A 57,671-nucleotide genomic window follows, 5' to 3' on the forward strand; every position below is an offset into this window, starting at 1 on the left:
TGAGGAGCTGCGAGTGCGAGGTGAGCAGCGTCTCCATGTTCTGTACCGCGCCGTCCCAGGCCGCCTGCTTCTGGCGGTAGGTGTCGGCGTCGTTGCCGTACCAGGTCTTGGACAGCTCGCCGAGTTCCTGCTCAAGGCTGGAGAGCGTCTGCGCGATCGCCTTGGTCTGCGCCACCATGTCGTCCGCGGCGTTCGACATGTGGTTGTAGCTGACGTAGATGACACCGTCGGACAGGTTGTCTGCCACAGCTTGCCTCTCTTACGCGATGGGGGGATCGGACGTCGACGCGAGGTCAGCCGGCGAGCTGGTCGAAGGCCGACTGGGCCGCGTTGTACGCCTGGTTGATGGAGTCGTTCGAGGAACCCTGGGTCTTGTTGTGTTCCACGAGGCTCTGGTTCAGCCGGTCGATGACGTCCTCGAGGTTCTTGAGGATGACGTTGCACTGGCCGTCCCACTGCGCGAGGAGCTGGCCGTACTGGCCGCCGTCGCTGCCCTGGTAGCCGCTGCCCAGGGTGGAACGGGTGCTGTCGACGTCCTGACGGATCTTCACGATGCCGCTGAAGGCGCTCTCCAGGGCCTGGATTCCGTTCCGGGTCGAGCCTTCGCTTGACTGCTGGCCATCTCCAGCCATCGTCCCACCTTTCATCAGTCGATCTACAGTACGAGTGCAACTGAGCCTAGATTGACGGAAGTTGCGGCGGCAACGAACTGAGGAAGATCTGAGGTTGCATCCGGCTTCCCGTCAAATACTTTTACTGCTAGGCAACTTGACCGGAACACGTGACTCCGCGGATTCCGGTTCTGGATCTGTTCCGGTTTGGCGTGAACACGATCTCGATCGGCGAGAATTCGTCAGTTCGCCGCCGCGGAGAGTGAGTTGGAGCTCACACCCGACTGCGGCGCCCCGGCCCCACCGCTCACCGGGGCTCGTCCGGCGATCGCGGCCGGACCCGAACCGGTCCCGCCGAGGCCGGATCCGCCGGTCCCGCACTGCGCCGACCCGCCCGGTGCCTGTGCCGCTCCGCCCGAGTCCGACGCGGCGGCCCGGGCGCTCAGCTCCGGCCCGGTCGGCAGCATCGACAGCAGCGTGGACGGCACCCGTACCGGGGTCGCGCCGTCGTAACCGAGCGCGGCGAGCGCGTTGGCGTCCGGGATGCGGTACTTCGCTCCGTCGTCGCCGACCAGGAAGGTGGTGTCGCCGACCGTCTCACCGGCCGCGCCCAACGCCCTTGCCAGCGTGCCGTGTCCGGGCCTGGCCACCACCCGGTCCACCGGCACGCAGGCCGCGGTCAGCGCCGTCGGGTCGGCCTGGGCCGCCGGGGACAGCGCGGTCTCGGCGACCCGTACCGAGGTCACCCGCACCTGCCCGCCGGCCGGGTCGACCTGGGCGCACACCGACTCCCCCGCCGCCAGCGCCAGCGCGCTGGGCGGACTGTCCGGCAGCCCGGCGACCGAGGGGTCCGTCCCCGCCGTTCCCGGTGCCTGATGGGCCCGCAGGTCGGAGACGTCGATCGTGACGACGTTCGGCGCCCCGCCGTCGTAGGCCTCCTTGCGGGTGTCCGGATCGCCGAGGAGCAGCGCCGACTGGGTGTCGGTCACCGGGTGCAGGCCGTCCTTCTGCAGGAGGTACTCCTGGTTCCCGGAGCCCGCCACCACGCGGAAGACCTGGCCGATCCGGGTGGCCCGGCCGCCGAGTTCGGGTCCTGCCGTGCCGCGGCCGTCGACCTTCGGGGTGGCCAGGTCCGGGCCGGTCACCAGGGCGTCCAGGAAGGCCGCCGACACCGGGCGGGGGGTCACGGGCGCGTAGCCGAGGGACTCCGCCGCGCCCGAGTCCTCGTCCAGCTCCAGCCGGCTGCCCTGCCACACCAGGTACATGTGCTTGTCCGGGCCCTTCACCACCAGCGCCGACTTCACGCCGACCGGGTCCGTCTCCACCGGGGCGCCCGGCACGAGGGTCGTCCGCAGGCCGGAGCCCGTCGAGCAGACCTCCCACGGCGAGGACTCCAACTCGCCTGACGACGGTACGGAGTCGGGGGCGCCGGTGATGCCGACCGGCCTGCCGACCGGGGTGCCCGCCAGTGAGGCCGAGCCGACCGAGGTGGTCTTCAGGTCGGAGCCGCCGATCAGCACGGCCGAGGCGTAGTTGCGCACCGGGCGCAGCCTGCCGTCGGCGTACAGGTAGCGGGCGCCGGTGTCCTTGTTGACGATCAGGGTGTCACCGCTGCGCCAGGCGTCGTTGCCGCCCGGCTTGAGCAGCCCGAACACCAGCGCCCCGCCGCAGAACAGCACACCGACGATCACCCCCACCAGGGCGCCCCGGCTGGTACGGCCCAGCGGGCTCTCCGGTGCGTCCGGGTCGGCCAGCAGCATGCCCGAGGTCAGGCGGCCCATCATGAACGTGTGCGCTTGCACCTGGTCGCGCTTCGACCGCACGCTTTCCTCCTGCTCGGTCGTTCAGGTTCTGGTCGGGTCGGCCCTCGCGGGCGGTCAGCCGAAAATGCCGCGAAGGGTACCGAAGACACCCAGCAGCCACAGGGTCAGCGGCAGCAGGGCGATCGCCAGCAGGGAGTGCAGGATCTCCGCCGCGCGCCCCCAGTACGGGACCATGCGCCGTCCCGGTACGGTCCACACCGCGACCGTGAGCGCCGCCGCCACCGCGAGCAGCCCGGCGACCAGCAGGGTCCGCTCGGTGCCGGACAGGCGCAGGCCCCAGCCGAACGCGAGGAGCAGCAGCCCCCACGCGCCCGGCAGTACGAGCACCAGCCGCTGGGCCGTGTTGACCAGGCCCCGGCCGTGCAGGAGCAGCAGCAGCGACAGGACCAGCGCGACCAGCAGCGCCGGGAGGCTCGGGCGGCGGGCCAGGGCGACCAGGCAGGCCGAGGAGAGCACGCCCGTCGCGCCGTACAGCGCGGTCATCCACTCGCCGGCCAGCTCGGTGCGCACCGTCACGTCGGTGCCCCGGTAGGGCTCGATGCCCTCCTGCAGCTGTTCCGGGTTGGTCGGCAGCGGCGGCATCCGCATCCCGGCGAACTTGAACGACAGCGAGGGCACCAGGCCCCCGAGCAGCACCGTCAGCGCCGCGATCACCCCGGCCGCCGCCGCCACGCGCACGTCGAACACGGTCATCAGAACGCCGCCCACCGCCGTCGCGAACGCCACCAGCGCCGATGCCAGGAACAGGGGCGTACGCGCCGCGGAGGCCGCGAGGGCCAGCACCGCGCCGCCCGCCCAGGCCGCCGCCGCCCCCAACAGCCGTGCCCCCAGCACCTGGTGGGCCTGCGGACCGCTCAGCTCACCGCCCGGCACCAGCCAGCCCGCGAGCGCCAGCGCCGGTGACGCCAGCAGGCCCAGGACCACACCGGTCGCCGGATCGTCCACGGCCCGGCTCGCGGACGCGGCCCCGGCCAGGAGCAGCAGGCCCGCGCCCACGGCGGTGGCCGCGCGCAGCGACGCCGGGGTGCCCGGCAGGGCCAGCAGGACCAGTCCGGCCAGTACCGCCACCGCGACCAGGCCGCGCAGCAGCCGCCGCGCCGCCTCCGGGCTCCAGCCGTGCAGCCGGTCCCGGGTGACCGCGGCGATGCCGTCGACCAGGTCGTCGAGGCGTACCTCGGGCAACGCCTCGGTGCGCGGCCGGAGATGGAGCGCCTCGCCGTCGGTCAGTTCGAGCGAGGCGAGGGTCGCCTCCTCGTCGAGCGGCCGGCCGCCGAGGCGCTGGAGTATCCAGCCGTCGTGTTCGAGACCGGTCTCCTCGGCCTCCTCCCCCGCGTACCGCAGCACCGTGGGCAGCAGATCGGCGACCGGCACGTCGGACGGCACGGCGAGGTCGATGGTGCGGGCCGGGGCACGCACGGTCAGATGGCACAGTCCGGTCACGGAAGTGTCGGTCATACCGGGGCTCACGTCTCCTGGACATCGAAACGGGGGCACGCGGCGCGGCGTGCGAGGTGGGGGGAACAGGGTGCTGGTGATGCGGGGGGTGACATGGACGTACAGAGTTGACGGGGTGCACACTACTGACACTCCCTACGACGCGTGTCAACGGGAGCCCCCACGAACGGTGTTGACAGATTCCTCCACCGTGCAAGTACCGAGGCCTGATCCGGTGCACGCCCCCCCACGTACCGCCGCGGTGCGCGAAGTCCGTTAGGAGCCCCAAGCGTTGAGCGTGGTCCTGTTCCGTCGTCCGGCCCGCCGTCGCGGACCCGACATGCCCGCCGGCGAGTTGGTGCTCCAGGAGCCGCCGACTCTCATGGAGATCGTCCCGGACACGTCCGCGGTGTGGACGTATCTGCCGATGGCGATGATGTCGGTCTCGATGATGATGATGTTCATGCGGTCGGGCGGTCAGTCCAGCGGCATCTTCATGTACCTCGCGCTCGGCATGATGGTGATGGCCGCCGGCGCGATGATGGTCGGTCAGGTGATGCGCAAGGCCGGCGACCGCAAGCAGCGGCTGCGCGGTGAACGCCGGGACTATCTGCGCTACTTGGCGCAGAGTCGGCGTACCGTGCAGCGGGCCGTGGTCGAGCAGCAGCTCGCCCTGGCCTGGCGGCATCCCGAGCCCCGGGTGCTGCGCACCATGGTCCGCACCACGCGGCTGTGGGAACGCCGGGTGAAGGACGACGACTTCGGCGAGGTGCGGATCGCGGTCGGCGACCAGCAGCTCGCCATGCGGCTGACTCCCGTCTCCAGCAAGCCGGTTGAGGACCTCGAACCGCTGTGCGCGCACGCGCTGCGCCGTTTCATCCGCGCCTACAGCACCGTTCCCGGCCAGCCCATCGCGCTGTATCTGCGGTCCTGGTCAAGGGTGTTGGTACGCGGCGACCGGGATGCGACCCGCGGGATGCTCCGCGCCGCGCTGGCCCAACTGGCCCTGTTCCACCCGCCGGAGGAGCTGTGGATCGCGGTCTGCGCCGCCGACGAGGTGCGGGCCGAGTGGGAGTGGGTGAAGTGGCTGCCGCACAATCACCACCCCCAGGAGACGGACGGCGCAGGGCCGTTGCGCATGGTGGCCTCGGCCTTCACCGATATGGAGGACCAGCTCGGCAGCGAGTTCTCCGAGCGGCCCGCGTTCGACCCGGACGCGGTGCCCGGCCGTGACGAGCCGCTGGTGGTGGTCGTGGTGGACGGCGCGGGCATCCCGGCCGGCCACCGTTTCGACGGGCCGGGCTTCCGCAACGCGATCGTCCTCGACCTGTCCGACTCGCTCACCTGGCGGCCCGGCCGCACCACGCTGCGCCTCGACGTGACTCCGGACGCGGTCGCTCTGGTGCGCACCGACCGCAGCCGCAAGGAGCAGACCACGGTCCTGGGCCGTCCCGACCGGGTGGGTCCGGTGGCCGCCGAGTCGCTGGCCCGGCTGATCGCGCCGTACCGGATGAGTCTGTCCTCCGACGCGGTCGAACCGCTCTCGAACGACACCGAGTTGACGACCCTGCTCGGCATCGCCGACCTGCACCGGCTCGACCCCGACACGCTGTGGCGGCGGCACACCGGCTCCGGCCGGCTGCGCGTTCCGGTCGCGGTGGGCGCGGACGGGCGGCCCGTGGAGCTGGACATCAAGGAGTCCGCGCAGGGCGGCATGGGCCCGCACGGCATGCTGATCGGCGCCACCGGTTCCGGCAAGTCCGAGCTGCTGCGCACCCTCGTGCTCGGCCTGGCGCTCACCAACTCCTCCGAGACCCTCAACTTCGTCCTGGTCGACTTCAAGGGGGGCGCGACCTTCCTCGGCCTCGACGAACTCCCGCACACCTCCGCCGTCATCACCAACCTCGCCGACGAGGCCGCTCTGGTGGAGCGCATGCAGGACGCGCTGCACGGTGAACTCATCCGCCGCCAGGAGCTGTTGAGGTCCGCCGGCAACTACACCTCGGCCCTGGAGTACGAGAAGGCGCGGGCCGGCGGCGCCGATCTCGCGCCGCTGCCCAGCCTGTTCGTCGTCGTCGACGAGTTCAGCGAACTCCTCGCCTCGCACCGGGAGTTCATGGAGCTGTTCGTGATGATCGGCCGCCTCGGCCGGTCGCTCGGCGTGCATCTGCTGCTGGCCTCGCAGCGCCTGGACGAGGGCCGTATGCACCAGCTGGAGTCGCACCTGTCGTACCGGATCGGTCTGCGCACCTTCTCCGCGATGGAGTCCCGGGGTGTCCTCGGTGTCCCCGACGCGTACGAACTGCCCTCGCAGCCCGGCAGCGGCTATCTGAAGAGCGGGGTCGAGGCCCTCACCCGCTTCCGTGCGGCCTACGTCTCCGGCCCGTACCGCAGGCGCGGCGGTGCCGTCGCGCAGGCCCGGGTCGCCACCCAGGTGGTGCCCTGGTCGACCGGGTACATCGTGCCGCGCGCTCCCGCGCCGGCCGCGATCGCGCCGGAGCCCGAGGCGGAGGAGAGCACCGAGAGCCTGCTCGCGGTGGCGCTGGACCGGCTGCGCGACTCCGGGCCGCCCGCGCACCGCGTGTGGCTGCCGCCGCTGGACACCGCCTCCCCGCTCGACGTCCTGCTCGGCGGTCTCGCCGAGGACCCGGACCGCGGTCTGGCCGCGTCCCGCTGGACGGGCGCCGGGAAGCTGCGGGTGCCGGTCGGTCTGGTCGACAAGCCGTTCGACCAGCGCCGTGACCCGCTCGTGGTGGACCTCGCCGGGGCGGGCGGCCATGTCGCGGTCGCGGGTGGTTCGCAGAGCGGCAAGTCGACGGTGCTGCGCAGTCTCATCATGGCCCTCGCGCTCACCCACACCCCGCGCGAAGTCCAGTTCTACTGCCTGGACTTCGGCGGCGGCACGCTCTCCCAGCTCACCGGGCTGCCGCACGTCGGCGGGGTCGCGGCCCGCCTCGACACCGAGCGGATCAGCCGTACGGTCGCCGAGGTCACCGCCGTCCTCACCCAGCGCGAGCAGTTCTTCCTCGACAACGGCATCGACTCGATGTCCACCTACCGGCGCCGCCGGGCCGCCGGGGAGTTCCCCGACGAACCGCACGGCGACATCTTCCTGGTGATCGACGGCTGGTCGGCGGTCCGGCAGAACTTCGACCAGTACATCCCCACGTTCAACCAGATCGCCACCAGCGGTCTCAACTACGGCATCCACCTGATCGTCGCGACCGCCCGCTGGCTGGAGCTCACCGCCCCGGTCCGCGACCAGTCCGCGACCCGGCTCGAACTGCGGCTCGGCGACACGATGGACTCCGTCGTGGACATCCGCAAGGCGAGCGCCGTGCCCCAGATCCCGGGCCGCGGTCTCACCGTGGAGACCAAGCTGCACTTCCTGTCCGCGCTGCCCCGCGGTGACGGTTCCACCGATCCGGAGACGCTCAGCGAGGGTGTCGCGGACCTGGTGGACCGGATCGCCTCGGCCTGGCACGGGCCGCGTGCCCCGCAGGTCCGGATGCTCCCGCACCGGCTGCCCGCGGCCGAACTCGCCGAGCCGGAACTCGGCGACGGCCAGAGCCTCAAGCTGGCGCTCGGCCAGGACGAGGAGACCCTCGGCACCGTCTGGCACGACTTCTCCCGCACCCCGCACCTGGTCGCCGTCGGCGACACGGAGAGCGGCAAGACCAACCTGCTCCGGCTGGTAGCGGACTCCGTCGTCGCCCGCTACACCCCGGCCGAGGCGCGCATCCTGGTCGTGGACTACCGCCGCGGCCTGGTCGACGCGGTCCCCGAGGAGTACCGCCTCGGCCACGCGGTGGCCCTGGAGGCCCTCAAGCAACTCGTCGGCGGCTCGGCGAAGGCCCTGCGCACCCGCGTCCCGGGCCAGGAGATCACTCCGGCCCGCATGCGGCAGGCCGACTGGTGGACGGGCCCGCGGCTGTTCGTCCTCGTCGACGACTACGACATGGTCGGCGGCGGCACGGTCATGGACCACCCCTTCGCCCCGCTCTTCGAACACCTCGCCCTGGGCCACGAGTTGGGCCTGCACGTGGTGGTCGCCCGCTCGGCGACCGGCGCGGGCCGCGGCCTGAACGACCAGCTCCTGCGCCGCCTCGACGAGGTCAACACACCAGGCATCCTGATGTCCTGCTCCCCGTCCGAGGGCTACGTCTTCGGCAACGTCAAACCCCGGGTCCTTCCCCCGGGCCGGGCCCTCCACATCGTCCGCCGCAAGCCGTCCCTCATCCAGACGGCACTGGCGGCCGGGGCGGAGGAGTAACGAACGAACGAGGTGAGCAGTCGATCGGGGGGCGGGGGCCGCACAGGCCCCCGCCCCCGATTCAGCTCTCCGTGGTCCCCTGGGGACCGACGCCCACCGGAACCGAACTCCCCGCGCCCTCCGCGCCTTCCGTGCCCTCGGTCCCGGCCATACCCTCCGGCCGCGACGGGCGCCAGCCCAGCCGACGACCCCGGGGCAGAACCAGGCCCAGCCACACCACCGCGATGATCACGGCGAGGCCCGCCGACGCGGGCCACAGAGCGCGCCGGAGCGGCCCGGCGGCCTTGTCGGCCGGCAACCGCACCGGAGAGGCAGGGGCAGCGGCGGCCGGTGCCGAAGCGCCGGTCAGGACCGACGTGACGGCCGCGTACGGGTCGAGGCGGGGCACGTCGGCCGGGTATGCGGAGGTGCGCAGCAGGTTCGCGGTCTGCGCGGCCGTCAGGTCCGGGTGGACGGAGCGCACCAGCGCCGCCGCCCCCGCCACGAACCCGGCGGCCAGCGACGCCCCGGAGCCGATGTAGTGGCCGTTCTTCGCGGGGCCGATGCCGACCACCCCGTCACCGGGCGCGGCGATGGCGGCACTGTCGGTGGTGTACGCGCCGGTCGGCCGCTTGCCGTCCACGTCGACGTCGAGGACGGAGAGCACTCCGTCGTCGGCAGCCGGGTAGTAGTCGCGGGCGGGCGGGCTGTCCGTCGCCGAGGTCGCCGTCGCCGGGGTGTCCGGTACGGCGGCGGCGATCACCAGGACGTCCTTCTTCGCGGCGAGCGCGACGGCCGAGCGGAGCGTGGGGGTGTTGCCCGCGAGCGCAGCCGACACCGTCACCACCTTCGCCCCGCCGTCCACGGCGGCCCGGATGCCGTCGGCGACCCGCTCCGCGGTGACCGCCCCGCGCGCGTCGCTGCCGCGCACCGCGAGGATGCGCGCCTGCTGCGCCACGCCCGCGAACCGCACCCCGTCGGCTACGGCTGCGCCGACCAGCCCGGCCACGAAGGTGCCGTGTCCCACGCAGTCGGTCCCGGCGTCGCCGACCGCCGTGACCCGGCCCTTGAGCGCGGGTGCGGAGGCCGAGACCCCGGTGTCGACCACGCCGACGGTCACCCCGGCGCCCGAGGCGAACGGCCAGGTCCGGGTGAGCTGCAGCGAGACCTGTTCCCACGGCAGGTCGGTGGCGCGGACCGGCGAGCCCGCCGTACAGGCCGCGCCGGCGTCCAACCGCGTGGCCAGCACGGGGAGTTGGACCGTGTTCCCGGCCGCCGCGGCGGACCCGGCGCCGAGCGCGCTCGCGGCGGCTGTCAGCAGCAGGGCCAGACCGGCGGCGACGGCCTTGCCGTGTGCCGTCGTCATGCCCGGGCCGCCCCGCTGGAGGAGGAGGCACTCGCCGGGTCGGCGAGGTCCTCCGGGAGCAGCAGCCGCAGGTCGTCGAGACTGGGCACGGCGAGTCGGCTGAGGCGGCCCGCCTGGCGGGTCATCATCCGCTCCAGGATCTGGCGGGCGGTGCGCGCGTTGCCGAAGGACCGGTCGCGGGGCAGCGCGTCGAAGTGCTGCCGCAGTACCGGCCCGAGCCCGGCCGCGCACTCGTACCCGAGCTGTACGGCGTGTTCGCGGACGATGGTGACCAGCTCGTCGGAGGAGTAGTCGGCGAACTCCACCCGGCGCGAGAACCGGGAGGACAGGCCCGGGTTGGAGGCGAGGAACGTCTCCATCTCCTGGGTGTAGCCGGCGACGATGACGACCACCTTGTCCCGGTGGTCCTCCATGAGCTTCAGCAGGGTGTCCACGGCCTCCCGGCCGAAGTCGGAGCCGGAGGCCTCTCGCGGGGTGAGGGTGTAGGCCTCGTCGACGAACAGCACGCCGCCCAGGGCCCGTTCGAAGACCTCGCGGGTCAACTGCGCGGTGTGGCCCACGTATCGGCCGACGAGGTCGGCGCGGGACACCTCGACGAGCTGGCCGCGCGGCAACACGCCCAGGGAGGCGAGGAGTTCGCCGTAGAGACGGGCCACGGTGGTCTTGCCGGTGCCGGGCGGGCCGGTGAAGACGAGGTGGTGGCTGAGGCGGGGCACCGGGAGTCCGGCGGCCTCTCGCTGCTTGGCGGTGGAGACCAGGTTGACGAGGTCGGTGACGTCCCGCTTCACGGCGTGAAGGCCGACCAGCGCGTCCAGCCTGCTGAGCGCGTCGTCGCCGGGGTCGACGGCGTTCGGGCCGTCGGCGGCGGTGCGGGCCGCCGCCTCGCTGATGTCCTGGGGCAGCAGCAGCGAGAGGTCCTGCTCGGTGACGTCGGTGAGCGCGGACAGCCGGACGGCCTGCCGGTCCACCATCTCCTCGAACACCTGGCGTGCGGCACGGCCGTTGCCGAACCCGGCGTCCTTCGGTATTCGCTCGAAGTGCACCGCGAGCGCGTGCCGGGTCTCGTCGGCGAGCGCGTACTGGTGGCGTACGCACATGCTCTCCATGATCTCCACCAGCTCGGGCACCGAGTAGTTCTCGAACTCGACGGTCCGTGAGAAACGGGACGCAAGACCGGGGTTGGAGCCGAGGAAGCTGCGCATCTCTTCGGAGTAGCCCGCCGCGACGACGACCACGTCCTCGCGGTGGTCCTCCATCAGCTTCAGCAGGGTGTCGACGGCCTCGCGTCCGAAGTCGGCGCCGGAACCACGGGAGTCGGAGGTGAGGGTGTACGCCTCGTCGACGAACAGGACGCCGCCCAGGGCCCGTTCGAAGGCCTCGGTGGTCTTGATGGCCGTACCGCCGATGACCTGGGCGACGAGGTCGGCGCGGGAGACCTCGACGAGGTGTCCGGAGCGCAGGGCGCCCAGCTCGGCGAGGATCGTGCCGTAGAGGCGGGCCACGGTGGTCTTGCCGGTGCCGGGCGGGCCCGCGAAGACCAGGTGGCGGCTCATCGGCGGTGCGGACATGCCGAGTTGGGCGCGGCGCCGGGCGAGCTGGGTGAGGTTGACGAGGGTGCGGACCTGTTCCTTGACGTTGTCCAGGCCGATCAGGCCCTCCAGCGCGGCCATCGGTCCGTCCGGGCGTCCGGGCCCCTCCGACTCCGGTACGGTGCCCGCCGGGTCGGTGCCCTCGGCCTCGCCGAAGCCCCAGGCGTCGCGGGACTCGTTGCCGGTGCTGGTGAGGTTCTCCACGGCCAGCCTGCCACCGGCCTTGGCCTGGACGAGGCCGCCGCCCTTGTTGTCGCGGACCGTGCAGCCCACGACCGAGACCGGTGCCTCCGACTCGACGCGGATGCCGTCGCGGTCGTTGCCCGCGGCCTCGCAGCCGTTCAGGGAGGCCCGGCCGCCGTCGCGGACCAGGAAGCCGTGCTCGGCACAGGCGGCGGTCCGTACCCGGTTGGCCGTCAACTCGCCGCCGGTGTCCACGAGTACACCGCAGCCACCGGCCGAGACCAGCTCGCCGTCGCGGAGCGCGGCCGTGCCCTCGCCGCCGATCTCCAGACCGGCGCCACCGGGGCTGTTGACCCGGAATCCCGCGAGATAGACGTTTCCGCCCGCCGCGACCTCCGCGCCCGCGCCGCCCGGCGCCTCCACCGTGCAGTCCTCCACCCGGCCGCGCCCGCCGTCGCGCACGGAGACACCGGAGCCGCCCGCGCCGGTGATCCGGGCGCGCCGCACCAGCGGGTTGGCGTTGCCGCGGATCACCACACCGGCGCCCTTGACGTCGATGATCTCCACGCGCTCCAGCTCGGCCGCCGCGTCCTCTTCGAGGAGGACACCGTCCGATTCGCCGTCCCGGACGGTCAGCGAGGTCAGCGTGGGCGAGGAGGCACCGGCCACCCGCAGCGCCGCCGTCTGGGCGCCGGTCAGCCAGCAGTCCTCGTAGGTGCCGCGTGAACGGTCCGTCACCAGAAGGCCGTTGCCCGTGGTGCGGGCGGTGCGGCAGCGGCGCAGCACCGGGTCGCTGCCGTGCGAGACGATGATGCCGGGCCCGCTGGAGCCGGTGACCCGCACCTCCTCCAGCTCACAGCGGGCGGTGCTGGTCACATGCACACCGATGGAGGTGTCGCGGATCACGGTCCGCAGCACGCGGATCGAACTGCGCTCCTCAAGTGCCAGGGACGGCTTGTCCGTTGAGGCCAGATCACAGTCTTCCACGGAGCCCTGCGCGTCGCCGTTGGCGAGCACGCCGTTGCCTCGCGCGTCCCGGATCGTGCAGCCGCGAAGGGTGGCCCGGCCGCGCTCGCCGATCACCACACCGCTGGTGCCGAGGTGTTCGAGGGTGCAGGACTCCAGCGAGCTCTCGGTCGTCGAGGTGACGACGACGCCGGCGCCGGTGCGGTTGGACACCCGGCACTCGCGCATCGCCAGCGAGCCGGAGTTGCGGGCCAGTACGGTCGTCCACGAGGCGCCGGACAGATCGCAGCCCTGCATCGCGACCTGCCCGTGCGAGGCGTCCACGGCGGGCTGTTCCTCGTCCTGGCCCTGGACCACCAGGTCGGTCAGCATCACCGCGTCCACGCGCAGCGAGATCACGATGCCCTTGCGCGGTGCCAACCGGACGGTGCCGCGCGCCTGTTCGGCGACGATGGTCACCCGGGTGGTGACGACGAGGTTCTCCTCGTACGTCCCCGGGCGCACACTCAGCACCGCGCCTCCGCGCGCCCTGGCCAGGGCCTCTCCGATCGTCCGGGCGTCCCCGGTGCCCTCCGGACAGACCGTCAGTACCTGGCGCACTCAGCTGACCTCCTCGTGTCGGCACCTGTCGGTTGCGGCCAACCCCATCATGCCGTACGGCAAATTATGTGCCGTCCCGCAACAGCCGTACCAGCACCGGAGCTTGTGCGTGACGATTGTTAACTCCCGGGAAAGGAACCGCCGTTGGCGCACGTGCGTGTATGCGCGTGAAAGGATTGTCCATACAGACGTATGACGAACTGCTGGGCGATTGGGGCGGACAGGGCGGATGACAGACCGAACCGGACCGACCGCGGGGAAGACAGCGGCAGAGACCTCGGCAGCGGCCACCCCGGCCGGGGAGACCGCCACCGCGTCGACCTCGGCGACCGAGAAATCCGCAGCGACGAGTACAGCGAGTGCGACACCCAAGTCCCGCTCAGGAGCTGCCGGTTCGGGCGGGACCGGCTCCGCGGAGTCCGTCGCGGCGGAGCTGAGCCGGCCCGCGGCCCCGGCCGCGGAGACCGAGGCGCTCGCCGGTGCCGGCCGCAGGACGGCGGAACCCGACGGGCCGGCCGGCCCGGAGTCCGCCTCCGCCGGACCGGCGGGGCAGGAGGCCGCCGAGCCCGAGGCGCCCGCCGTGGCGGTGGCCGCGAGCGTCCCCGAGGGGGACGGACCCACCCCCGGCGACACGGCCGCCGCGTCCGTCGGCCGCCCGGGCCGCCCGCTGCTGGCCGGTGCCGCGGTGCTCGGCGCGCTGCTGATCGCCGTACCGGGGCTGCTGATGAGCCGGGACCGGACGCCGGAGAACCACGACCGGGTCGTCGCCGATCAGGCGGGCACGATCCTCGGCGACGGCGCGACGCAGGGCGCCGGGGCGTACGCCTCGTCCGACCCGTCCACTCCGGCACAGTCCGCCACACCGAAGACCGCCCAACCCCACAAGACCTCGGGCAAGACGACCGTCGCGCAGCCGGTGAGCGAGCCGACGGCGGTCAAGACGAAGAAGCCGACCGCGGCGGCGAAGCCGACGAAGAAGTCCACCACGACCAAGTCCGGGACGAAGTCGGGCACCACCACGACGTCGAGCTATCCGTCGGACGTCCTCGTCACGGCCACCCGGGTGCTGAGCGCGGGCCAGTCCATCAACGCGAAGAAGGCGCGGCTGCGCATGCAGACCGACGGCAACTTCGTGCTGTACGACGAGAACAACAAGGCCCGTTGGGCCACCATGACCTTCGGTTCGAACTACCACGCGGTCTTCCAGGCGGACGGCAACCTCGTCGTCTACACCTCGGGCAACCAGCCCGTCTGGGCCAGCCAGACCAGCGGCCACGACGGCTCGATCCTCCGGCTCCAGGGCGACGGCAACATGGTGATCTACTCCGGTTCGACCCCGATCTGGGCAAGCAACACCCAGCACTGACCGGCTGAACTCCCGTCCGGCCCGCCCCCGTTGAGGTGGCGGGCCGGAGACGCGAGGCTCAGCTCCCGGTCAGGGTGATCGCCTGCTGCTGCGCCGCGTGGAAGCGGGGCAGGGGCAGGCCGCCCTGGGGGGCCAGCTCCATCACCGTGGCCTCGACCTGGGCCGGGCCGGGGTCGAGCGGGTCGGACGAGGGCTTGCCCGAGTTCTCCCAGCTGTGCTCCATGCCGTCGCAGACCGCCCGGGTGCCGCCGATGCCGTGCCGGACCGCGGAGTCGCCCTGGGAGACGGAGGAACTGACGAAGACCGGGCCTGAGCTGCCGATACAGCGGTAGGTGCCGGAGAGGGTGACGGTGCCGTCTGGGGCGATACTGCCCGTGGGGTCGACCGTCACCGTCTCGTAGGAGTCGGCGGACGCGGTCGCGGCGGGAGCGGCGGCGACCAGCAGCAGCGCGGCACCGGCCGCCGAACCGAGGGCGGAACGCAGGGACATGGGAATACCTCCTGAAGTATCTGAAGCAGAGGTCTCCACTGGTACCGGTCGAGCGCCCCGGCTCCCGTGATCGTCACTCCTTCGGTGGCGAGTCCGCACCGAGCGTCGTGGAACCGTCCGAGTGTTGTCCGCGTGTTGTCACGCTTCACAGCAGCCTGTTCCGATGAGTTCGCGACGGGAGGATGGTCTGTATATGCGATGCGGGGCGGCGAAGGAGCCGCCGGAACGGATCGCATCCGACGTGGAGGTACGCCATGTGTTCCCACCAGTCCTCGTGCCCCGTGACCGACACCGAGACCGTGCACGTCGTCTCCGCCCACCCCGAGCAGGGCTGGACGCTGCTGTGCGACGGCGCGATCGTCTTCGACGACAGCGGCCTGCTGCTCCCCGACGGCCGGATCGTCGCCCCGCACCGGGTACCGGCCGACCAACTCGCCGTCGCCGCCTGACCCTTCCCACCTGACCGTTCCCGCGTGATCGTCTTCCCGGACGCGCTGCCCACGGTGACCTTCGAACCGTGAAGGTTCAGCTTGCGTACCCGAGGTGACCAGCAGTGATGCTGACGACCTAAGATGATCAACGTGTCCGACCAGCATGCTCCACGGTCTCTCATCGTCACGCTCTACGGCGCGTACGGCCGCTTCGTACCCGGCCCGGTTCCGGTCGCGGAACTGATCCGGCTCCTGGCCGCCGCCGGCGTCGACGCGCCTTCGGTGCGCTCGTCGGTGTCCCGCCTCAAACGGCGCGGGCTACTGGTGCCCGCCCGTACCGCACAGGGCGCCGCCGGCTACGAACTGTCGCCCGAGGCAAGGCAGTTGCTCGACGACGGCGACCGGCGCATCTACGCGGCCAGCCCCTCGGACGACGAGGGCTGGGTGCTCGCGGTGTTCTCCGTCCCCGAGTCCGAACGGCAGAAGCGGCACATCCTGCGCTCCCGGCTGTCCGGCCTCGGCTTCGGCACCGCAGCCCCGGGCGTGTGGATCGCGCCCGCCCGCCTGTACGAGGAGACCCGGCACATCCTCGGGCGGCTGCGGCTCGACCCGTACGTGGACTTCTTCCGCGGTGAGCACCTCGGCTTCGCGGCGACCGCCGACGCCGTGGCCCGCTGGTGGGACCTGACCGCGATCGCCAAGGAGCACGAGGCGTTCCTCGACCGCCACGCGCGGGTGCTGGCCGACTGGGAGCGGCGCGCGGACACCCCGCCCGAGGAGGCCTACCGCGACTACCTCCTCGCCCTGGACTCCTGGCGCCACCTCCCCTACGTCGACCCCGGCCTCCCCGCCGCCCTGCTCCCCCATGACTGGCCGGGCGCCCGCTCGGCCGAGGTGTTCCGGGCGCTGCACGCACGGCTGCGGGACGCGGGGGCGGTGTTCGCGGGCATTATGAACAGTTCATGACGAACCGCCGCGGCCTCTTGCGCACCACCGGTCACTCAGCTAACCCTCAGCTTCTTTAGCAGGTCCTCTCAGAGTTCTTACCTAGCCTTCAACGACGTCGCTCGTCGGGTAAGAAAGAGGACTGTTGCGCATGACCACCACGGCCAGGGCTCAGGGAGCCACCGTCTGGCTCACCGGACTGCCGAGTGCGGGCAAGACGACGATCGCCCAGCACCTGAGCGATCGTCTGAGAGCCGAAGGGCATCGCGTGGAAGTCCTCGACGGCGACGAGGTACGCCGCTTCCTCTCGGCCGGCCTCGGCTTCTCCCGCGAGGACCGCAACACCAATGTGCAGCGCATCGGCCTCGTCTCCGAGGTGCTCGCCCGCAACGGCGTCCTCTCCGTCGTCCCGGTCATCGCCCCCTACGCCGACAGCCGCGAGGCCGTCCGCAAGCGGCACGAAGCGAGCGGGACGCCGTACATCGAGGTGCATGTCGCGACCCCCGTGGAGGTGTGCAGCGAGCGCGATGTGAAGGGCCTCTACGCCCGCCAGGCCGCGGGCGCGCTGACCGGTCTGACCGGCGTCGACGACCCGTACGAGCCGCCCACGGACCCGGCGCTCACGCTGCCGACGCAGACGCAGAGCCCGCAGGAGTCCGCGGACGCGGTGTACGCCGTGCTGGCCGAGCGGGGGCTGCTGTGACCTTCTCGCTCTCGCACCTGGACGCTCTGGAGTCCGAGGCGGTGCACATCTTCCGTGAGGTGGCGGGTGAGTTCGAGCGGCCGGTGATCCTCTTCTCCGGCGGCAAGGACTCCATCGTCATGCTGCATCTGGCGCTGAAGGCGTTCGCTCCGGCGCCGGTGCCCTTCTCGCTGCTGCACGTGGACACGGGACACAACTTCCCCGAGGTCCTTGAGTACCGGGACCGGGTGGTCACCGCACATGGGCTGCGCCTCCATGTGGCCTCCGTACAGGACTACATCGACCGCGGTGTGCTGCGCGAACGTCCGGACGGGACCCGCAACCCGCTCCAGACGCTGCCGTTGACGGAGAAGATCCAGCGCGAGAAGTTCGACGCGGTCTTCGGCGGCGGTCGCAGGGACGAGGAGAAGGCGCGGGCGAAGGAGCGGGTGTTCTCGCTCCGGGACGAGTTCTCGCAGTGGGACCCGCGCCGGCAGCGGCCCGAGCTGTGGAACCTCTACAACGGGCGGCACGCACCCGGCGAGCACGTCCGCGTGTTCCCGCTGTCCAACTGGACCGAGCTGGACGTCTGGCAGTACATCGCCCGCGAGGGCATCGAGTTGCCCGACATCTACTTCGCGCACTACCGCGAGGTCTTCAACCGGGGCGGTATGTGGCTCACCGCCGGTGAGTGGGGCGGGCCGAGGGCGGACGAGACCGTGGAGAAGCGGCAGGTCCGGTACCGGACCGTCGGGGACATGTCCTGCACGGGCGCCGTCGACTCCGACGCGGCCACGCTCGACGACGTGATCGCCGAAATAGCGGCCTCCCGGCTGACCGAGCGGGGCGCGACGCGTGCCGACGACAAGCTGTCCGAGGCCGCGATGGAAGACCGCAAGCGCGAGGGGTACTTCTAACCATGAGCACGACCACCATCGACACGCTGCGGTTCGCGACGGCCGGTTCGGTCGACGACGGCAAGTCCACGCTCGTAGGACGGCTGTTGCACGACTCCAAGTCGGTCCTCACCGACCAACTCGAAGCCGTACAGCGGGTGTCGGCCGACCGCGGCCAGGACGCGCCCGACCTCGCGCTGCTCACCGACGGCCTGCGCGCCGAGCGTGAGCAGGGCATCACGATCGACGTGGCGTACCGCTACTTCGCCACGCCCCGCAGGCGGTTCATCCTCGCCGACACCCCGGGCCATGTGCAGTACACCCGCAACATGGTCACCGGCGCTTCCACCGCCGAGCTGGCGATCGTCCTCATCGACGCGCGCAACGGAGTCGTGGAACAGACCCTGCGGCATGCCGCCGTGGCCGCGCTGCTGCGGGTGCCGCACGTGGTGCTGGCCGTCAACAAGATGGACCTGGTCGGGTACGAGCAGGCGGTGTTCGAGCGGATCGTCGAGGAATTCGCGGGCCACGCGGCCGAGTTGGGGCTGCCGTCCTTCACGCCGATCCCGGTCTCGGCGCTCGTCGGCGACAACGTGGTGGACCGTTCGGCGCACATGGACTGGTACGAGGGCCCGGCCCTGCTGGAGTTCCTGGAGAACGTCCCGGTGGGCGCCGACCCGTCCGACGCGCCGGCCCGCTTCCCCGTGCAGTACGTGATCCGTGACGGTGAAGTCCGTTGGTACGCGGGGCAGTTGGTGTCCGGTTCGCTGCGGGTCGGCGACCGGGTGACGGTGCACCCCTCCGGTGAGACCTCCGAGATCACCGGCATCTCCGTGCTCGGTACCGGGGCGGACGCGGCGTACGCGCCCCAGTCGGTGAGTCTGCGTCTCGCCGACCAGCGGGACGTGTCGCGCGGCGACATGATCACCGCCGGGGTCGACGCGCCCGTGCTCGCCCAGGACGTCCGGGCCGCCGTATGCCATCTGGCCGACCGGCCGCTGCGGGTCGGCGACCGGGTGCTGCTGCGGCACACGACCCGGACGGTCAAGGCGATCGTCAAGGACCTCGGCGGCGCCACCGCGCTGCTCGCGAACGACCTGGGCCGGATCACCCTGCGCACCGCCGAGCCGCTCGCCCTCGACGACTACGCGGTCTCCCGCCGCACGGGCGCGTTCCTGGTGATCGACCCGGCGGACGGCGCCACGCTCACCGCGGGCATGGCCGACCTGACCTGATTGCCTCACCTGCGACGCCCTCGGGCCCCCGTTCGAAAACGGGGGCCCGAGGGCGTTCCCGTGCCATGCCGAAATGACCTGTCGCCGTCGCAGCCGTCACGAGATGTCAATAGCGCGGTAACAAGGGGAGCTGTCGTGCGAGGGAGGGCGTTGTACCGGGTATGCCGCTCGGTACCGGGACGAAGGTCCCGTACGGCGCCCGCCGAGAGACCCTGACAAAGGGCGCCGTACCATTCATATAGTTGAAAGCAGGACAGCCTGCTCCATGAACGGACCCGCCTTGCAAGAACACCCCTCCGCCTCCGCCTCCTGGCGCATCGCACTGCCGCACACCGCCGCGGCCGTGCCGGTGGCCCGCGCACTGGTCCGTACGGCTCTGTCCGAGGTGAAGCACACGGCCGACAGCGACACCGCGGAGCTGCTGACGGCGGAGCTGGTCGCGAACGCGGTGGAGCACACCGCCGGTGACGCCCCCATAGAGCTCGTGGTCGAGCTGCTGCCCTCCGGCTGCCGGGTCGAGGTGCACGACCCCGACCCGGAGCCGCCCGCGAGTCTGACCAAGCCCGCCGACCAGGAGCCCGACCCCTGGCAGGAGCACGGACGCGGCCTGCTGCTGATCCGCGCGCTCAGCTCCTCGTGCGGCCACCGCCCCACCGAGTCGGGCAAGGCGGTGTGGTTCCGGCTGCCCGTCGTACCGGCGCAGTGGCGTCCGGCGGGATAGCCGGCCCGCGTTCTCAGGACTGATCAGGCGAGCGTCGCCACCAGGACCGCCTTGATCGTGTGCAGCCGGTTCTCCGCCTGGTCGAAGACGACCGAGTGGGCCGACTCGAAGACCTCGTCCGTGACCTCCAGGGAGTCGAGGCCGTGGGTCTCGTATATCTCGCGGCCGACCTTGGTGCCGAGGTCGTGGAAGGCCGGCAGGCAGTGCAGGAACTTGACGTCCGGGTTGCCGGTGGCCCGCAGGACGTCCATGGTCACGGCGTAGGGCGCGAGGGCCGCGATCCGTTCGTCCCAGACCTGCTTGGGCTCGCCCATGGAGACCCACACGTCGGTGACGACGAAGTCGGCGCCCGCCACACCGTCCTCGATCCCCTCGGTGAGCGTGATGCGCGCGCCGCTCCGCTCGGCGAGCGCGCGGGCGGCGGTGACGATCTCCTCGGCGGGCCAGTACGACTTCGGGGCGACGATCCGTACGTCCATGCCGAGCAGCGCGCCGGTGACCAGGTAGGAGTTGCCCATGTTGAAGCGGGCGTCGCCGAGGTAGGCGAAGGCGATCTCCTTCAACGGCTTGTCGCTGTGCTCGGTCATGGTGAGCACGTCGGCGAGCATCTGGGTGGGGTGCCAGTCGTCGGTGAGCCCGTTGTAGACCGGGACGCCCGCGTACGCGCCCAGTTCTTCCACGGCGGCCTGGCTCTCCCCGCGGTACTCGATGCCGTCGTACATACGACCGAGCACCCGCGCGGTGTCCTTCACGGACTCCTTGTGCCCGATCTGCGAGCCCGACGGGTCGAGGTAGGTCGTCGAGGCGCCCTGGTCGGCCGCGGCGACCTCGAACGCGCAGCGGGTGCGCGTCGAGGTCTTCTCGAAGATCAGCGCGATGTTCTTCCCCGACAGGTACCGCGTCTCGCCCCCGGCCTTCTTGGCGGCCTTCAGCTCGGCGGCCAGCTCGATCAGGCCGCGGAACTCCTCCTCGGAGAAGTCCAGCTCCTTGAGGAAGTGGCGGCCGGCGAGGGCGGTCGGGACTGTCGCCATGGGGGCGCTCCATCGGTGCGGGTACAGAGGTACACGAGAACAGGGACGATTGGAATTCTATACGATATCTCGAATTTCTATACGGCCTCGCGCTCGACCGGGCAGCTCATGCAGCGCGGCCCGCCCCGGCCCCGGCCCAGTTCGCTGCCCGGGATCTCGATCACCTCGATGCCCTGCTTGCGCAGAAACGTGTTGGTGGTGGCGTTGCGCTCATAGGCGACGACGACGCCCGGCTCGACGGCGAGGACGTTGCAGCCGTCGTCCCACTGCTCGCGCGCGGCGGCGTGCACGTCCTGGGTGGCGGTCAGGACACGGATCCCGTCCAGCCCGAGGGCGGCGGCGATCGCGCGGTGCATGTGCTCCGGCGGATGGTCGGTGACCTTCAACTCCTTGTCGCCGACGCCCGGTTCGATGGTGTACGACCGCAGCATGCCGAGCCCCGCGTACTGGGTGAAGGTGTCGCCGTCGACCATCGTCATCACCGTGTCGAGATGCATGAAGGCGCGCTGCTTGGGGATGTCGAGCGCCACGATCGTGCGCGCGGAGCCCTCGGCGAACAGCTTGTGCGCGAGCATCTCGACGGCCTGCGGGGTGGTGCGCTCGCTCATGCCGATGAGCACCGCGCCGTTGCCGATGACGAGTACGTCCCCGCCCTCGATGGTGGACGGGTAGTCGGCCTGCCCCTCGGACCAGACGTGGAACTTCTCGGTACGGAAGAGGGGATGGTGCCGGTAGATCGCCTCGAAGTGGACGGTCTCGCGCTGCCGGGCCGGCCAGCGCATGGCGTTGACGGAGACGCCGTCGTAGATCCAGGCGGAGGTGTCCCGGGTGAAGAGGTGGTTGGGGAGGGGGGCGAGGAGGAAGTCGTCGAGGTCCATGACGTGGAAGCGGACGGAGGTCGGCTCCGCGTGGGCGTCCAGGAACTCGCGCTTGGTCATGCCGCCGACCAGCGCCTCGGCCAGTTCGGGTGCGGGCAGCGCCTCGAAGGCGGCGCGGAGGTGGTCGGTGGCGAGGGGGCCGTACTCCTTCTCGTCGAAGACGCGGTCCAGGACCAGTGACCGGGCCGCCGGGATCGCCAGGGACTCGGCGAGCAGATCGCCGAACAGGTGGACCGCGACGCCGCGGTCCCGCAGCACGTCCGCGAAGCCGTCGTGCTCGGCGCGCGCCCGGCGCACCCAGAGCACGTCGTCGAAGAGGAGGGCGTCCTTGTTGCTGGGGGTGAGCCTTTTGAGCTCGAGATCCGGCCGGTGCAGGATGACGCGGCGCAGCCGCCCGGTCTCGGAGTCGACATGGAGTGCCATGTCTCCATCCTGACCATCTCGGACCGAGTTCACCCCCTACTTGTCATACCGCCACTTGTTTTCGTCCTCTTGACGACAAGTGCGTTGGGCGATTATCGTCTTATTGACGAGATCGATGCGGGATCTCACGGGATCTTCCGACCGGATCTGAGGGACTCTGATGGCCGACATCACCCGGCGCCTGGGCTGGCGCCACCTGCGCGGGGCTCCGACGGCGCACATCCGCCACCACCGCTCGGGCAAGTTGCTGCACGACGGGCCCGGACTCAGCTTCTGGTTCCGTGCGTTGACCGCCGCGCTCTCCGAAGTGCCGGTCGACGACCGGGAGTTGGCCATGACCTTCCATGCCCGTACGTCCGACTTCCAGGACGTGGCGGTCCAGGCGACCGTCACCTACCGGATCAGCGACCCGGCCCTCGCCTCCGCACGCCTCGACTTCTCCGTCGACCCGGACACGGGCGTGTGGCGAGGCGCGCCCCTTGAGCAGCTGGGCACCCTGCTGACCGAGACGGCCCAGCAGCACGCGCTGGCCGTACTCGCCCGAACTCCCCTCGCGTCGGCTCTGGTTGACGGGGTGACCGCGGTACGGGAGCGGATCGCGGCGGGACTCGGCACCGAACCCCGCCTCCCGGCCACCGGTATCGAGGTGGTCGCCGTCCGCGTGATGGCGCTGCGGCCCGAGCCCGAGGTGGAGCGGGCGCTGCGCACCCCGGCCCGCGAACAGATCCAGCAGGAGGCGGACAAGGCCACCTACGAACGCCGGGCGGTGGCGGTCGAGCGGGAGCGCGCGATCGCCGAGAACGAACTCGACAGCCAGATCGAACTCGCCCGCCGCGAGGAGCAGTTGGTCGACCAGCGCGGCACGAACGCCCGCCGCGAGGCAGAGGAGCACGCGGCGGCCGACGGGGTCCGCGCGGAGGCCGAGGCGACCCGGACAGTACGGCTCGCCGACGCCGAGGCCGCGCGTTCCGTACGGCTCGCCCGTGCCGAGGCCGAGGGCTCGCGCGAGGTGGGCGACGCGCGGGCGTATGCCCAGGCGGCCTGGCTGCGGGTGCACGCGGATGTCGACGTCGCGACCCTGAACGCGCTCACCGGGACGCGACTCGCGGAGAACCTGCCGAACATCGACAGCGTCACGATCTCGCCGGACGTGCTGACGGGGCTGCTGGCCAAGCTCGGTACTGGCGAGGCCGGCGCGTGAGTCTCGCACCGCGGGTCGTCCTCGTCCACCGGACCACGGAGTACGAGGAGTTGGTGGCCCGGCACGGGACGCACGGCCAGGCCGCGTACTTCCTGCGGTCGCGCGGCCGGGACATCGAGGAGGTCGCCGAACGGCACCGCCGGACCAGGCGGGCGCTGGCCGAGGTCTCCTCGGCGGTACCGCTGACATGGCGTCAGACACGGGTCGAACGGGCCGACTTGGACCGGTTTCTGTTCGCGCCGGAGGACGTGGTGGTCGTGGTCGGGCAGGACGGGCTGGTCGCCAACGTCGCCAAGTACCTCACCGGGCAACCGGTGTTGGGCTTCGACACGGACCCCGGGCGCAACCCGGGCGTCCTGGTCCGGCACCGGCCGTCGGACGCCGCCGTCCTGCTGCCCGCCGCGCACGCGGCCCGCACCGGGGTGGACGAACTCACCATGGTCGAGGCCGTCGCCGACGACACGCAGCGGCTGGTCGCGCTCAACGAGATCTATCTGGGAGCCGTCGGTCATCAGACGGCCAGATACCGCCTGGGTCTGGAGGGCGACGGGGGTGTCGTCGAGGCCCAGGCATCCTCCGGGGTGCTCGTGGGAACGGGCACCGGGGCCACGGGGTGGCTCCGGTCGGTGTGGCAGGAACGGGGCAGCGACCTGTCCCTGCCACACCCCTCGGAGGGCCGGTTGGTGTGGTTCGTACGGGAGGCGTGGCCGTCGCCGGTGACGGGGACGTCGTTGGTCGCGGGTGAGCTGGGTGGTTCGGCGGTACTGCAACTCACCGTCGAGTCCGAGCAGTTGATCGTGTTCGGGGACGGGATGGAGGGGGATGCGCTGGAGTTGACGTGGGGGCAGGTGGTGGGGGTGGGGGTTTGTGGGGAGCGGTTGCGGTTGGTGGGGTGAGATGTCACCTGCTGGGCAGAGGCTGGAGGAGTTCCGGCCGGGCCAGCATGCGGCGGGTGGTCCGACCCGGGTCCAGGGCCGCTCTGGCGACGATCCAGCCGGCGAGGGCGTGCGGTTCGGTGGGGTCGGCAGTCAGTACGTCGGCGTAGCGGGTGAGCGCGGCGGCCGGGTCACCGGCGGACAGGTATTCGTCGGCGGTGCGCGGGACGTCGGGCGGCGCGGCGAAGGCGTATGTACGAGTGTCGGGCCAGGACACCCGCTCGGTACGGAAAACAGGGGTGTCCGGCGCGGCCGGTGACACAGGGACGGGAAGCACGTTGCGCAGCCGCCACTCGGTTCGGTGCAGGGCCGCGGCCATTCGGGCCCGAGTCAGGGCGGACACCGGGACGGTCTCACGCAGCCAGCCGTCCAGCGTGCGCGCGAGCCCCGCCACGAACCCGCGCCCCTGAACGGTCAGTCGGCCGCTCGCCAGCAGGGTCCGCACGGCAAGACGGCTCTGCGTCCGACGCAGCGCGAAGTGATACCCGGCCACCTCCACCGTCTCGGGCCGCCGCGCCTCGGCCATCCGGTCCCGCCAGAAGCCCGCGACACCGGTGAACGCGTACGCGCCGTGCAGGAGACCGGTGAGGTGCCGGGGATCTCCGCGCCACGGGGCGTAGTACCGCTCCTCGCGGTCGTCGTCCAGCAGCCGGAACAGGTGGAGCAGGGCGCCCAGTTTGCTGTGCTGGAACTCGTGGACAAAGGTTTCCGCAAGAGCGAGGGGGGCGGCGGGGCGGGCGATGACCATGCCCCCGTAGGAATCACCGCTGGAGGCGGAGAGCCGCACGGTAGGCGGGGCGGCGGGCAGGACACTTGTGCGGCCCCACGGCACGACAGCCCGGATCTCGGCGGGATCGAGCCGACCGGGACCGTACATGCCCCGCGCGATGACGATTCCCACCGCCTCGTCGAACAGTCGCTGCCATTCCGCCGCCTCCTCGGCGTCGAGCCTGGCAGGAGCGATGGGGTCGTCGAGGTCGCGGTACGGATCGAGATCGTCCAGTGGGACGGCGGCTGTTCCCGACGGTCCTGCGAGTGTGAGGGTGCGCAGGGGCACCCAGTGCGGGGCGGGGTCCGGTACGTCCTTGGCAGCATGTACGGGAACGGGGGCGGGGTCAGGGAGGACGAGAGCGGGTACGTCGGTCGCCTCCGACACAAGGTTCAGTTCGCCGTCCCTCACCTTCGCCCGGCCGACCGACAGACCTCGCGGCGCGCCCGGCAGCCGCGCCATTCCCAGGCCGGGGAGGATCAGGGCACCGTCGGCGAGTGGAACCCTGAGGTCGGCTTCCGTCCCGGCGCGCAGAGCCGCCGAGACGGCCAGGGCGTTCAGGTGGCCCGTCTCTGCCCAGAGCGTCGGTCCCGCGGCGGTGCCGTGCAGCCGGCGCAGCACATGGGCCAGCCAGCCGCCGGTCTGCGGTGCGAGGAGTAATCGCTCGACCGGCCCGGGATCCCTTGCGGCCGCGCTCTTGAGGGTGCGCCATGCCTCAGCCGGTGGATCCAGCGGTGTGGGCACCGCGTCGAGACGAGCGAGCAAGGTACGCAGGAGCAGCAGCCTGCGGACGCGTTCACCGCGCGCGAGAAAGGCGAGAGCCTCGGACGAGCCCCCGCCGGCGGCGAGTTCCTCGAAGAGGTGGCTCGGCATGCGGAGCGGGGGCGTGGGCTGCTCGCTGGTCATTCCGGGAACCTCCGGTGAGGCGTGCGGGCGCGCGAGGAAGACTGCCGCCCGCTCACGGCTCATCACTCCGCCCTGCCTGGCTCGGGTCCCCCTTTCGTACTGCTACGGGCACGCAGAATCTCGATGAGGATGGGGGAATCGGAAAGGAGCGGACTAAGACTGTCCAATGCAGTCAACGGTACCTCCGTGAGGTCTGCCAGATCCGACTCCCAGACGAGAGCATCACCTGCCGCGACTGCCGGCTCGCGGGCGGCGGCTTGGGCGTCGTGCAGAGCAGGCGGCTGGTCCAAGGTGCATCCCCTTTTCACACAGTGGCACTCGATGCCCCGCATTACTGTCCATCATGACGAACACAGCCCCAGTCGGAAACCCGTACGATCACGCCACCTGATCAGCCCAGACGAAGCCGTCGGGTGCGAAATGCCGCGAATTCCCGCAGAGCGTCCGCGAGTTCGGACCTCCTCTCGGGATCGTCGTCGAGCGACACCACGACGTCGAACAGCTCCCACAGGTCCTCGGGACGGCGGCGGCCGAGCGTGGTGAGGATGCCTGTGATGTCGGTGCGGGCCTTGTGGTGGCGGGGCAGAGTCGCGTAAACGCGTGAGCCCAAGGCGGCGACGACGGCCTGCCGTTCGACGGGGTCAGCAGTCCATGGGTAGGCCATGACCGCCTCCACCACGCGGCCGAGCGGAGAGAGCGCACGCTCCTCCGCCGAGGGCAGCGTCTCGGTCCGCCGCGGACTCTGCAGCCGGATCTCCGGATGCTGCAATGTCCGACCCTCCTCACGCAGGGCATCCACCCGAACCCGTACGGCGGAAAAGAGTTCCTCCGCATCGGGCAGTCCGGGCAGCACGTCGGCGCGGGCCGCGAGCAGGTCCAGCAGGACGTCCGAAAAGAGGCCGGTGGCCCGCACGGGATCGTTGGCCGCGACTCGGCCGCGCCCCGCGGCACGCAGCAGCGACTGCCGGTGCGCGAGGTTGCGATGCCCCACGGGGAGGGCGTCGGCGGGGAGCGGAACGCGGAAGGCCAGCGCCTCCTCGAACGTCTCGCAGGCGTCCACGAGCCACAGTTGCTCGGCGAGTCCGGGTACGGCGTCACCGGCGTAGCGGGCCAGGGCGGAGTCGAGGTCGAGTGCCACCTTGTCGCCGGTGGTGGCGTCGGAGCACAGCAGCCGGAGATGTTCGGCACGGTCGAGGACACCGTGACCGCCCCACCACACCCACAGGACCTCACCCCGGACGGACGGGAGTTCACGTACGAGCACGCGACGCAAAGTGGCATGGTCGGCGGGCCGGTAAGGAGTGTCGGGGACGAACGGAGGCAAAGGGGCGAGGTGCAGCCGCAGTTGGGACTCCGGAACCCCGGCGCTGCGTAGCAGCCGATGGAACGCGAGAGCGTCCCTTGCGGGTCCGGGCAGGTCCCAGGCGCTTCCCGCGTCGTACTTCTCGATGCCGACGATCAAGGCATGGACCCGGCTCGGGTCCTGGCGCCGGACTGATGTCTGGGGGCCGGTCATGGCAACCGGTCCACAATGTGCCGGTACACGGCGGGGTTGGTCCAGTAGGCGCTGTGCGCGGCAGGGAACGGCTGACGGCTGTCGACCGCGATGTCCGTGACGCGCTCGGCGAAGAGGCCGGCGCCGAGGTAACTGAGCAGGTCCCGGGGGTCGTACAGATTCAGCCAGTGCGGGACGTGGCGCGGCAGTGGGTCAGGATGCATGAGGGAGGGCAGGGCGCCCAATTCGTAGAGGAAGGGTCCTTGGGAGCCTGCGGTGACCAGCAGGCGGACCTGCGGGAGCGGGGCGGTGACCAGCGTGTCCAGGGCGATGATTCCGCCGAGGCTGTGGCCGACGAGGGTGACGGGTGGTTCGAGTCCTTCGATCAGTGCGCGCAGGTCGGCCCGGACCGCCTCGCCGCGGCTGAGGTAGCGCAGGATGTCCCCGGCGGCAGGGTGGGCGGCCTCGGTCAGGGCCCGTCGGCGGCGCACGACGGCACGGGAGGCGCCACGGCCCACCATGCGCAACAGCAGTGTCCCCACACCGCGTTCCGCGCCCCGGGCCGGTGCGCCAAGTGCCTGGGCAACCCTGTCGACCGCGATGTCCCGGACGTCACCGACCGGGATGAGCGGAGAGTCGGCGTCCAGCGTGTCGGCCAAGAGACGCGCGACCAGAGCGCGGGCGGTGACGATCGCGAGTTCGTCGGCGTTCAGAGCGGCGGCTGCCGGACCCAGCAACGGGTGGGAAGCCAGGTCCGACGCGGCGCGCGCCAGGCCGGGGCCGAGGTCGGCTGCGGGTCCGTCACCCTGGGCGGCCAGGTCGACCAGCAGCGCCTGTAACTTCTGCTCGGCCGGCACGGTCCCCGGCGGGCGTTCCACCTCTGACGCGGCCCCGGCGGCCGCCAGGGCGAGTTCGGCGTCGGGGTCCGCGTACAGCACGGCCCAGGCGGCTGTGTCGTCGTCCGCGTCCGATCCGGCGGGGCCGTCACCGAGGACACGGCTCGCACCCGTCTCCGGCGGCAGGCTCACCCCGCCGGCCGCCAGCGTGGCCCCGTGCGAGCCGCCCCAGTAGTACGGCACGACCCGAAGTCCGTCACGCAGGGCACCGAGCCCGGCAGCGACCCGCCCGGCCAGGGCCGAGAAGCCGGGTTCGCGCACCCCTGTCCCGTGGATGAAGACAACTGTCGGCATGTGCCCCCCGTGACACGGCTCCGGATTCCCGTACGACTGCCTGTGGTGACCGGCACGGCGTCCCGGCTGAGTGCGGCATCATGTGCCGCACGCAGCCCGAACGTCATGTCACAACGGCATCGGCGCGATGTCGCATTCGATCCGGCGGCGCTGACGGGCCGCCAGGAACCAGGGGTGGTCTTCCCGGACGACTCGCTTGAAGCCCTCCAGCGCGCGTCGCTCCATCTCGTCCGCCTCTGCCCCGCGGCTCAGCCCCCGGAGATCGAGTGCGAGGTTCGAGGCGCAGGAGAGAGTCAGCGGGTGATCCACTCCAGCCGCTTCGGCCAGCAGCGGGAGGTTGGCCTCGTCGATCTGGCGGGCTCGGTCGAAGTCCAGCCACTGGTAAGCCGTGTTCGCCTGGCCAATCGAGACGGTCAGTGTCATGACGTGGTGAGGTCCGACCGTCTCCGCCATTCGGGTGGCTGCGTCGTCCTCGCATTCCTGGGCTGCGGACAGTTCGCCCAGAGCGCGCAGAGTGGCCGCCAGATTGGCCTTCATAAGGAGCGTGTGGCCATGGTTGTCGCCGTAGCGATCCGCACAGCGCACCGCCGTCTCCTCACCGAGTCGGCGCGAGCCCTCGAGGTCACCGGTGAGTCGCCGGTCAACGCTGACATTGATCGCCAGCGCCAAAGAGTCGGGGTGATGGGGACCGTAGCCTGCCACAAAGCCGTTGAATGTCTCGTCGGAGAGCTTGGCGGCGTCGGTGATAGCACCGTCGCGGCGACGGCAGACCGCCAGATTGCCGGCGATGCGCAGGGTGAGAGGGTTGTCGTCGCCGAGCGCGGCGCGCGCCCGGCGGTGTACGTCCTCCTGATGGAGGCGAGCGGCGGGGTAGTCACCGCTTTCGCGGATATCGATCGCCAGTCCGTTGAGACTGTTGAGCGTCAGAGAACTGGCAGGGCCGAACACTTCCTCACGCAAGCGCGCTGTCTCCTGGTCCATGGGCAGCGCCTCACGGACCTGACCGCACAGTCGCAGGTCGACACCCCAACTGTGGGCGGCCCGCAACGTGATCTCGTCATCGGGTCCCAACTGCGTGCGAGCCCGCTCCGTGGCTTCCTGACCCAGGTCACGGGCCTCCGCGAACCTGCCTTGAAAACGCCGCGCGTCAGCCAACTCGATCATGGAGTCGATGAGGTCCTCCTCGTCGACCTCCACTCGACGAGATGTCTCCAGCGCCTGCTCGCTGAGCCGGATGGACTCACCGCTGTCACCGACGACTCGCAGTAGGAACGCCAGGATCTTCGAGATGCGGATGACACGGATGTCTTCCTCGCCGGACGCCTCGGACCAGGCCGTGTACGCCTCTCGGGCGAGGCTGGCAGCACCTTCGAAGTCACCCCAGTAGTAGAGGAAGAACGTGGTGTCATAGACCAGTTCGCGGACATCCGTGTCAGTACTCGTCACGGCCTGGGAACTGAGGACATGCGGCAGCAGTGCCTGGTAGGCGGGCCACTCCTTGGACGAGGCGTAGTGGCCAGGTTTGGCCGCCGACAGCAGTTGATGGGCGGCGTTGCGCATACGCTCACGTTCCTCGGGTTCCTGCTTTGCAAGCAGTACGTTCTGCAACAGACGGTGCATCTGCAACGTATCGGACCGAAGGTCCAGTTTCACCAAAGAGAACTGGGTCAGGTCACGAATAGCCCGCCTAAGTTTGATCGACTCACGCAGAATGGGGTCGACGTCGGGCGCGATGTCAATACCACGACTCTTGCGGAGCATGGAGATCGGGATCGGTTCCGGCGCCATGCAGGCGCAGATGTCCAGGAGCTCGCGCGAGCCCGGGGTGTTCTCTCTGATCCGCTCCAGCGAGATGTCCCACGCTGCCGCGACGGTGAGAGGGTAGTCAGGGGCTGGGTCGAGGTCGAGGATCTCCGGACTACGTTGGTTCAATAGATCGAGGTATTCCTCGACGAGCATCCCTGTGACAGCGCGCCAGGCCCCAGCCTGTTCCACGGCGAGCGGCAGATCTCCCAGGGCCGCCGCGAGCCGATCCGCGTCGGCCTGGGACAGGTCGGGGGACCGCTTCTGGAGCAGCTCGATCGATTCTTCCCGCTCGAACACGTTGACCGGAAGCGGGGTCGCCACACGTTCCCATTCGCGGTTCCGGGAGGTGACGATGATCTTCCCTGGGCCATTGGCGGGAAAGTAGCCGCGCACCACGTCGACGTTCTCGGCGTTGTCGAAGATCAGCAGCCAGTTGTCATGCACACCCGAACGTAGCGCCTCCAGGACTGCGGGTACTGCCGTGTTGGCAGCGAGTGCGCTGCCGCTGTCCTGCACCGCGGGAACCAGCCGCAGCCGCGCGGCCAGGGTGGCGAGCGCGGTGAGAATCAGGCTTTCCTGTTCGGCGGGGATCCAGCAGATCACCTTGTAGTCCTGTTGATGGCGGTAGACGTACTCAAGCGCGAGCTGGGACTTGCCCACGCCTCCCATCCCGTGCAGCGCGTGCGGCAGTACGGCTGCTGTGTCCTGGGCGCTCAGCTGCTCCTCCACCGCTTGGAGGAGCCCCATCCGGCCCACGAACGAGGTGTTCCGCAAAGGGACGTTCACCAGGAGGGCCGGTGCTCCGGTCATCGACGTTCCGGTCGCGGTGCTCGGCATGTGAGTTTCATCCTCCGGTGTTTCGGGGTGGGATGCATCGGTAACCGGAATCGCCACATGCTCTCCAGGTGGTGGATCGGGGACTCTGGACACGGAGTGATCAATGCCCGCTCCTCCGCCGGTTCCACCTATCACGGCTGGCTTCGCTGTGCCGGATGCAACTAAACGCGCTTCGACGCGTTTCACACGTTCGGAATAACGCTTACTCGATAAAGCCCGCATTACTGCCAACTCCGCGAGTAACGAGCTGTGCTCCGCCGGATCGGGCAGCGCGGTGCCCTCCGGATCAAGCAGAGCGGCACGCAGCGCCACGCCTCGCCGACCGGCTGACGGAAGGCCGGCCAGGGCGTTGACCGTGATCCAGAGCTCGACTCGGGTCGTGGTCGCCAGGAGCGCCTCCCTCACGCCCTCGGCGAACTCCGGCTGCCCCTCACCATCTCCGTTCCAGTCGATCAGGCCGCCCATCAGGATCTCGGCGAGGTGATCGGGATGGGTCCCCGGCTTGATCCGGCTGCGGATCTGGCCGATCAGTTCCCGTTCGAAGGGAGCCGCGGCCAACTGACAGGCGAGCTTACGTGCCGACGGAGTGGCGACTTCGAGGAAACGGCGCACGGTGGCCGTCGCCGCGCGGGGAAACCTCGGCGCGTTCAGGCCCAGTGCGGGCGCGCCCTTCGTGAGGGTTCCGGCCAGCACGACCTGGAGTCCACGCCGTACCCCTTGCTTCCCCGTGACGAGTTCGGCCCAGGAGGCGATCGATCCGGGGTTGAGCGACAGGACGGGCACCGGCACGGACCCGTCGCTGCCCTCCGGGAGAGGACGCATCGGATCGGGTCCGCCGGGCGGCGGCCAGTGTTCGAGGTTCTCGTTGGTCGCGCCGAAGCCACCGGCCCCGAGTTCCGCCTCGTACGGGTACAGCGAGGAGCGGCGTCGAAGGTGGCTGGGAAGCAGGTGGACAACGGCCGTGGGGCCTGCCCGCCCCAGACGGCCCAGCAGGGCGTCGGCGGCTGGTCCCGCCCAGCCGTGCGCCAGACCGTCGGTGACGACCACGAAGACGCGACCGCGGCTTCCGTCGAGGAGTTCGGCAGGATCGGTGGCGACCTGTTCGGTGCCGCGCCGCACGGTGGGGAATCCATCGCGCGGCACCGTGACCCTCGCGACGCGCACGGAACGAAACGCGCCGCTCTGCTCGGCCGCCTCGACCAGCTGGGCGGCGGTGCCCTGCCAAATCCACATGGTGGGCGCGTCGTCGATCAGGAGAACCAGATCGAAGGCCGAGGTGAGAGCCGGCCGCAGGAACGGCATCCACAACCCGTCGACGATGCCCCGCTCCGCGGTGGTCTCCTCGTCCAGTTCTCTGGTCACCCGGGACGGAACACGGCGGGCGAGCCTGTGCAGGGCGCGGGCGAGCCGGGCTGTCTCCCTGCCGGGACCCGGTGTTCCCCGCGCCGACTCCGTGTCCGGCAGCAGGGGCCGGTCGAGGTGTACTACCTCGGTGCCTTCGGGATCAGGTAACAGCCGGGGGCTCGGCGCCGTGCCGCCGACGCCCGGAGCTCCGACCGAGGCCGCAACCGGCCGGCGAGCGTACGGGGCACTGGAACGGCTCTCGTCGTCGGAAGTCGCCGCAGGAGGCTGCTCCGCGACGGTGGAGACCAGTGGGTCAATGTGCGGACGGGCCAAGGCCCCGTCGTCTGCCGGATCCGGTACCGTGCTGTCGTCGGCACGGTGACCGCAGCGATCCCAGTAGGCCGCCAGCCATACGACGTCAGCCAGTTCCTTCCAGTGCGGTAACGCGTCCGCGTCGGCTTCAGGGAATGACAAGAAGGACGACGTCCCAGCAGTAGGGTCCTCGTCGCCTTGCTCGGATGAGCGCTCCCTGTCAACGCCGGTCAATTCAGCGGCCCTTCGCGAGATCGCGGAGCAGCAATTCAATGAGCTTACTGCCGTGAGCGTCGGCCTGGAAACCACTGAGAGTAGTCAGCTGTACTGCGTTCAGCAACTGATCGAGGGAGTGGATACCTCCGCTCCCTACCCGGCGCAGATAGCCGTCCACCAGGTTCTCCGTGCCCTCCGGTCGCGCCCTCAAATGGCTCTCCACCATGGCCAGAAGTTGCTCCCGGGTGGGCGGCCGCATCTCCAGTGGCAGGCAGCGCCTGCGGAACGCGGCCGGGAACTCCCGTTCCCCGTTGCTGGTGATCACCACGACCGGGAACTCCCGGCACTCGACGCGTCCGTCACGCACCTCCGCGTGGCCGCCGGGGTCGCTGGTGTGCACGCGGGCCGACTCGGCGGCGTCGCGCACCAGTTCGGGGATCTCATAGCTGCCGTCCTCCAGGGCGTGCAGCAGGTCGTTGGGGAGATCGATATCGCTCTTGTCCAGTTCGTCGACGAGCAGGACGCGGGGACGGGCGTAGGGCAGCAAGGCTGTGCCCAGCGGGCCGAGGGTGACGAACTCCCCCAACGTGGGGCTCTGTTGAGGGTCGAACGGGGAAACGGGTGCGCTGTCGTCGGTGCCGTCGTCGAGCCCGGCCGCAGCCGCCCCCCGCAGTCCGGCCCGCCAGGCGGCGATGGCCTGTGCCCGCCCCAGTGCGTCATAGGTGTGGAGCCCGTCGCGCAGTGTGGTGCGACTGACGATGTTCCATTCCAGGACGCGTCCCAGGCCGAGTTCGCGTCCGATGAGGAAGGCGAGGGTGGACTTCCCTATGCCGGGTGGCCCGGTTATCAGCAGCGGCCGACGCAGCAGTAACGCCGCGTTGACGATGTCGGTCTCCCCCGCGCCGAGTTGCTTGGTCACGTCGCCGGGTCCGAGGCGCCGCGTCGCGGCCTCTTCGTCTTCCGGCGGCGGAGGCTGGAGCGGGCCACCGCGGAACTGTCGCCACGCCGGGGCCGCGGGCAGTTCGGGCGGCAGACCGTCCGGGGCATGTCCGGTGGCGTGGAAGACGTGCCAGTCACTGGGAACCGTCTGCTCCTGCGTGGTCATGCCGGTGCCTCCTCGCTGGCGAGATCGTCTTGATCGAAGTCGTGGAAGTCGACGAGTCGATTCGGGTCGTCCCAGAAGAAAGCGATGTGACGCCCGAGCAGATGGGGGCCGTCGGCGTTGTTGAGTTCGGCCCTGAGGCGAAGACGATGGATGGCCAAGGGGATCTGTGTCGGCGTCGGCACTGACGCGAACACAGCAGTCACCACTTCCCGCCGCTCTTCGATGAAAACGCCCCGACGGTCCCAAAGAGCCAGCCCGATACCCTCGGCGATGGCCGCTTTGAGCGCCGCCAGCGGTGAGGCGGATCCAGGAGCGTCCATGACGACTGCCGTATGTCTGCTTTCCCCGGCCAGCACGGTTTCCCACTCGTCCAGCCGGTCGGCGTCGGGCTCCCGCCAGCCGTGCACCACGACCCCCTGCTCGCTGAGAGCACGCCAGCGTGCCAGCCATTGCTGCCGAATCCGTACGTCGGTGGTACGCATCCGTTCCAGACTGCGTAGGTGCACTGCGTATTTCAGCGCGAGCGGTAACGGTCTCCCGTCGCCCGTCTGGAACTTCAATCCCGACACATCGTGGTTGAGGAGGTCGTACGGAAGGACGAACTCCACGTACGGCGGCGCCTGTTCCCGTCCATCGGGGGGTGACTCCTGCTCGGCCGTCCACAGCCAGGCGCCCTGGCGCAGCGTTCGTTCGACGGCCGGGCCAAGGCCCTCGATCGTGGTCGTCTCGGGTTCTCCGGGCTGCGGGTTCCAGCGGCCGGGCGCGGTGTTGAGCCAGGGACGGACCACGATCTCGTCCGAACCGTCCCTGGCGGGCTCCACGGCCACGACGAGGCAGCGGGGAATCCCGGGGTTGTACGCCGCGGCGGCGCGCCGGACGCGGCGGCGCTCCAACGCGTCCGACAGGTCCGCCCGCCGTGCCCATTCTCTGGCCCAGTCGGCCAGATCCGTCCGGCGATCGGGAGTCTCGGCAAGCAGGGCCGCGTGTTCCACAAGCAGCACCGCGGGAGGAAGGCCGTCGGACTGGACGTTCAACTCGACGACATAGGTGAAGAGTTGCTCGGGCGAGAGTCCCATGGGGAGGTCGACACCATTCAGTTCCCCGACGAGTTCGTCCCGCAGGCGAAGTGCGGGAACTTCGCCCTTGGCGGAGTCCAGCAGGGTGCGGGCGTCGCGCTCGTCCTCGCTCGTCAGCGGACCGGACGGCACCTCGCTCGCGGACGTACCGACGACCGGGGCGAAGAGTCGCTCCAACTCACCTGCCGCCGTGGGTCCTTCATAAACTCGCACCACCAACAGAAGTACGCGTTCGCCGCCCGCCACGCTCAAGGAGGCGCGAGCGAGAAGGATGGCGTCATCGCGCAGTCTGACGCCCCGTAAGTCGACCGGCCGGTTCAAGTGCTCCCCGAGGACGACGCCGAACTGCACCCGCTGCTGTGGATCGTCCAGACAACTGAGTTCGCACAACGCGTCGGTCAATTTGGCGAGCAGCTGAAGTCCGTGTACACGTTCGAGATCGCTCCCGGGTTCGCCGAACCCCGCGCCTGTCTCCACCGACTGTCCCCCATGAGTCGGTATGCCTGCTGGACCGACCTGCGAAGATAGCACGGCAACTCACGGTTAACCAGGGGCCTTTGAGGTTCAGGACCAGTGGGTCCGGTGGGATTCCCGGTGGGGAGGCGCGATCGTGCCTCCCCACCGGGAATGGACGCCTACAGCCGAGGATCCACCGGCTCCGACTCCAACGCCAGCACCCCGAACACCGCCTCGTGCACCCGCCACAGCGGCTCCCCCTCCGCCAGCCTGTCGAGAGCCTCAAGACCCAGCGCGTACTCCCGGATCGCCAGTGACCGCTTGTGGTTCAGGAAACGGCCGCGCAGGCGGGCGAGGTTGTCGGGGCGCGTGTACTCCGGGCCGTAGATGATCCGCAGGTACTCGCGGCCGCGGCACTTGATGCCGGGCTGGACCAGTCGGCCCGCCGCGCTGCGTACCACCGCGCCGATCGGCTTGACGACCATGCCCTCGCCGCCCCGCCCTGTCATCTCCAGCCACCAGTCGACGCCCGCCTGGATCGACTCCGGGTCGCCGGTGTCGACGTACAGGCGGCGGGTGGTCTGCAGCAGGCCGGTGCTGTCGTGCTCCACCAGCCGGTCCAGGAGGGCGAGTTGTTCGTCGTGCGGGAGTGCGGCGAGGCTGCGGCCCTGGACCGCGAGGATCTGGAACGGGGCCAGGCGGACGCCGTCGAGGCCGTCCGTGGTCCAGCAGTAGCGCCGGTACGCGTCGGTGAACGCCGAGGCGTCGGCGGCCCGTTCGCGCTGCCGGGCGAGGAGGGCCGTCACGTCCACGCCCCGTTCGGCGGCGCCTTCCAGCGCGGCCACCACGCCCGGGAACACCGCTCCGGCCGCCGCGCCGACCGCCGCGTACTGACCGCGCAGCAGCCCGGACGCCTTCAGCGACCAGGGCATCAACTCCGCGTCCAGCAGCAGCCAGTCGGTGTCGAGCTCCGCCCACAGGCCCGACTCGTCGAGCGCCGTGCGCAGTCGGCCGAGGATCTCCTCCGTGACCGTACCGTCGTCGAAGAACGGGCGGCCCGTGCGCGTGTACAGAGACCCCGTCGGGCCGCCGTCCACACCGAACCGCTTGGCCGCCGTCTCCGCGTCCCGGCACACCAGCGCCACCGCCCGCGAGCCCATGTGCTTCTCCTCGCACACGACCCGCGTCACCCCGTCCTCGGCGTACTGCGCGAACGCTTCCGCCGGGTGCTCCAGAAAGTGTCCATCAGCGGCTCCGCCGCGGGCGTCCACCCGCGAGGTCGCCGTCGGCGCCATCGTCGGCGGCAGGTACGGCAGCAGGCGCGGGTCGACCGCGAAGCGGCTCATGACCTCCAGGGCCGCCGCCGCGTTCTCCTCGCGGACCGACACCCGGCCGGCGTGCCGGGTCTCCACCACGCGTCGGCCGTGTACGTCCGCCAGGTCGAGCGGGCGGCCGTCGTGGCCGCCGGGTGCCTCCGAGCGCAGTGGGCGGGTCGGCTCGTACCAGACCTGCTCGGCCGGTACGTCGACCAGCTCCCGCTCCGGCCAGCGCAGCGCGGTCAGCTTGCCGCCGAAGACCGCGCCGGTGTCCAAGCAGATCGTGTTGTTCAACCAACTGGCATCCGGGACCGGGGTGTGACCATAGACAACCGCCGCGCGGCCCCGGTAGTCCTCGGCCCACGGGTAGCGCACCGGCAGGCCGAACTCGTCGGTCTCGCCGGTGGTGTCGCCGTAGAGCGCGTGCGAGCGGACCCGGCCGGAGGTGCGGCCGTGGTACTTCTCGGGCAGGCCGGCGTGGCAGACCACGAGCTTGCCGCCGTCGAGGACGTAGTGGCTGACGAGTCCGTCGATGAACTCCCGCACCTGGGCGTGGAATTCCTCGGTCTCCTCCACCATCTGCTCGATCGTCTCGGCCAGGCCGTGGGTGTGCTGGACCTTGCGGCCCTTGAGGTAACGGCCGTACTTGTTCTCGTGGTTGCCCGGTACGCACAGCGCGTTGCCCGATCCGACCATGGACATCACGCGGCGCAGTACGCCGGGCGAGTCGGGGCCGCGGTCGACGAGGTCGCCGACGAAGACGGCCGTGCGGCCCGCCGGGTGGACACCGTCGTCGTAGCCCAACTTGCCGAGCAGGGTCTCCAGTTCGGCGGCGCAGCCGTGGATGTCGCCGACGATGTCGAAGGGGCCGGTGAGGTGGGTCAGGTCGTTGAAGCGCTTCTCGGTGACGACGGACGCGCTCTCGATGTCCTCCACGCCGCGCAGGAGGTGCACCTTGCGGAAGCCCTCGCGCTCCAAACTCCGCAGCGAGCGCCGGAGTTCGCGGGTGTGGCGGGTGATGACGCGGCGCGGCATGTCGGCCCGGTCGACGCGGGCGGCGTTGCGCTCGGCGCAGACCTCCTCCGGTACGTCGAGCACGATGGCGATGGGCAGGACGTCGTACTGCCGTGCCAGGTCGATGAGTTGACGTCGGCTGTCCTGCTGCACGCTGGTCGCGTCGACGACCGTGCGGCGGCCGGTGGCGAGGCGCTTGCCCGCGATGTAGTGCAGGACGTCGAAGGCGTCCCGGCTGGCGCTCTGGTCGTTCTCGTCGTCGGCGACCAGGCCCCGGCAGAAGTCCGAGGAGATGATCTCGGTCGGCTTGAAGTGCCGGTGCGCGAAGGTGGACTTGCCGGAGCCGGAGGCGCCGATCAGGACCACCAGGGACAGGTCGGTGACGGGCAGGACCCGCCCCTTGTGCTGTGTCTCGGTCATGCCGCCTTCGCCTCCTTCGTGGTCATCTGCTGGAAGACCGCCATCTGGGTGGGCGGGCCCACCTCGGGGTCGTCGGGTCCGACGGGTACGAACTCGACGTCGTAGCCGTGCCGTTGGGCCACCTTCGCCGCCCACTCCCCGAACTCGGCGCGCGTCCACTCGAAGCGGTGGTCGCCGTGCCGGACGTGTCCGGCCGGGAGGGTCTCCCAGCGGACGTTGTACTCGACGTTCGGGGTGGTGACGACGACCGTCCTGGGGCGGGCGGCGCCGAACACCGCGTACTCCAGCGCCGGCAGCCGGGGCAGGTCGAGGTGCTCGACGACCTCGCTGAGCACGGCGGCGTCGTACCCCTTGAGGCGGTTGTCGGTGTAGGCGAGCGAGCTCTGGAAGAGCTGGACGCGCGAGGACTGCCGCTCCCCCATGCGGTCGAGCTTGAGGCGGCGGCCCGCGATGGTGAGCGCGCGCATCGACACGTCAACGCCGACGATCTCCGTGAACCGGGTGTCCTTGAGCAGCGCCTGCACCAACTGGCCCTGCCCGCACCCGAGATCGAGCACGCGGCCGGCGCCGGAGGCCTTGAGCGCCTCGACGATCGCGTCCCGGCGCTGCACGGCGAGCGGCGTCGGCTTCTCCTCGGTCTCCGTCTCCGGCTCGACGGCGTTGTCGATCTCCTCGACCTCGCTGTCGTCGGCCTCGGCGAGCCGTACCAGTTCCAGTCGCTCCATGGCCTCCCGGGTGAGGGACCAACGGCGGGACAGATAGCGGCTGGTGATCAGCTTCTGCTCCGGGTGCGCGGGCAGCCAGCCCTCACCGGCGCGCAGCAGTTTGTCGACCTCGTCGGGGGCCACCCAGTAGTGCTTGGCGTCGTCGAGGACCGGGAGCAGGACGTACAGGTGGCGCAGCGCCTCGGCGAGGGTCAGTGTCTCCGACTCCAGTACGAGGCCGACGTACCGCGAGTCGCCCCACTCGGGGAACTCGGCGTCCAGCGCGACCGGTTCGGCGGTGACCGTCCAGCCGAGGGGCGCGAAGAGCTTCCGTACGAGGTCGGTTCCGCCCCTGGCGGGCAGTGCGGGCACCTCGATGCGCAGCGGCAGCGGCTGGGCGGCGCGCTCGGGGCGGGCGTTGCACACGCCGCGCATGGCGCTGGAGAAGACCGCGCTGAGCGCGACGGCGAGGAGTGAAGAGGCCGCGTACGGACGGTCGTTGACGTACTGCGCGAGCGCCGCGTCGGGCGCGCCGCCGCGTCCCTTGCCCTTGCCGCGCCGGACCAGTGCCACCGCGTCGACCTCCAGCAACAGCGCCGCCGTGCAGCGCCCGGCGTCCGCCTCTGGGTAGAGGACGTACGCCTGGCCGTACGACGTGGAGAACGCCTGCGCCTTCTCGGGATGCTTGTGCAGCAGGAACCCGAGGTCGGTGGCGGGGAGTTCGGGGGTGCCGGTGGTACTGATCGTCAGGAACACGGTGGGTATGCCTCGAAACCTCTTCTGAGCTGCGGATACTTGTCGTGCGGTCCACTGCCGTGCACATTCCGTGCATACGCGCCGAATGCCGGGGAACCGCGACGATGGGAGAGCGCGCCTCGGCGATCACTGCTCCGGAGCCTGCCTCGCCCTCGTAGTGATGTGCACACCACGCAGCGGTCAGCCGGCCACGCGGCGCCCCTTGTTCAGCGCGCCTCCACAACGTACAGCGAACATCCCCGGCGTACTCAGGCATTTTCCCTTGCCCCGCACAGCTCGGCCGCGGGCGCCGGTGCCGCCTCCGGCAGGCCAGTCGGAGGGGTGAGGCCGTACGACTCCGCGATGGCAATCCCGCGCGCTCGGGCCTCCTGAGACCTCGCCGTTCCCGCTTCCGAACCTCGACAGCCGGCAGCGGAGCCCGCAGGCGCGCCATGTGTTCCTGGTACTTGCGAAGCAGAAAGGAACCGATGGCGAGTGACTTTTCGCTTGCCATGGTCTTCAACGGGCCGGCTCGCCCTCTCTGCCGATCCGCCCCGTTCCGAGATGATCAAAAAGCCGGGACTCCATGCTTCCTGAAGCGTGTGCGGACGCTCTCGATCAGGGCTGGGGCGGGAACCGGGTTGTCGTGCCTCCGGATCGTCGGTCCAGCCGGGGACCAGGACGTACCTGATCCACATCGGGACGCCGAACCGGTCGAGGCGGGTGGGGAAGTTGACGGTGGGGGCGAGGCCCGGGATCACGGTGTTCGCCTCGTTCGAGGAACGGCGCCACGCGGCACTGGGCGCGAGGGGACAGCGGATACGGCCGTGGTGCGGGCTCGCGTTGACGATCTCCCGTATCACCCGGCCACCCCAGTGAACCCGATCCCACTCATTGACATGGACCCCTTGACTCGACTCTTTCAAGCGGTACCGAGACGTGCACCGATCCTCACACGGTCCTCTGAGTAGTGATTGCTCATGCCCCGGCGCCTCGCGTGCGGAAAACTCGGGATGCCACTTCGAATCGGAAGGAGAGCGAGGAAAAGGTCCGTGCTCTTCAATAAACCGTCGGAAGGATGGTGTGGGAAAGTGCCCACAATGGCAAGGAAATCAGCTCGCCTCATGGTAGCTCTCCTGCTCGCAGGTATCGGCTCGATCCTGGGCGTCACCGGGGCAAACGCACAAACCGCGCCCAGTACCGTCGCCACTCCGTTGGTCGGCGAATTCCATCGCATCCTGAACGTCGCCAGCGGAAAGTGTCTGCAACCGCAGAGCACGAGCTTCGGTGCGCCCATCGTGCAGAAGACCTGCGACGGCAGCAGCGCCCAGGGCTGGTTTGCCCTGGACATGGGAAGCAACCACTTCAGATTTCTCAACCCGAGCGGCTGGTGCATGTTCGTCAGTGACACGCTGACAAACGGGGGGCCGGTCTGGCAGGACGAGTGCGCGGTGGCAGGCGGAACCACCGTCAGCAACGCCGAGTGGAAGGCCAGTGCCGCGCTGCCGAATGACGTCACCCTGAGGAGCCATGTGCACTTCGTCGACACCAATTTCTGTCTCGACGTGCCAGGCGGATCCACAGCAGAAGGACTTGCGGTGCAGGTCTGGACCTGCAGCGGTACCTACAACCCCAACCAGCACTGGATCGTCGGCTTGAACTGACCTCAACGACCATGACTTGGCGCGCCATTCGATCAGCTGTCGCGCGGAAACACCGTTGATTCGAGTTTCCGGCAGCCGTCAGGTCATTCTCGTTGAACCCGGCCTCGATCTCGCATGACGGTCCGTCGGTTTTCCGACGGACCGCTTCTCTGTTGCGGATACTTAGTGGGGGAGCATGTGGCCCAGTACGACGTCGCGACATTCCCGCGGGCGTCTCCCTCGTAACGCCGTTTCACGACCTGACCGCGGCTTTGCAGCGCGTCCACGACGCGGGTGATACGGCTCGCGGACAGCGCGGTGGCCGCCGCCAGGTTCGCCATGCGGAGCTCCTGGTTCTCGCCCTCGGACAGGCTCATCAGGACGACGTACTCGGTGAGCGTCAGTCCCGTCGACCGCAGCAGATCGTCGTCCGAAGAACGCGGCAGCGCGACGATGACACGCATCAGGGCACGCCAGAAACTCCGGCCCTGCCGGGCGGCCCCGTCTACCAGCGGATCATGGCCGTGTTCGCCGAAGCCGACGCTCCGCTACGGGCGAGGAACGTGTTCGAGGCAATGGACCTGGACCTGGTGCCGAACAACATCAACAACGTCCGCATCAAACTCAAGCGCGTGACCGGGCACGGCATCCCCGTCGTGGCCGCGGAGAACACGGGGCTGCTCCTGGAGAACGGCCCCGAGTTCGACCTCACGGACGCTCTTCACGCCGCAGCCGCAGGAATCACCCCGCCCGCAGGATGCGAACCCGCCGGGAAGCTGTGTCTGCTCGGCTTTCTCCTCCTCGACCAGCACCGCGCGCGTCTTTACGTGACCGGCGAGGGGCTGCTGGTAGCGCTCGGGCACGTCCTGTGGACCTGCACGGTGCCCATGACGTTCTCCGGCCCCAGCGCCACAGGAACCGGCCGGTCTCGGGCGTGGGCACTTCCAGCCGCCAAGCCGTCGCCATGGCGCGCACCTTGGGGAACATGTCCTCGATGCCGGTGCGGAAGATCTTCCCGCTCGCACAGTCGCGGACGACCGTGGACCGGTTGATGAGACGCTCGGCGAAGGTGCCGGGGAGTCCGAGCCGGTCAGGTGCAGCCCCGTCTCGCGCAGCGCCTCGCGGCCCAACTGCGCCGGGTAGTTCCTGACGAGCCGGCCGACCAAACCCACGCGTGCCCGAGCGAAGGTCCGGAAGCAGCTGCCGACCGCTGCGACCTCGTCGGCATCGAAGGCGACGACCGAGCCGTCGATCGCACGCACCAGCTCCGAGGCCGCGGAGGTACGCAGCAGCACCGCGCCGTCGTGGTCCAGACAGAAGTTCACGGGCAGTACGGCGGGCAGGGCTTGGCGGGTGTGCACGATGCGGCCGACGGGCGGCCCAGGGCGACCCCGCGCTCCCACAGGTTCTGGTCTGCTCCCCGCACCGCGAGACACTGGGCTCTCCCGGCCTGTGCTCCTCCACCGAACCGCTCAGTGTCCTACTGGCCCGCGCCTCCGGTGTCTCCCCGGCGGCGGCGAGCCGGCACACCACCCCCTCGGGTCAGCCTTGCTGCGCGGCCCGCACCAGGCCGTAGGGGAGACGGCGGCCCCCGCTCGGTTATCGCGCGGACTCCCCGGCCAGGCCTTCCACCGTCGTGACCGTCTGGTCGAGGATCGTGTCGAAGAGGCGGGCGTGGGCGGCGGGAAGGTCGGCGAGGAGGGGGCGGAGGGGGTCCGTCGTGGGGTCGGGGGCGGGGGCGTCGTCGAGGAGGGCGGTCATTTCCTCGTCGGGTCTGCGGTAGCCCTCGTAGACGGCGTTGCCGAGCAGCGTCGAGGAGATGAGGGTCACGGCGAGGGCCAGGTCCTCGGCGGAGAGGCCGGCCGGGAGGAGGATCTCGCGCAGCCGGGTCAGGCCGGGGGTCCAGGCGGGGTGCCGGGTCGTCGTCATGTACGGCATGAGCTGGGGGTAGGGGCGGAGGTTTGCCTGCCCGGCGCGCATCCAGGCACGGAGCCGGTCGGGCCAGGGGCCGTCGGGGATGGGGTCGCGGCGCATGGCCTCCAGGACGTGGTCGGCGGCGGCCTGGAGGAGGGCGTCGCGGTCCGGGAAGTAGCGGTAGAGGGCCATGGGGGCGGCGCCGACGATGTCCGCGACCCGCTTGATGGTGAGGGAGACGGCCGGTTCGGCGAGCAGTACCTCGACCGCGCCCTCGACGATCCGCTCCCGTGACAGCCGGGGCGGGCGCCCCCTGCCCCGGCGGCCGGAACCCGTCGCCACCTGCGTCATCCGTTGTGCCTCTCCGTCCGCGACAGCCGTGCCCGGACAGGGGAAGGCTACCGCTCCGGCAGTTTCCGAGCCCGGCTCCATTTATTTTGCGTATGGCGTACGAAAAACATGCCAGACTCGCTTCGTTCAGCCTCGTGTCGTACGCATCAGCCGGAGGCTTCGCCATGTCCGCGTCCGCCGTCCCCACCCCGCCCGCCGAGGGGTCCGGGCCCTCGCGCTCCGGCGCCGTCGTCTGGGTCCTGGCCCTCGGTGGGATCACCGTCTCGCTGATGCAGACGCTGATCATCCCGATCGTGCCCGAGCTGCCGAAGCTGCTGAACTCCTCACCGTCCGACGCCACTTGGGCGATCACCGCGACCCTGCTCGCCGGTGCCGTCGCCAACCCGGTGGTGGGGCGGCTCGGGGACATGTACGGCAAGCGGCGGATGCTGCTGCTCAACCTCGTGCTGCTGATAGTGGGTTCGGTGGTCGGCGCGCTCAGCGACTCGCTCGCGCCGATGATCGTCGGACGGGCGCTCCAGGGCTTCTCGATGGCGGTCATCCCGCTCGGCATCAGCATCATGCGCGACGAACTCCCGCCGGAGCGGCTGGGATCGGCGACCGCGCTGATGAGCGCGTCGCTCGGGGTGGGCGGTGCGCTGGGGCTGCCGACGGCCGCGTTCATCGCCGAAAAGGCGGACTGGCATGTGCTGTTCTGGACGGCGGCGGTGCTGGGTGCCGTCGTGACCGCGCTCGTCGTGGCGCTCGTACCGGAGTCGGCGGTGCGCAGCGGAGGCCGGTTCGACGTCGTGGGCGCCGTCGGGATGTCGATCGGTCTGGTGTGTCTGCTGCTCGCCGTCTCCAAAGGGGCGGACTGGGGTTGGGGCAGCGGGACGACGACCGGACTGTTCGTCGTGGCCGTCGCGGTGCTGCTGGTGTGGGGCTGGTGGGAGTTGCGCACCGACCGGCCCTTGGTCGATCTGCGCACCAGCGCGCGGCGCCAGGTGCTCCTGACCAACCTCGCGTCCGTGATGTTCGGCTTCGCCATGTTCGCGATGTCGCTGGCCGTGCCGCAACTGCTCCAACTGCCCACGCTCACCGGCTACGGCCTCGGCCAGAGCGTGCTCGCGGCGGGTCTCACGCTCGGTCCCTCCGGCCTGGTGATGATGGCCACGGCGCCGCTGTCCGCCCGGATCTCGGCGGCGGCCGGGCCCAGGGTCACCCTCATGCTGGGCGCGCTCGTCGTGGCCGCCGGTTATGGCCTCGGCGTCGTCATGCTGGCCGCGGTCTGGCAGGTCGTCGTGGTGTGCTGTGTGATCTCCGCCGGGGTCGGTCTTGCCTACGGCGCGATGCCCGCGCTCATCATGGGGGCCGTGCCGCTGTCCGAGACGGCCGCCGCGAACAGCCTCAACAGCCTGATGCGCTCCATCGGTACCTCCGCCTCCAGCGCCGTCGCCGGAGTCGTACTGGCGCACATGACGACGACGTTCGGCTCGCTGGCGGTCCCCTCCCACAACGGTTTCCGCGTGATCATGGGCATCGGTTCGGCAGCGGCCCTGTCGGCCCTGGCACTGGCCGCGTTCCTCCCGGGCCGGCGGCCGGCCGTCGGCGCGGGGGTGCCGGCGGCGGCCTCCGCCGGTGCGGGGGCGAGGTAGGGGTTCTGGAAAAGTGTGTCACTTTCCACCGAAAGTGACACATTTTTTTGGAGGGGGTCGGCGGGGCTCAGTACCCCGCCTTCGCGGTGCTACGACAGCTGCGACTGCACCTGGGACGAGATCAGCTCCAGGTGGTCCAGGTCGTCGAGGTCGAGGACCTGGAGGTAGATGCGCCGGGAGCCGGTCTCGGCGTAGCGGCCGATCTTGTCGACGACCTCGGACGGGGAGCCCGCCAGGCCGTTGGCCTTGAGTTCGTCGACCTCGCGGCCGATCAGGGCGGCGCGGCGGGCGACCTCCTGGTCGTCCTTGCCGACGCAGACGACGAGGGCATTGGAGTAGATCAGGTCGTCGGCCTTGCGGCCGGCGGCCTCGGCGGCGGCGCGGACCCGGCCGAACTGCCGCTCGCTGTCCTCGATCGAGGCGAACGGGATGTTGAACTCGTCGGCGTACTCAGCGGCCAGCTTCGGGGTACGGCTCGTGCCGTGGCCGCCGATCAGCACGGGGATCCTGGACTGCGCGGGCTTGGGCAGCGCGGGCGAGTCGGTCAGGTCGTAGTACGTGCCGTGGAAGTCGAAGGTGTTGCCGGGCTTGGTCTCCCAGAGGCCGGTGACGATCGCCAGCTGCTCCTCCAGCCGGGCGAACTTCTCCTTGGGGAACGGGATGCCGTACGCCTTGTGCTCCTGCTCGAACCAGCCCGCGCCCAGGCCGAGTTCGACCCGGCCGCCCGACATCTGGTCGACCTGCGCGACCTGGATGGCGAGGACGCCGGGGAGGCGGAAGGTGCCGGCCGTCATCAGGGTGCCGAGGCGGATGCGCCTGGTCTCGCGGGCGAGGCCGGCCAGGGTGAGCCAGGCGTCGGTGGGGCCGGGGAGGCCGTCGCCGGAGCCCATGCTGAGGAAGTGGTCGGAGCGGAAAAAGGCGTCGAAGCCGAGGTCCTCGGTGGCCTTGGCCACGGCGAGCAAGGTGTCGTAGGTGGCCCCCTGCTGGGGCTCGGTGAAGATGCGAAGATCCATGCCTCCATCCTGCACGCCGGGGTGCCGGCCAACCCCACCGGTCCCTCCGGCCCCACTCCTGCCCGGTCGGGTGAAATTGCGTCAACCGTGCGCACGGGGACTGCCCGTGCCAGTGCCCCGCCCCGGTGGTGATCGTTGGCTCGGGCGGAGCCGGACCGCCCGGATTCCCGCACCGGCAAGGCGACGTCGGGGCGTCACCTGCATCGGCCTCCGCTCTCGGAGGCCACGGGCCGAGGAGGCCGTCATGTCCGTAGAAGCCGTGCCGCAGCAGGGCGGGCCTGCGCAACCGAAGGGGTTGTTGCAGCAGATGGAGGAGCTGATGGCGTCACTGAACGCGGACCTGTCCGCCCTCGACGCGGACCTGCAGTCGGCCGGAAGCACGGGGTCGGTGTCCGCCGAGGAGGGCGGCGCAACCGCCTGACGCTTCTGCGGCGCCGGAGGCGGACGTCTCGGTCACCCCGCCTCCCGCTCCGGTATCTCCGCCCGCTGCCGGTCCGCCAGTCTTCGCAGCATCTCCAGGACCCGGTCCCGCGACTCGTCGGCCGCGTCGATCGCCTCCATGCACTGCCAGTACGTGCCCTCGTCGTCCGCCGCGCAGGCGATGCCGACCAGGGCGATGCCGACCTCGCCGAGCAGGCCGCCCAGGCAGAGGAGAGCGAGCCGGGCATCGCCCAACTCCGTGAGCTGCGCCGCCCGTAAGTCCTCTATCGCGAGCACCGGCGTGTCCAGGACGCCGCAGCCCCGGCCCGCCAGCTCGGTCAACCCCAGTGCCTCACCGCGCAGTTCGGGCGGACCGAAGACCGCGAGGCGGCTGCCGATCGCCTGGGCGAGGGCCTGCGCCTGCCACACCTCCGTCATGGTCTGCGTTACGTCGCCGCTTCCGGCCAGGGCACGCCTGCTCGTCACGATGAGCCGCATCGCGTCCATGCACTGCCCCCGTCATATCCCGACGTGCTGTTCGCACGTCCGCCCGAACTCCCTAGTCCACTACCCAGAGTGAGAGTTCCTGAGACGAAAAGCCAGAGGAAGGCGGAAATCTGTGGACAACAAATCGGTTGCGGACAGATGAATGACTCCGGAGAGTGAAAATGGACGCGCCGACTCCCCCAACTTGTCCATTACGGCCGGGGGAATCTGTCCTCGTTCCGGTCGATCTTCGCCTCCAGCGCGGCGAGCGGGTCGATGCCGAGCACCTCGCACAGTTGCAGCAAGTAGGCGAGCACATCGGCGACTTCGTCCCGCACCCGGTGCGCGCTGTCCGGGTCGTCCATGACCCGCGCGGACTCCTCGGGGGTCAACCACTGGAAGATCTCGACCAGTTCGGAGGCCTCCACGCTGAGCGCGGCGACGAGGTTCTTGGGGGTGTGGTAAGGCTGCCAGTTCCGTGCGGCGGCGAACTCGGCCAGTCTGCGCTGCAGTTTCGCCACGTCGAGATGTTCTGTCACGGCTCCAGGTGTACCACCGTGACCCCCTCGACCCCGTCGGCCCAGGACGCGTCGCTCACCGCGCCGACCAGCCTGATGTGCCCGCGCTCGCACATCCGGGCGGCGAGCCGCAGCAGTTCGGCCCGTTGCCGTACGTCGAGCCCGCGGTCGAGGCCGTCGGCGAGGACGGTGAGGGTCTGCATCGCGGCCGGGATCTCGCCCGGCGGGTCCACCTCCAGGACGCCGGGGCCGGTGAGGAGCACCAACGCGAGTGCGGCGTAACGGAGTTCACCGTCGCCGAGCCGTTCGAAGCCGGTCCGCGGGCCGTCGCCCCGGTCGAGTACGGCCCTGAGCAGACCGTCGCCGAGCGGTTCCGCGAGCACGTCCGCCACTGCTCCGGCGCATCCGGTGCGGACGGCCGCGACAAGTTGGTCGTGGCGTCGTCCGCACTCGCTCCGGGTGCGCCACAGCACGTCGGCGAGGTTGGCACAGTCCCGCAGCAGCCGCCCGTCGCCGATCGGCACGGGTGCGCGCATCCGCTCGGGCGCCGGGTCGCAGGAGAAGACGGAGCGCAGGGCGACCACCATCTGCTCGGCGGCTGCGAGGACCTGTCGCTGTCCGTCCGTCTTGCCGGCGACCCGCAGCGGCAGCAGGGCGGTGCCGAGGCGGTCGTCGGGCAGCGGAGCACGGGTGACCGGTGACGAGCCCGCCGTGTGCCAGGCGGCCTGTACCGAGCGGCGGGCCGGGTCGCGCAGGGCGGTCTCCAGGAGGACCAGGCCGCCCGACGTCAACCGCTCGCCCACGATGCGCAGTTCGGGCTCGGCCTGGACGGCGACGTCGAGCCGTACCGGGCCCTCGGGTCCGTCCGCCGTACAGCCGATGCGGAAGCCGCGCCGGCGCTGGGCATCGGGGCGGGCCCGGTCCGGGACGCACGCGACCGGGTCCGGGAAGACGTCCCTCACCTCGCCTCCGCCGCCGAGCCGCGCGAGTGCCTCGTACGCCCGCAGCGCGCTCGTCTTGCCGCAGCCGCTGGACCCGGCGAAGAGGGTGAGCGGCCCGAGCGGGAACCCGGCGCCCCGGTGGGTGGCGAACGCCGACAGCCTCAGCTCGGTGAGGTGCGGCCGGTCGGGGTTGGACTCAGGGCCCGCCGATGCCGGCCGGGGTGAGGCGGCCTGCGGCGACTGTGCCTGCGGCGGCACGCGGGGCTGGCACGGCGGAGCGGACTGCGGGGACTGCGGGGACACGGCCATATCCGGACCGTAGGCCTCCGCCGTCGGGCGAACCGTTCCGTCCCGGCGACCTTCCTACGATCGGGGGATCGCCCCCGCCGCTCTCATCGCTCCCGTCACCGGGCGGACTCACACACCCGGAACCCCCGCCCCCTCCATCAGCTCCCGCACTTCCGTCCCCGGCGGTGTGAGCAGGAACACATTCCGGTCGACGCGGGTCATCCCGCTCGACAGGCCGAAGACGACGCCCGTGCTGAAGTCGAGCACCCGCTTGGCGACCTCGGTCTCCGCGCCGGTCAGGTCGAGGAGCACCGGTATGCCCGCCATCAGGGTCTCCGCGACCTCGCGGGCGTCCCCGAACACATTCACGCGGAGGACGACGAAGCGGCGGCGCGGCTCGGTCTCGGGTATGGCCCGGTGGCTCACGGCGGACGGCCAGGCGTCCCGGCCTCGCAGCGGCACTACCTGCGCGAGCCCCTCCCACTGTTCGTCGGTGACATCGTGGCTGTTCACCGGCATGCTCCGTCCTGGGTCGCGCTGGCAGTCTGCATCCGGCAATTGTTGCGCACTGTCACCCGTTCGGCTCAACAGCGACACACTCCGCGACAAGATCGGGCACATCTCACACCGGCCCCGAGCCGGTTGTGCAGCGCGCGTAACCCCTCATGATCGAGCCGTGTGACATCGGCGTAACGGGCAATTCGTAGCGTCTACGGCATGACGACGAGCCTTCGGACACAGCAGGTACGAACGGTCTGCTCGTACTGCGGTGTGGGCTGCGGCATGCTGCTCGACGTCGGGGCGGGTCCCGACGGCAGGCGTACGGTCCTCAAGGCGTCCGGCGACAAGGCGCACCCGGCGAACGCGGGGCGGCTCTGCACCAAGGGCGCGACCACGGCAGAGATGCTCGCCGCGCCGGGCCGGCTGAGCAGCGCGCTGGTCCGGGACGAGCGGGGCGCGGAGCCGAGGCCGGCGCCCGTCGCGGACGCCGTCGCCGAGACCGCGCGCCGGCTGCGGAAGATCGTCGACGAGCACGGGCCGGACGCGGTCGCCTTCTACGTCTCCGGGCAAATGAGCCTGGAGGCGCAGTACCTGGCGAACAAGCTGGCCAAGGGGTTCGTGCGGACGAACCAGATCGAGTCCAACTCCCGACTGTGCATGGCGAGTGCGGGTGCCGGCTACAAGTCGTCGCTGGGCGCGGACGGCCCGCCGGGCTCGTACGAGGACTTCGAGCGGGCGGACGTGTTCCTGGTCATCGGCTCGAACATGGCCGACTGCCATCCGATCCTCTTCCTGCGGATGATGGAACGGGTCAAGGCGGGCGCCAAGTTGATCGTCGTCGACCCGCGCCGCACCGCCACGGCGGCGAAGGCGGACCTCTTCCTGCAGATCGCGCCGGGGACCGATCTCGCCCTGCTCAACGGCCTGTTGCACCTGCTGCACGAGAACGGGCACACCGACCAGGAGTTCATCGCCGCACACACCGAGGGCTGGGAGGCACTGCCCGAGTTCCTCGCCGACTACGCGCCGGACGCCGTCGCCGCCCTCACCGGTCTCGCGGAGGACGACATCCGTACGGCGGCCCGGCTGATCGGCGAGGCGGGCGAGTGGATGAGCTGCTGGACGATGGGGCTCAACCAGTCCACGCACGGGACGTGGAACACCAACGCCCTGGTCAACCTGCATCTCGCGACGGGCGCCATCTGCCGCCCGGGCAGCGGGCCGTTCTCCCTCACCGGCCAGCCGAACGCGATGGGCGGCCGTGAAATGGGCTACATGGGACCGGGATTGCCGGGCCAGCGGTCCGTACTGGTCGACGCGGAACGGGAGTTCACCGAGGAGGTGTGGGGCCTGCCGCCCGACACCATCCGCGCGGACGGCGTCGGCCGGGGCACCGTCGAGATGTTCCAGAAGATGGCCGACGGCGAGATCAAGGCCTGCTGGATCATCTGCACCAACCCGGTCGCCTCCGTCGCCAACCGACGCACCGTCATCGAGGGCCTGGAAGCAGCCGAGTTCGTCGTCACCCAGGACGTCTTCACCGACACCGAGACCAACGCGTACGCCGACATCGTCCTCCCCGGCGCACTGTGGACGGAGTCCGAGGGCGTCCTCGTCAACAGCGAGCGCACCCTCACCCTCGCCCGCCCGGTCGTCGACCCACCCGGCGAGGCGACGTCCGACTGGCGGCTCATCGCCGCCGTGGCGTGCGCCATGGGGTACGAGAAGGGCTTCTCCTACGACAGTGCAGAGGAAGTCTTCGAGGAGATACGGCAGTTCTGGAACCCGGTGACCGGGTGGGATCTGCGCGGGGTGACCTACGAGCGGCTGCGGTCCACGCCGGTGCAGTGGCCGGCGGCGGAGGACGGGCCGGACCGCAATCCCATCCGGTATGTGGGAGGTGGTGAGCTGCGGTTCCCAACTGCCGGTGGGCGGGCGGTGTTTCACGCTCGCCCGCACATGCCGGCCGCCGAACTGCCGGACGACGACTATCCGTTCGTGCTCAACACTGGGCGCCTTCAGCACCAGTGGCACACGCTGACGAAGACGGGCAAGGTCGCCAAGCTCAACAAGCTGAACCCCGGGCCCTTCGTCGAGCTGCATCCGCAGGACGCCCAGGAGTTGGGGATCGCGGAGGGCGACTCGGTGGAGGTCGCGTCACGGCGGGGGCGGGCGGTGCTGCCGGCCGTGGTGACCGACCGGGTACGGCCCGGAGGCTGTTTCGCGCCGTTCCACTGGAACGACCTCTTCGGCGAGTATCGATGCGTCAACGCGGTGACGAGCGACGCGGTCGATCCGGTGTCGTTCCAGCCGGAGTTCAAGGTGTGCGCGGTGTCGCTGGCGAAGGTGGCCGGCGCGCCACCGGCACAGCCGGAGGTGGTCCTGCCGACCTCCGTGACCCCTTCCGCTGTCACGACGGGCGAGAATCCCTTCGGGCTCGATCCCGCCCCGCCGCCCGTGCTCACCGCGCAGGAACGCGTCTATCTGACCGGCTTCCTCGCGGGCATCGAGTCCGGCGCCCCGGGTGTGCCGACGCTTCCGCCGGACGCGCCGTTCAGCGCCGAACACGCCTTGTGGGTCAACGGTGTTCTCGCCGGGATGTATTCGAGGTCGACGGCCGCTCCCCCACAGGAACGGCAGCAACAGCCGCGGGCCGGGCGGCAGATCGTCGTGCTGTGGGCCTCGCAGACCGGCAACGCCGAGGAGTTGGCGGCGGCCACCGCCGAGCGGCTGGGCTCGGCCGGACACCGGGCGAGTCTGCTCGGCATGGACCAGGCCGACGTCGGTACGCTTCCGGCCGACGCCGATCTCCTCTTCATCACCAGCACGTTCGGCGACGGCGACGCCCCCGACAACGGCTCCGGCTTCTGGGACGCGCTCGCCGGCGAGCAGGCGCCCCGGCTGGACGGAGTGCGGTTCGCGGTACTGGCCCTGGGCGACTCGTCGTACGACGACTTCTGCGGGCACGGGCGCCGACTGGACGCGCGGCTCGACGAGTTGGGCGGCGTGCGGCTGACCCCGCGCACGGACTGCGAGCCGGACTTCGAGCCGTCGGCGGACGCGTGGCTGGGCCAGGTACTCAACGCGCTGGGCACCCATACCGAGACCTCGGAATCACGGCCCCGCACCCCGAAACACACCCTCACCGCCGCCCGTCTCGTGGGCAACCGGCTGCTCAGCCGACCCGGCGCGGGCAAGGAAGTCCGCCGGTTCACCTTCGACACCAGCGGCGCCGACCTGACGTACGAGACCGGTGACGCACTCGGCGTGCGGCCGGTCAACTCCCCCTCCCTGGTGGACGAATGGCTCGCCGCCACCGGTGCCGATGCCTCAACGGCCGTAGAGGTGGCGGGTGTTGGCGAGTTCCCTTTCGCCGAGGCGCTGTACCGGCAGCTGGACATCACTCGGATCACGCCGGACCTGCTCCGCTTCGTGGCCGAACGGGCCCGGGACGACCGGGAGTTGCGCAGGCTGCTGCGGCCCGACAACAAGGACCGGCTCGCGCAGTGGAGTTGGGGGCGGCAGGCGGTGGACGTGCTCGCCGAGTACCCGGTGAAGGCGGACGCGGAGGACTGGGCCGGGGTCCTCAAGAAGCTTCAGCCGCGCCTGTACTCGATCAGCTCCAGCCCGCTCGTCGACCCGCACAGTGTGTCGCTGACGGTGTCGGTGGTGCGCTACGAGAACCTCGACGGCCGTCCGCGCGGCGGCGTTTGCTCGCCGTTCCTGGCCGATGCCGATGTGGCGGCGGGGACGGAGGTGCCGGTGTTCGTACAGCGGTCGCCGCACTTCCGGCCGCCCACCGACGCGGGGACGCCGATGGTGATGGTCGGGCCGGGCACGGGCGTCGCGCCGTTCGTCGGCTTCCTCCAGGAGCGGCGCGCGCTCGGGCACGCGGCGCCGAACTGGCTGTTCTTCGGCGAGCAGCACCGCGCGACGGACTTCTACTACGAGGAGGAACTCACGGAGTTGCTCGACGAAGGCACGCTCGCCCGGCTCGACACGGCCTTCTCCCGGGACCAGCGGGCCAAGGTGTATGTGCAGGACCGGATGCGTGAGCACGGGCCCGAGTTGTGGCACTGGCTGCAGGAGGGCGCCCACTTCTATGTGTGCGGTGACGCCTCGCGGATGGCGAAGGACGTGGACCGGGCGCTGCGTGACATCGCGGTCGCGCACGGCGGTCTCGACGAGGCCGAGGCGGCCTCGTACGTGAAGCAACTGGCGGCGGCGAAACGGTATGTGCGCGATGTTTACTGAATGAACCGATGGCTTCGGCCAGTTGAACAATGACGTTCGCTTTTGCTGCTTTCCCGCCACAAAAGCGGACTTCTTACCGCCCTCACACCCGACTCTTCACGATGCGCGACACCCCGCTCACCAGGGCCGAATAGCCTCCTGTGTTGTGCACTTGGCAGAAACACCACAGGTGACACCCGGTCGGCGGACACAGTCGGCGGTGTCCGCCCCGGAACCTCCCGCGCAGTGGCACCGCATCCTCACCCTGCTTGCCGACATCAGTCTGTTCATCGGTGTCCGCCCGGTGTGGACGCAGGCCGCCGGCCACCGGCTCGTCGTGGCGGCGGCCGTGTCCCTCTGCTACGTCTCGATTCTGGTGTGCGGTGTACTGGCCCTGGTGGTGCGCAGGGCACGGTCGTTGGCCCGGATCGACCTCGTCGTCCTGGTGACGGCGGTCCTGCTGACCCTGTCCGCGTGGTCGGTGTTCCACAACGGCGGCGACGAGGCGGTCCTCACCACCCAGGCCGCCAAGGAACTGGTCGCCGGGCACCCGGTCTACGGACAGCCCTGGCCGTGGCTCTTCCACTCCGGTGGCGTCGCGCTGACCCCGACCGTGACCGGCGGCTACGACTACACCTACGGATATCCGCCGCTGGAAACGCTGTTGACGGCGCCCCTGCTGTGGATCGGGCACGGCGGCGCCCCCGCTACGGCCGTCGCCACCGGTGCGCTCATCGCGGGCGCGGTCCTCATGTGGCGGCTGCTGCCCACCCCGTGGCGCTCGGCGGCCACCATCGCGTGCCTGGGCCTCGGCCTGTTGCCGACCTACGGCCGGCAGGGCTATCCCGCCGTCCTGGCCATGGCGTTGCTGGTGCCGGTGGTGATCCGCTGGCCCCGGATCGGCAGGGGCGGCCGGCTCGGCCGCGCCGGGATCGCCCAGGCCGCGTGTCTGGGGGCGGCCTGCGCGGCGCAGCAACTCCCCTGGTTTCTCACGCCGTTCCTGCTCGCCGGCATCTACGCCGTGCGGCGCGGTGAACTGGGCGCCAGGCAGGCGGCGTTGGTGCTGCTGCGGATCACCGGGGTCGCGCTCACCGTATGGCTGCTGATCAACACGTACTTCATCGTGCACGAGCCGGGCACCTGGATCGCGGGCATCGCGCTGCCGCTGACCCAGGGCGCGGTGGTGCACGGCCAGGGCCTGGTGGACATCTCGCTGTACTTCACGAACGGCAGCGACCGGCTCGACTGGTACTCCCACGCGAGCATGCTGCTGGCGGCGGGGCTACTCGCCGTGTTCGTGCTGTTCGTACGGCGGCTCGGCCCTGCGGCGACCGTCCTGCCCTGGTGCGCCTTCTATCTGGCGACCCGTTCGCAGGACGGCTACTACCTGATGATGACCCCGCTGTGGCTGGCGGCGGCGGTCACCACACCGCTCTCGGAGTTCCGTGACGCTTGGCAGCCGCGCCCCCGGGTGCTGTCCGGCCCGCAGCGCCGTCGGGCCAGGGTCGCGGCGGCCGTGCTACTGCTCACGCCCGCGCTGGCGAGCGCCGCCGTGGCGGCCACGGGGGCACCGCCGATGAGCATGAAGCTCGCCGGGGTGCGGCGCGCGGCACCCACCGTCGTGACCCGGCTGACCGTCCAGGTCACCAACTCGTCGGGCAGCGCCCTCTCGCCCCACTACATGCTCACCACGGGTCAGGGCATGAGCAGGTTCTGGTCGCAGGTGGGCGGCCCGACGACACTGCCCGCGCACAGCACCGAGCGCATCGAACTCCAGCCGCCCGGGGGGAAGTTCACCCTCCCCCACAAGAAGGTCCGGATCCGGGTGCGCGCGTTCACCGCGACCCCGCAGACGCTCTCCAGCTCGGACGTCCGGCTGCAGCCCGCGGGTTGACGTTCCGTCAGGCGGCGGTACGAAGGAAACGCAGCGTGGTGGTCACGGTGGTCAGCCCGCGCAGCATGCCCAGCTGGTTCCAGCCCAGGCCGAACTGGTCGCGGTCCACGGTGAATTCGGCGTCCAGGGTGAGCGCCTCGCCGCTCGCGTCCTTGAGCCGGGCGGTGAAGGTCTGCGGGCGGCTGATGCCGTGGACGGTCAGCTGACCGACGACGTGCACGGTGTCGCCGGTCAGCTCGGCGCTGCGCACCGCGAAGGTGATCTCCGGGAACTTCTCGACGTCGAAGAGGTCGGCGGAGCGCAGATGCTTGTCGCGCTTGGCGTTCTTGGTGTCCAGGGAGGCGGCGGCCAGGGTCAGCGTCCCGATCGCGGACCCGTCGGGCCGGACCTCGCCCTGACCGGTGACGGTGCCGAAGGCGCCCTTCACGTTGACCAGGCCCCACATCGTCTTGTGGCTGATGCCCACGGTGGAGGCGGCCTGGTCGAGCTGCCACACCCCGGTTTCGACGGCGACGGTCATGATCTCTCCCACTGGTTCCAGTAGTCCAAATTTGTATGAGCCTCACGCTAGCCCATTATCCAAATCTGGACAACCATCTCCTCCAAAATTGGACAACAGGTAGACTCAGAGCCATGGCCGACCCTGTTGAGCACCCTGCCGACCAGCCCGGATGTCCCTCCTCGCAGGGCGGCGGACTGCTCCCGCCCGAGCTGCGGGCCTGGATGCTGCTGCTGGCGGCGACCGGCGCGGTGGAGCAGGAGCTGCGCTCGGTCGTGAAGGGGAACCTCGACGTCTCGCACGACGAGTTCCTGGTGCTGTGCCTGCTGGCCGAGCAGCCCGAGGGGCTGCGCATGACCCGGATCGCCGAGCTGCTCGGCCGCCCGAAGACCCGGCTGACGTATCAGATCGCCTGTCTCCAGCACGCGGGCCTGGTCACCCGCAAGTCGGTCTGCGGGGACAAGCGCGGGGTCGAGGTCGCGCTCACGGAGAAGGCCCGACGGCTGCTGACGGAGGCGTCGGAAACCCTCTCCGAGACGGTCAAGCGGGCCCTCACCCAGTTCGTCGGCCCGGCCCAACGCGAGGCGATGTGCGCGCTGTTCCCGGACCTGGTCGCCGATACGCAGGACTCATCGGCGACGGCCTGAGACAGACCGAGGAGTCGGGTGAGGAGGAACGTCTCACGACGGTCGTCCGGCAGCAGGGCCGGCAGCCCGGGGGCCGACTGTCGTCGGACGACAGCGATCCCCAGCGGCGGGCCCCGAGAGGTGATCGCGTGGACGAGAAGGAGAAGCCGCGGCGCCCGGTCGGAACGCGGGCGGCGCGGCAGGGCGGGGAGCGCGAGCAGCAGTCGTAGCGGAGCTGCCAGGCGTCCGGCGACGGCCCGCGGGACGCGGCGCGTTCGCCGTACGTCAGCCACAGACCGCAGAGCAGGGCGGACGAGGTCGTGCCCCCGGCGGTGGTGGACGCCGACATGTGGCCCATGTCCGAGTGGAGGGCGGCCTGCGTGGCGACCACGAGGGTCACGATCAGCAGGAGCCCGCGTTCACGGCCCGCCAGGGGCCAGGCGGCGTCTCCGGTCACAGCGAGTCCGGGCGGCCAGTGCCCACGTGGGGACATGGCGGCCGGACATCTGAACGTGGCCCAGGGCGGCGAGCGCCACCCAACGGACCGGTCCTACTCCTCGATCACCAGGCCCTTCGCCGCCAGCACCGGAGCGAGACCGCACATCTCGGTCACCGTCCTGCCCGCCCGGTACGCGGCGATGAATCCCGCCTCGGCGTCGATCCGTTCCTGTGAGGCCGTGACCGCCTCGGCGGCGTCCTCGCGGCGGACGACGACCACGCCGTCCGCGTCGGCGCGCATGATGTCGCCGGGGCGGACGAGAACGCCGCCGACGGTGATCGGTTCGCACATGGGGCCGACGGTCTCCTTGACCGTGCCCTTGATGGAGACGCTGCGGGAGAAGACCGGGAAGCCCAGGGCGCGCAGGTCCTCGGTGTCGCGGACGCCGGTGTCGGTGATCAGACCGGCGAGGCCCTTGGACTGGCAGGCGTTGGCGAGGACGTCGCCGAAGG

43 protein-coding genes and 3 pseudogenes (2 of these 46 only partly in view) are annotated in these 57,671 nt (G+C 70.5%); 17 read left to right on the top strand and 29 right to left on the bottom strand.

The features are described from left to right. From OH768_RS13760 to eccD, 4 genes are all read right to left on the bottom strand, one after another. Nucleotides 1-247: the 5' portion of a WXG100 family type VII secretion target gene (locus OH768_RS13760; RefSeq protein WP_043678268.1), read on the bottom strand. The gene continues 77 nt to the left of window position 1, outside the view; the window shows 247 of its 324 coding nt (coding positions 1-247); it begins with the start codon at nucleotides 245-247; its stop codon lies off the left edge, out of view. A 46-nt stretch (nucleotides 248-293) separates the two neighbouring features. Further along, on the bottom strand, nucleotides 294-632 hold the full coding sequence (locus tag OH768_RS13765; RefSeq protein WP_033285066.1) for a hypothetical protein: 339 nt from the start codon (nucleotides 630-632) through the stop codon (nucleotides 294-296). A 221-nt stretch (nucleotides 633-853) separates the two neighbouring features. Continuing rightward, nucleotides 854-2,434, bottom strand: coding sequence for a type VII secretion protein EccB (gene eccB / locus OH768_RS13770; protein WP_406453461.1), 1,581 nt, complete (start codon nucleotides 2,432-2,434; stop codon nucleotides 854-856). Nucleotides 2,435-2,488: 54 nt separating this feature from the next. Continuing rightward, a complete protein-coding gene (gene eccD, locus OH768_RS13775; RefSeq protein WP_406453463.1) occupies nucleotides 2,489-3,889 on the bottom strand; it encodes a type VII secretion integral membrane protein EccD in 1,401 nt (466 codons plus the stop codon). Between the two features lie 319 nt (nucleotides 3,890-4,208). Between eccD and eccCa the strand changes: the two genes are divergently transcribed. Next, nucleotides 4,209-8,141: a type VII secretion protein EccCa gene (eccCa, locus tag OH768_RS13780; protein WP_406465259.1), complete on the top strand. Its 3,933-nt coding sequence runs from the start codon at nucleotides 4,209-4,211 to the stop codon at nucleotides 8,139-8,141. A gap of 61 nt (nucleotides 8,142-8,202) precedes the next feature. Here the strand turns inward: eccCa and OH768_RS13785 are convergent, their stop codons facing one another. Continuing rightward, a complete protein-coding gene (locus tag OH768_RS13785) occupies nucleotides 8,203-9,486 on the bottom strand; it encodes a S8 family serine peptidase (RefSeq protein ID WP_406453465.1) in 1,284 nt (427 codons plus the stop codon). Then, complete coding sequence (locus OH768_RS13790; RefSeq protein ID WP_406453467.1) at nucleotides 9,483-12,824, bottom strand: right-handed parallel beta-helix repeat-containing protein; 3,342 nt, start codon at nucleotides 12,822-12,824, stop codon at nucleotides 9,483-9,485. The genes OH768_RS13785 and OH768_RS13790 overlap by 4 nt, the downstream gene beginning before the upstream one ends. 229 nt (nucleotides 12,825-13,053) lie before the next feature. On the opposite strand from OH768_RS13790, the gene OH768_RS13795 reads away from it, so the two are divergent. Further along, nucleotides 13,054-14,190 (top strand): hypothetical protein, encoded by a 1,137-nt coding sequence (locus OH768_RS13795; protein ID WP_406453469.1) that lies wholly within the window; start codon nucleotides 13,054-13,056, stop codon nucleotides 14,188-14,190. Nucleotides 14,191-14,248: 58 nt separating this feature from the next. On the opposite strand, the gene OH768_RS13800 is transcribed toward OH768_RS13795, so the two are convergent. Then, a complete protein-coding gene (locus OH768_RS13800; RefSeq protein ID WP_406453471.1) occupies nucleotides 14,249-14,680 on the bottom strand; it encodes a DUF6299 family protein in 432 nt (143 codons plus the stop codon). A 254-nt stretch (nucleotides 14,681-14,934) separates the two neighbouring features. On the opposite strand from OH768_RS13800, the gene OH768_RS13805 reads away from it, so the two are divergent. From OH768_RS13805 to OH768_RS13830, 6 genes are all read left to right on the top strand, one after another. After that, complete coding sequence (locus OH768_RS13805; RefSeq protein ID WP_406453472.1) at nucleotides 14,935-15,129, top strand: DUF5999 family protein; 195 nt, start codon at nucleotides 14,935-14,937, stop codon at nucleotides 15,127-15,129. 123 nt (nucleotides 15,130-15,252) lie between these two features. Beyond that, on the top strand, nucleotides 15,253-16,077 hold the full coding sequence (locus OH768_RS13810) for a PaaX family transcriptional regulator C-terminal domain-containing protein (RefSeq protein WP_406453474.1): 825 nt from the start codon (nucleotides 15,253-15,255) through the stop codon (nucleotides 16,075-16,077). 130 nt (nucleotides 16,078-16,207) lie between these two features. After that, entirely contained in the window at nucleotides 16,208-16,759 is a 552-nt protein-coding gene (gene cysC, locus OH768_RS13815; protein WP_200716405.1) for an adenylyl-sulfate kinase, read from the top strand. Then, entirely contained in the window at nucleotides 16,756-17,655 is a 900-nt protein-coding gene (gene cysD / locus OH768_RS13820; RefSeq protein ID WP_406453476.1) for a sulfate adenylyltransferase subunit CysD, read from the top strand. The genes cysC and cysD overlap by 4 nt, the downstream gene beginning before the upstream one ends. A 2-nt stretch (nucleotides 17,656-17,657) precedes the next feature. Next, entirely contained in the window at nucleotides 17,658-18,869 is a 1,212-nt protein-coding gene (locus OH768_RS13825) for a sulfate adenylyltransferase subunit 1 (RefSeq protein ID WP_406453478.1), read from the top strand. A 265-nt stretch (nucleotides 18,870-19,134) separates the two neighbouring features. Further along, on the top strand, nucleotides 19,135-19,590 hold the full coding sequence (locus OH768_RS13830; RefSeq protein WP_406453480.1) for an ATP-binding protein: 456 nt from the start codon (nucleotides 19,135-19,137) through the stop codon (nucleotides 19,588-19,590). 23 nt (nucleotides 19,591-19,613) lie between these two features. Here the strand turns inward: OH768_RS13830 and argF are convergent, their stop codons facing one another. Continuing rightward, a complete protein-coding gene (gene argF, locus OH768_RS13835) occupies nucleotides 19,614-20,621 on the bottom strand; it encodes an ornithine carbamoyltransferase (RefSeq protein ID WP_406453482.1) in 1,008 nt (335 codons plus the stop codon). Nucleotides 20,622-20,698: 77 nt separating this feature from the next. Further along, nucleotides 20,699-21,922 (bottom strand): arginine deiminase, encoded by a 1,224-nt coding sequence (locus OH768_RS13840; protein ID WP_406453484.1) that lies wholly within the window; start codon nucleotides 21,920-21,922, stop codon nucleotides 20,699-20,701. A gap of 160 nt (nucleotides 21,923-22,082) precedes the next feature. Here OH768_RS13840 and OH768_RS13845 point away from each other — a divergent pair, with 160 nt between their 5' ends. After that, complete coding sequence (locus tag OH768_RS13845) at nucleotides 22,083-23,123, top strand: SPFH domain-containing protein (protein ID WP_406453486.1); 1,041 nt, start codon at nucleotides 22,083-22,085, stop codon at nucleotides 23,121-23,123. Continuing rightward, entirely contained in the window at nucleotides 23,120-24,019 is a 900-nt protein-coding gene (locus tag OH768_RS13850; protein WP_406453488.1) for a hypothetical protein, read from the top strand. Before OH768_RS13845 ends, OH768_RS13850 begins: the two co-directional genes overlap by 4 nt. 4 nt (nucleotides 24,020-24,023) lie before the next feature. Here OH768_RS13850 and OH768_RS13855 read toward each other — a convergent pair whose 3' ends face one another. The 9 genes and pseudogenes from OH768_RS13855 to OH768_RS13895 form a co-directional block, all read right to left on the bottom strand. After that, nucleotides 24,024-25,733 (bottom strand): HEXXH motif domain-containing protein, encoded by a 1,710-nt coding sequence (locus OH768_RS13855; RefSeq protein WP_406453490.1) that lies wholly within the window; start codon nucleotides 25,731-25,733, stop codon nucleotides 24,024-24,026. Nucleotides 25,734-26,124: 391 nt separating this feature from the next. Continuing rightward, nucleotides 26,125-27,249: a caspase family protein gene (locus OH768_RS13860; protein WP_406453492.1), complete on the bottom strand. Its 1,125-nt coding sequence runs from the start codon at nucleotides 27,247-27,249 to the stop codon at nucleotides 26,125-26,127. Beyond that, on the bottom strand, nucleotides 27,246-28,418 hold the full coding sequence (locus OH768_RS13865) for a hypothetical protein (RefSeq protein WP_406453494.1): 1,173 nt from the start codon (nucleotides 28,416-28,418) through the stop codon (nucleotides 27,246-27,248). Before OH768_RS13865 ends, OH768_RS13860 begins: the two co-directional genes overlap by 4 nt. A gap of 108 nt (nucleotides 28,419-28,526) precedes the next feature. Beyond that, entirely contained in the window at nucleotides 28,527-32,951 is a 4,425-nt protein-coding gene (fxsT, locus tag OH768_RS13870; RefSeq protein WP_406453496.1) for an FxSxx-COOH system tetratricopeptide repeat protein, read from the bottom strand. A gap of 1 nt (nucleotide 32,952) precedes the next feature. After that, entirely contained in the window at nucleotides 32,953-34,038 is a 1,086-nt protein-coding gene (locus tag OH768_RS13875; protein ID WP_406453498.1) for an AAA family ATPase, read from the bottom strand. Beyond that, complete coding sequence (locus tag OH768_RS13880; RefSeq protein ID WP_406453500.1) at nucleotides 34,035-35,591, bottom strand: effector-associated domain 2-containing protein; 1,557 nt, start codon at nucleotides 35,589-35,591, stop codon at nucleotides 34,035-34,037. The genes OH768_RS13875 and OH768_RS13880 overlap by 4 nt, the downstream gene beginning before the upstream one ends. A 158-nt stretch (nucleotides 35,592-35,749) precedes the next feature. Further along, nucleotides 35,750-38,320, bottom strand: a complete 2,571-nt coding sequence (locus tag OH768_RS13885) for a polynucleotide kinase-phosphatase (protein WP_406453502.1) — start codon at nucleotides 38,318-38,320, stop codon at nucleotides 35,750-35,752. Beyond that, on the bottom strand, nucleotides 38,317-39,780 hold the full coding sequence (locus OH768_RS13890) for a 3' terminal RNA ribose 2'-O-methyltransferase Hen1 (RefSeq protein ID WP_406453504.1): 1,464 nt from the start codon (nucleotides 39,778-39,780) through the stop codon (nucleotides 38,317-38,319). The genes OH768_RS13885 and OH768_RS13890 overlap by 4 nt, the downstream gene beginning before the upstream one ends. 547 nt (nucleotides 39,781-40,327) lie before the next feature. Then, nucleotides 40,328-40,508, bottom strand: a pseudogene (locus OH768_RS13895) (pyruvate formate-lyase 1-activating enzyme); the annotation flags it as partial. Between the two features lie 375 nt (nucleotides 40,509-40,883). Between OH768_RS13895 and OH768_RS13900 the strand changes: the two are divergent. Then, nucleotides 40,884-41,423: an RICIN domain-containing protein gene (locus tag OH768_RS13900; protein ID WP_406453506.1), complete on the top strand. Its 540-nt coding sequence runs from the start codon at nucleotides 40,884-40,886 to the stop codon at nucleotides 41,421-41,423. 83 nt (nucleotides 41,424-41,506) lie between these two features. On the opposite strand, the gene OH768_RS13905 is transcribed toward OH768_RS13900, so the two are convergent. Then, entirely contained in the window at nucleotides 41,507-41,866 is a 360-nt protein-coding gene (locus OH768_RS13905) for a MarR family transcriptional regulator (RefSeq protein ID WP_406453508.1), read from the bottom strand. Between the two features lie 54 nt (nucleotides 41,867-41,920). On the opposite strand from OH768_RS13905, the gene OH768_RS13910 reads away from it, so the two are divergent. Next, nucleotides 41,921-42,454: a hypothetical protein gene (locus tag OH768_RS13910; RefSeq protein ID WP_406465827.1), complete on the top strand. Its 534-nt coding sequence runs from the start codon at nucleotides 41,921-41,923 to the stop codon at nucleotides 42,452-42,454. 156 nt (nucleotides 42,455-42,610) lie between these two features. Here OH768_RS13910 and OH768_RS13915 read toward each other — a convergent pair. Then, nucleotides 42,611-42,778, bottom strand: a pseudogene (locus OH768_RS13915) (pyridoxamine 5'-phosphate oxidase family protein); the annotation flags it as partial. A gap of 223 nt (nucleotides 42,779-43,001) precedes the next feature. Next, nucleotides 43,002-43,667 carry a TetR/AcrR family transcriptional regulator gene (locus OH768_RS13920; protein WP_406453510.1) on the bottom strand — a complete coding sequence of 222 codons (666 nt, stop codon included), beginning with the start codon at nucleotides 43,665-43,667 and terminating at the stop codon, nucleotides 43,002-43,004. Nucleotides 43,668-43,831: 164 nt separating this feature from the next. Between OH768_RS13920 and OH768_RS13925 the strand changes: the two genes are divergently transcribed. Next, complete coding sequence (locus OH768_RS13925) at nucleotides 43,832-45,301, top strand: MFS transporter (protein ID WP_406453512.1); 1,470 nt, start codon at nucleotides 43,832-43,834, stop codon at nucleotides 45,299-45,301. Between the two features lie 89 nt (nucleotides 45,302-45,390). On the opposite strand, the gene OH768_RS13930 is transcribed toward OH768_RS13925, so the two are convergent. Further along, the gene (locus OH768_RS13930; RefSeq protein ID WP_406453514.1) at nucleotides 45,391-46,314 is read right to left on the bottom strand and encodes an LLM class F420-dependent oxidoreductase; all 924 of its coding nucleotides are present in this window, start codon (nucleotides 46,312-46,314) and stop codon (nucleotides 45,391-45,393) included. A gap of 244 nt (nucleotides 46,315-46,558) precedes the next feature. Between OH768_RS13930 and OH768_RS13935 the strand changes: the two genes are divergently transcribed. Then, nucleotides 46,559-46,735, top strand: coding sequence for a hypothetical protein (locus OH768_RS13935; protein WP_406453516.1), 177 nt, complete (start codon nucleotides 46,559-46,561; stop codon nucleotides 46,733-46,735). 32 nt (nucleotides 46,736-46,767) lie between these two features. Here OH768_RS13935 and OH768_RS13940 read toward each other — a convergent pair whose 3' ends face one another. The 4 genes from OH768_RS13940 to OH768_RS13955 all read right to left on the bottom strand — a co-directional run bounded on the left by OH768_RS13940 (nucleotide 46,768) and on the right by OH768_RS13955 (nucleotide 49,486). Next, on the bottom strand, nucleotides 46,768-47,241 hold the full coding sequence (locus OH768_RS13940) for a DUF6099 family protein (RefSeq protein ID WP_406453518.1): 474 nt from the start codon (nucleotides 47,239-47,241) through the stop codon (nucleotides 46,768-46,770). 191 nt (nucleotides 47,242-47,432) lie between these two features. After that, entirely contained in the window at nucleotides 47,433-47,759 is a 327-nt protein-coding gene (locus OH768_RS13945) for a nucleotide pyrophosphohydrolase (RefSeq protein WP_262063276.1), read from the bottom strand. Further along, nucleotides 47,756-48,988: an AAA family ATPase gene (locus tag OH768_RS13950; RefSeq protein WP_406453520.1), complete on the bottom strand. Its 1,233-nt coding sequence runs from the start codon at nucleotides 48,986-48,988 to the stop codon at nucleotides 47,756-47,758. Before OH768_RS13950 ends, OH768_RS13945 begins: the two co-directional genes overlap by 4 nt. 108 nt (nucleotides 48,989-49,096) lie before the next feature. Continuing rightward, on the bottom strand, nucleotides 49,097-49,486 hold the full coding sequence (locus OH768_RS13955; RefSeq protein WP_406453522.1) for a cell division protein SepF: 390 nt from the start codon (nucleotides 49,484-49,486) through the stop codon (nucleotides 49,097-49,099). 198 nt (nucleotides 49,487-49,684) lie between these two features. On the opposite strand from OH768_RS13955, the gene OH768_RS13960 reads away from it, so the two are divergent. Both OH768_RS13960 and OH768_RS13965 read left to right on the top strand, forming a co-directional pair. Continuing rightward, nucleotides 49,685-53,722, top strand: a complete 4,038-nt coding sequence (locus tag OH768_RS13960) for a molybdopterin-dependent oxidoreductase (RefSeq protein WP_406453524.1) — start codon at nucleotides 49,685-49,687, stop codon at nucleotides 53,720-53,722. Nucleotides 53,723-53,921: 199 nt separating this feature from the next. Further along, nucleotides 53,922-55,595 (top strand): hypothetical protein, encoded by a 1,674-nt coding sequence (locus OH768_RS13965; protein WP_406453526.1) that lies wholly within the window; start codon nucleotides 53,922-53,924, stop codon nucleotides 55,593-55,595. 7 nt (nucleotides 55,596-55,602) lie between these two features. On the opposite strand, the gene OH768_RS13970 is transcribed toward OH768_RS13965, so the two are convergent. Next, nucleotides 55,603-56,115, bottom strand: coding sequence for a YceI family protein (locus OH768_RS13970; protein ID WP_406453528.1), 513 nt, complete (start codon nucleotides 56,113-56,115; stop codon nucleotides 55,603-55,605). A gap of 113 nt (nucleotides 56,116-56,228) precedes the next feature. Between OH768_RS13970 and OH768_RS13975 the strand changes: the two genes are divergently transcribed. Beyond that, the gene (locus tag OH768_RS13975) at nucleotides 56,229-56,741 is read left to right on the top strand and encodes a MarR family winged helix-turn-helix transcriptional regulator (protein ID WP_406453530.1); all 513 of its coding nucleotides are present in this window, start codon (nucleotides 56,229-56,231) and stop codon (nucleotides 56,739-56,741) included. Nucleotides 56,742-56,827: 86 nt separating this feature from the next. Here OH768_RS13975 and OH768_RS13980 read toward each other — a convergent pair. Continuing rightward, nucleotides 56,828-57,226: pseudogene (locus tag OH768_RS13980) on the bottom strand (hypothetical protein); the annotation flags it as partial. 44 nt (nucleotides 57,227-57,270) lie between these two features. Continuing rightward, nucleotides 57,271-57,671, bottom strand: the 3' portion of a protein-coding gene (locus OH768_RS13985) for a 4-carboxy-4-hydroxy-2-oxoadipate aldolase/oxaloacetate decarboxylase (protein WP_406453532.1). It continues 274 nt past the right edge of the window; only the last 401 of its 675 coding nucleotides appear in the window; the start codon falls outside the window, past its right edge — the gene reads right to left on this strand; its stop codon occupies nucleotides 57,271-57,273.

It is taken from the genome of Streptomyces sp. NBC_01622 (genome assembly GCF_045209635.1).
GTDB lineage: Bacteria > Actinomycetota > Actinomycetes > Streptomycetales > Streptomycetaceae > Streptomyces.

What these genes read in the sequence shown, in the direction of transcription:
- OH768_RS13765 (WP_033285066.1), bottom strand. Translation starts at nt 632, where the DNA reads ATGGCTGGAGATGGCCAGCAGTCAAGCGAAGGCTCGACCCGGAACGGA.
- eccD (WP_406453463.1), bottom strand. Translation starts at nt 3,889, where the DNA reads ATGACCGACACTTCCGTGACCGGACTGTGCCATCTGACCGTGCGTGCC.
- eccCa (WP_406465259.1), top strand. Translation starts at nt 4,209, where the DNA reads ATGCCCGCCGGCGAGTTGGTGCTCCAGGAGCCGCCGACTCTCATGGAG.
- OH768_RS13785 (WP_406453465.1), bottom strand. Translation starts at nt 9,486, where the DNA reads ATGACGACGGCACACGGCAAGGCCGTCGCCGCCGGTCTGGCCCTGCTG.
- OH768_RS13795 (WP_406453469.1), top strand. Translation starts at nt 13,054, where the DNA reads ATGACAGACCGAACCGGACCGACCGCGGGGAAGACAGCGGCAGAGACC.
- OH768_RS13800 (WP_406453471.1), bottom strand. Translation starts at nt 14,680, where the DNA reads ATGTCCCTGCGTTCCGCCCTCGGTTCGGCGGCCGGTGCCGCGCTGCTG.
- OH768_RS13805 (WP_406453472.1), top strand. Translation starts at nt 14,935, where the DNA reads ATGTGTTCCCACCAGTCCTCGTGCCCCGTGACCGACACCGAGACCGTG.
- OH768_RS13810 (WP_406453474.1), top strand. Translation starts at nt 15,253, where the DNA reads ATGATCAACGTGTCCGACCAGCATGCTCCACGGTCTCTCATCGTCACG.
- cysC (WP_200716405.1), top strand. Translation starts at nt 16,208, where the DNA reads ATGACCACCACGGCCAGGGCTCAGGGAGCCACCGTCTGGCTCACCGGA.
- OH768_RS13825 (WP_406453478.1), top strand. Translation starts at nt 17,658, where the DNA reads ATGAGCACGACCACCATCGACACGCTGCGGTTCGCGACGGCCGGTTCG.
- OH768_RS13830 (WP_406453480.1), top strand. Translation starts at nt 19,135, where the DNA reads ATGAACGGACCCGCCTTGCAAGAACACCCCTCCGCCTCCGCCTCCTGG.
- argF (WP_406453482.1), bottom strand. Translation starts at nt 20,621, where the DNA reads ATGGCGACAGTCCCGACCGCCCTCGCCGGCCGCCACTTCCTCAAGGAG.
- OH768_RS13840 (WP_406453484.1), bottom strand. Translation starts at nt 21,922, where the DNA reads ATGGCACTCCATGTCGACTCCGAGACCGGGCGGCTGCGCCGCGTCATC.
- OH768_RS13845 (WP_406453486.1), top strand. Translation starts at nt 22,083, where the DNA reads ATGGCCGACATCACCCGGCGCCTGGGCTGGCGCCACCTGCGCGGGGCT.
- OH768_RS13855 (WP_406453490.1), bottom strand. Translation starts at nt 25,733, where the DNA reads ATGACCAGCGAGCAGCCCACGCCCCCGCTCCGCATGCCGAGCCACCTC.
- OH768_RS13860 (WP_406453492.1), bottom strand. Translation starts at nt 27,249, where the DNA reads ATGACCGGCCCCCAGACATCAGTCCGGCGCCAGGACCCGAGCCGGGTC.
- OH768_RS13865 (WP_406453494.1), bottom strand. Translation starts at nt 28,418, where the DNA reads ATGCCGACAGTTGTCTTCATCCACGGGACAGGGGTGCGCGAACCCGGC.
- OH768_RS13875 (WP_406453498.1), bottom strand. Translation starts at nt 34,038, where the DNA reads ATGACCACGCAGGAGCAGACGGTTCCCAGTGACTGGCACGTCTTCCAC.
- OH768_RS13885 (WP_406453502.1), bottom strand. Translation starts at nt 38,320, where the DNA reads ATGACCGAGACACAGCACAAGGGGCGGGTCCTGCCCGTCACCGACCTG.
- OH768_RS13900 (WP_406453506.1), top strand. Translation starts at nt 40,884, where the DNA reads ATGGTAGCTCTCCTGCTCGCAGGTATCGGCTCGATCCTGGGCGTCACC.
- OH768_RS13905 (WP_406453508.1), bottom strand. Translation starts at nt 41,866, where the DNA reads ATGCGTGTCATCGTCGCGCTGCCGCGTTCTTCGGACGACGATCTGCTG.
- OH768_RS13910 (WP_406465827.1), top strand. Translation starts at nt 41,921, where the DNA reads ATGGCCGTGTTCGCCGAAGCCGACGCTCCGCTACGGGCGAGGAACGTG.
- OH768_RS13920 (WP_406453510.1), bottom strand. Translation starts at nt 43,667, where the DNA reads ATGACGCAGGTGGCGACGGGTTCCGGCCGCCGGGGCAGGGGGCGCCCG.
- OH768_RS13925 (WP_406453512.1), top strand. Translation starts at nt 43,832, where the DNA reads ATGTCCGCGTCCGCCGTCCCCACCCCGCCCGCCGAGGGGTCCGGGCCC.
- OH768_RS13930 (WP_406453514.1), bottom strand. Translation starts at nt 46,314, where the DNA reads ATGGATCTTCGCATCTTCACCGAGCCCCAGCAGGGGGCCACCTACGAC.
- OH768_RS13935 (WP_406453516.1), top strand. Translation starts at nt 46,559, where the DNA reads ATGTCCGTAGAAGCCGTGCCGCAGCAGGGCGGGCCTGCGCAACCGAAG.
- OH768_RS13940 (WP_406453518.1), bottom strand. Translation starts at nt 47,241, where the DNA reads ATGGACGCGATGCGGCTCATCGTGACGAGCAGGCGTGCCCTGGCCGGA.
- OH768_RS13950 (WP_406453520.1), bottom strand. Translation starts at nt 48,988, where the DNA reads ATGGCCGTGTCCCCGCAGTCCCCGCAGTCCGCTCCGCCGTGCCAGCCC.
- OH768_RS13955 (WP_406453522.1), bottom strand. Translation starts at nt 49,486, where the DNA reads ATGCCGGTGAACAGCCACGATGTCACCGACGAACAGTGGGAGGGGCTC.
- OH768_RS13960 (WP_406453524.1), top strand. Translation starts at nt 49,685, where the DNA reads ATGACGACGAGCCTTCGGACACAGCAGGTACGAACGGTCTGCTCGTAC.
- OH768_RS13970 (WP_406453528.1), bottom strand. Translation starts at nt 56,115, where the DNA reads ATGACCGTCGCCGTCGAAACCGGGGTGTGGCAGCTCGACCAGGCCGCC.
- OH768_RS13975 (WP_406453530.1), top strand. Translation starts at nt 56,229, where the DNA reads ATGGCCGACCCTGTTGAGCACCCTGCCGACCAGCCCGGATGTCCCTCC.